A 56,032-nucleotide genomic window follows, 5' to 3' on the forward strand; every position below is an offset into this window, starting at 1 on the left:
AGGATCTGGTTGACTTCATGGTCTCGGGTCCTGTCATGATCCAGGCCCTGGAAGGCGAAAACGCCGTCCTGAAGCACCGCGACCTGATGGGCGCGACCGATCCGAAGAAAGCTGAAAAAGGCACGATCCGCGCCGATTTCGCCGATTCGATCGACGCTAACGCCGTCCACGGTTCGGACGCTGTCGAAGCTGCACAAGTTGAAATCGCTTACTTCTTCCCAGAAGTGAAGTAATAAGTACTCTGCAGTAAGAACCGCTCGCCCGATGCTTTGGGCCTGGCGAGCGGGGTTTGCATCACTTTCAAAGTAATACAGGACAACCATGACGACTCTCACCAACCTGCTGGACTTCGATCCCGCGCAACTCGTCGCTTACTGCGCCGACTTGGGTGAGAAGCCGTTCCGCGCAAAACAGCTGCAGCGCTGGATCCACCAGTTTGGCGCCAGCAATTTCGACGACATGACCGATCTGGCCAAGTCGCTGCGCGAAAAACTCAAGACCCGCGCCACCGTCATGGCGCCGGGCATCATCAGCGATAACACGTCCACCGACGGCACGCGCAAGTGGCTGATCGACGTGGGCAACGGCAATGCGGTCGAAACCGTGTTCATCCCGGAAGAAAACCGCGGCACGCTGTGCATTTCCACCCAGGCCGGCTGCGCCGTGAACTGCCGCTTCTGCTCGACCGGCAAGCAGGGCTTCAACCGCAACCTGACAGTGGCCGAAATCATCGGCCAGCTGTGGATGGCCGAGTTCGAGCTGCGCCGCACCAAGGGCATCGAGCCCGGCCCGAAGGGCGAACGCCAGATCACCAACGTCGTGATGATGGGCATGGGCGAGCCGCTGCTGAATTACGAGCCGACCGCCACCGCCCTGAAGCTCATGCTCGACGATAACGCCTACGGCCTGTCGCGCCGCCGCGTGACCCTGTCGACCTCGGGGGTAGTGCCGAACATCGACAAGCTGGCCCAGGACGTGCCGGTGGCGCTGGCCGTCTCGCTGCACGCCTCGAACGATGCGCTGCGCGACATCCTGGTGCCGCTGAACAAGAAGTACCCGCTGCGCGAGCTGATGGCCGCCTGCAAGCGCTATCTGGAATTTGCGCCGCGCGACTTCATCACCTTCGAATACTGCATGCTGGACGACTTCAACGACAGCGACGAGCATGCACGCGAGCTGATCAAGCTGGTCAACGACCCGGTCGTCGGCGTGAACTGCAAGTTCAACCTGATTCCGTTCAATCCCTTCCCGGAGTCGGGCCTGTTCCGTTCGAAAAATCCGCGCATCAAGGCCTTTGCCCAGGTGCTGATGGATGCCGGCATCGTCACCACCGTGCGCAAGACGCGCGGCGACGACATCGATGCCGCCTGCGGCCAGCTGGCCGGCGAAGTGCAGGACCGTACCAAGGTCGTCCAGCGCATGGAAAAGATGGCCGAGTACCAGAAGAAATTCGGCGCCGATTTCGGGCGCATCGTGGAGATCCCTTCTTGAATCAAGCCACGCCAGGCCGTGCCTTCATCAGCCGCGCCGCGGCAGCGTTCGCGCTGTGCCTGCTCGCGGCCTGCGGCACGCCTGGCAACGGCAACGCCGAGCTGAAAACCGCGTCCGACCAGACCGCGGCGGAAAAGCGCGCCATCATCCGCCTGCAGCTGGCGGTCGGCTACTACCAGCAGGGCAAGTACGACATCGCCCTCGACGAAATCAAGAAGGCGATCGCCGCCGACCCTAGCTATGCCGACGCCTACGGCATGCGCGCGCTGATCTATACGGCGATGGGGCAGGTGCCGCTGGCCGACGACAATTACCAGCAGGCGCTGCGCCTGGCGCCGGGCAATCCCGACCTGGCCAACAACTACGGCTCCTTCCTGTGCCAGACGGCGAACCGTCCGCGTGAGGCGATGCCCCAGTTCGAGACGGCGCTGAAGAACCCGTCCTACCAGACGCCGGTGAGCGCGCTCGTGAATGCCGGCACCTGCAGCCTGAAGACCAAGAATATCGATGCGGCCGAGCGTTACCTGCTTGACGCACTGCGTTATAACCCCGAGCTGCCGGCCGTATCGAGCGGGCTGGCGCGGGTTTACTTCGAGCGGCGCGACTATCAACGCGCCGGTTTTTTCATTAACCGCCTGACAGAAGTGTCGAAACTCGACAACCTGTCCGCCGATGCGTTGTGGCTCGCCTTGCGGGTGCAGCGTAAACTGGGCGAACGCTCGATGGAGGCCAGCCTGGTGGCGCAGTTGCGGCGGCGCTTCCCCGGGTCGCCCGAATACCTGGCGTACGAGCGCGGGGCTTTTGATGAGTGAGACGACAATGACTTCTGAGCGCACGGAACAAAGCGCCCCTTCGAACCAACACCACAGCCACCCGGGCGCGGCCCTGGCGGCACAGCGCGAAGCGATGGGCTGGACTGTCGAACAGGCGGCCGAGCAGCTCAAGCTGGCCGTGCGCCAGGTGGTGGCGATGGAAGCGGGCGACTATGCGGCCCTGCCGAGTCCGGCCGTGACGCGCGGCTTCGTGCGCGCTTACGCCAAGATCCTGCGGCTCGATCCGGCCCCGCTGGTGGCGATGGTCCCGGTGGACGATCCGGTGCCGGCCGAAGCCGGCGCCGCCGTGCGCGGCAACCGCCCGACTTCGTTTTCGCATTCGCGCTATCCGACCCATGGCAAGCGTTCCAGCCTGCCGCTGGCCTGGATCGCCGGCGTCGTGGTGGTGGCTGCCGCTGGCGCCGCGGCCTGGCATTTCGGCCTGGTCTCCATGCCCGGCAGCGTTGGTTCGACCAGCGGCCCCTCCGCCGGCGACGCGGTGCTGAGCGCACCGGTCGAGACCACCACGACCACATCCACGACGCCGGCCCTCGACACCGAGCATAATCCGGCCGTGCCGCTGATTTCGGTGCCGGTGCCGGCCAATGGCGCTGCTGCGCCGGCAACTGGTACGACGGGCACGCCGGCTGGCGTGACGCCGCCTGCGGCAAGCACGACGCCAGGCGCGGCGGCGGCCACCGTTCCGGCTGCGGGCGCGGCCGTCACGACGCCGCCTGCGGCCGTTCCCGCGGCGGCTGCACCTGCCGGGGCGAACACCCTGGTGCTGGAAGTGCGCGAAGATTCGTGGATCGAAGTCAAGCCGAAGGGCGGCCGCGCGCTGATCTCGCGCCTGGTACGCGCCGGCAGCACCGAAACCATCGAAGTGCCGGAGTCGGCGACCCTGGTGGTCGGCAACCCGGCCGGCGTCTCGGCCACGCTGCGCGGCGCCGCCGTCGCATTGCCGCCGGTGCCGGGCAAGACGATTTCGCGCGTGACGCTCAAGTAAGACGCCGACCGGCGTGACATGAATACAGCCCCGGCACTGGTCCGGGGCGCTGGGCGCTATGAAGGCGGCCGCAACAACGACGGACGAACAACGAATGACTTTTACGAACCTGCCAATTCCTTCGGGCCCGATGGCACGCCGCGCAAGCCGCCGCGTGCTGGTCCAGCACGGCGAGCGCAAGGTCTGGATCGGCGGCGATGCTCCAATCGTGGTGCAGTCGATGACCAACACCGACACCGCCGACGTGATCGGCACCGCCATCCAGATCAAGGAGCTGGCGCGTGCCGGTTCCGAGATGGTGCGCCTCACCGTCGACAAGCCGGAAGCCGCCGCCGCGGTGCCCGCGATCCGCGAACAGCTCGACCGCATGGAAGTGGACGTGCCGTTGGTGGGCGACTTCCACTACAACGGCCACATCCTGCTGCGCGATTTTCCGGAGTGCGCCAGGGCGCTGTCGAAATACCGCATCAATCCGGGCAATGTGGGGCAGGGCGCCAAGCGCGACACCCAGTTCGCCCAGATGATCGACGTGGCGATCCAGTACGACAAGCCGGTGCGCATCGGCGTCAACTGGGGCAGCCTCGACCAGAACCTGCTGGCGCGCATCATGGACGAGAACGCCGCACGCGCGAACCCGTTCAGCGCCCAGGCCGTGATGTACGAAGCATTGATTACGTCGGCGATTGAAAACGCCGTGCGCGCCGAAGAGCTGGGCCTGGCCAAGGACAAGATCATTTTGTCGTGCAAGGTCTCGGCGGTGCAGGACCTGATCGCGGTCTACCGCGAACTCGCGCGCCGCTGCGATTACCCGCTGCACCTGGGCCTGACCGAAGCGGGCATGGGCAGCAAGGGCATCGTCGCTTCGACCGCGGCCTTGTCCGTGCTGCTGCAGGAAGGCATTGGCGACACCATCCGCGTCTCGCTCACGCCCGAGCCGGGCGGCGACCGCACCAAGGAAGTGATTGTTTCGCAGGAAATCCTGCAGACCATGGGCCTGCGCAAGTTCACGCCGATGGTGATTGCCTGTCCGGGCTGCGGCCGCACGACCTCGACCGTGTTCCAGGAACTGGCCGACAACATCCAGACTTTCCTGCGCGATTCGATGCCGGAATGGAAGAAGTCCTATCCGGGCGTGGAAGGCATGAACGTGGCCGTGATGGGCTGCATCGTCAACGGGCCGGGCGAATCGAAGCACGCGAATATCGGCATCAGTTTGCCGGGTACGGGCGAATCGCCGGCCGCGCCGGTGTTCGTCGACGGCCAGAAGTTCGCGACCTTGCGCGGCGAGCGCATCGTGGATGAGTTCCAGACGATCGTGCTCGATTACGTGAAGAAAAATTATGGGCGAGCCGGGGTTTCGAGCGACATGTCGCTCGCCGGCGCAGCGACCCAGGCTTAAGCCTGGGGCTGAGGAAGAGCTCGCTCAGCCAGGAGCAGAGTAGAAATCGAATTTAACGTAGGGTGGGCGCACCGTGCCCACCGTGCGAACCGAAGAATATAAACATGTCCAAACCAGAAAAAATCGTCGCCGTCAAAGGCATGAACGACATCCTCCCGGCCGATGCGCCGCTGTGGGAGCTGTTCGAAAACACCGCCGAAACGATCCTGAAAAGCTACGGCTACCAGAAGATCGTGACCCCGATCCTCGAAGAGACGGGCCTGTTCAAGCGCGCCATCGGCGCCGTGACCGACATCGTCGAGAAGGAAATGTATTCCTTCACCGATTCGATGAACGGCGACGAGCTGACCCTGCGTCCGGAAGGCACGGCCGGCGTCGTGCGCGCCGTGCTCGAACATAACCTGGTCTACGAAGGCCCGAAGCGCCTCTGGTACAAGGGCCCGATGTTCCGCCACGAGCGTCCGCAGCGCGGCCGTTACCGCCAGTTCTTCCAGTTCGGCGCGGAAGCGGTCGGCTTTGCCGGTCCTGACATCGACGCCGAGCTGATCATGCTGTGCCGCCGCCTGTGGGACGACCTGGGCCTCTCGAACGTGCGCCTGGAACTCAATTCGATCGGCAACGCCGAAGAGCGCCTGCGCCACCGCGTCGACCTGATCGCGTATTTCGAATCGCACGCGGCGCTGCTCGACGCCGAAGCCCAGCGCCGCCTGCACACCAATCCGCTGCGCATCCTCGACACCAAGAATCCTGCCATGCAGGAAATGGTGAACGGCGCGCCGCAGCTGCTGAGCTACCTCGGCGAAGAGTCGCTGGCGCACTTCAACGGCGTCAAACGCCTGCTCGACCGTAACAACGTCCAGTACACGGTGAACCCGCGCCTGGTGCGCGGCCTCGACTATTACAACCGCACCGTGTTCGAATGGGTTACCACCGAACTCGGTTCGCAAGGCACGATCTGCGCCGGCGGACGCTACGATCCGCTGATCGAGCAGTTCGGCGGCAAGGCCACGCCCGCCGTCGGTTTCGCGATGGGCATCGAGCGCATCATCGAGCTGATGAAAGGCCTGGGCGAACCGGCCGAGCCGAGCCAGTGCGACGTCTACATGGTGCACCAGGGCGAAGAAGCGCAGGTGCAAGCCTTCATCCTGGCCGAGCGCCTGCGTGATGCCGGCCTCGATGTTGTGCTACATTGCGCAACGCTGGCCGGTGCCGGCAGTTTCAAGAGCCAGATGAAGAAGGCCGACGGCAGCGGCGCGGCCTTCGCCGTGATCATGGGCGAGGACGAAATCGCCAACAAGGTGGCGGCCGTGAAGTCGCTGCGCGGCGAGGCGGGCGAGCAGCAGCAGGCCAGCGTGGCATTTGACGCCGTGGTCGACCATATCGTCGACGCCATCGTGGGCGGGCATGACCACGACCACGAGCACGTGCACTACCACCCTTGATTCATGATCTGCGTAACTGAATTAACCCACATTCATAACTAGACCTACTAGACGAACGACATGGCATACGACCTCGAAGAACAAGAACAGATTGCGACTTTCAAGGCTTTCTGGGCGAAGTACGGCAACCTGATCACCTGGGTGCTGATTATCGCCCTCGGCTCCTTTGCCGCCTACAACTACTGGAACACGCATACGCGCAAGCAATCGGGCGAGGCCTCGGCCCTGTACGACGAGCTGACCGATGCCGTCACCGCCAAGGACAACGCCAAGTCGCAGCGCATCGCCAGCGACATCCAGTCGAAGTTCAAGCGCACCACCTACGCACAGATGAGCGCGCTGGCCGCCGCCAAGACCGCATTCGATGCGAACGACCTGAAAGCCGCGAAAGCCCAGCTGCAATGGGTGATCGACAATGGCAACGACGAATACCAGTCGGTGGCGCGCCTGCGCCTGGCCGGCGTGCTGCTCGACGAGAAGAACTTCGACGGCGCCATGAAGCTGCTGAACGAAAAAACGCTGCCGCAGTTCGGCGCCGAAGTGTCGGACCGCAAGGGCGACGTGCTCGTTGCCCAGAACAAGATTGTCGAAGCACGCGCCGCCTACCTGGCCGCGCTGGCCGCCATGGGTCCGAAGCATCCGGGCACTCAGCTGGTGCGCATCAAGCTGGAAGCCATCGGCGGTACCGCGCCTGCCGCGCCGAAAGCGGCGGCTTAAGCCGGTCATCGATTCGAGCCCGCGCGTGCCTTTCCGGCCCGCGCGGGCTTATGTGCTTTATTACGTGCTTTAGATAGTGTCGTCCTTTACAGACTCGGAACAAGGTAAAAGAAAAATGCGTATTACCCGTAAGCTGGTTGGTGTCGGTGTCCTGGCCCTGATGACGGGCTGCTCGACCTTGAGCTCGCTCAATCCGTTCGGATCGAAAGACAAAAGCAGCGAGCCGGCCAAGCTCGTCGAACTGAAAGGCACGATGGCCGTGCGCACCGCCTGGAAGCTCGACCTCGGCAAGGCGCGCGGCTACCAGTTCTCGCCTGCGATGGCCGGCAATACCGTCGTCGTCGCCGGCGCCGATGGCAGCATCGCGCGCGTCGAGGCCGCAAACGGCCGCCCGCTCTGGCGCATCAAGGCCCCGAGCGAGCTGACCGCGGGCGTCGGCACCGACGGCAACGTGATCGTCGTCGGCGCTGCCGATGGCGTCCTGATGGCCTTCGACATGGACGGCAAGGCGCTCTGGAAGACCCAGCTCTCCAGCGAAATCCTGTCCGCACCAGCGGTGGGGCAGGGCGTCGTCGTGGCACGTTCGATCGACAACCGCATCGTCGGCATCGACGCCGCCACCGGCCAGAAGAAATGGACCGTGCAGCGCACCGCCCCGGCCCTGACCCTGCGCACCGCGCCGGGCATGGCCGTCTACGACAAGGACGTGATCATCGCCCAGCCGGCCGGCAAGCTCGGCGCCTTCATCATGGCTACCGGCGCCCCGCGCTGGGAAGTCGAAGTGGGCACCGCACGCGGCGCCACCGAACTCGAGCGCGTGACCGACCTGGGCGGCGCGCCGACGATTTTCGAATCCGACGTCTGCGCCGTGGCCTACCAGGGCCGCGTCGCCTGCTATGACGTGGCCAGCGGCTCGCCGCGCTGGACGCGCGACCTGTCCTCGACCGTCGGCGTTGCCGTCGACCAGCGCTTCGTCTTTGCCGCCGACGACAAGGGCGCCCTGAGCGCCTTCAACCGCGACGGCGGCGCCAGCGCCTGGAAGAACGACAAGCTCGCCTTCCGCGGCCTGTCGACGCCAGTCTCGTATGGCCGCGCGGTCGCCGTCGGCGACTACGAGGGTTATATCCACTTCCTGTCGCGCGAGGACGGTACTTTCCTCGCGCGCGCCGCAACCGATGGCAGCGCCATCAGCGGCACGCCTCTGGTTGCCGGATCGAACCTGATTTTTCAAACACAAAATGGAACTGTGACCGCCATCGCGGTCGAATAGAATAACTACATGAAGCCGGTAATTGCACTCGTTGGTCGCCCGAACGTCGGGAAGTCGACCCTATTCAACCGCCTGACCCGTTCGCGCGACGCGTTGGTGGCCGACATGCCTGGCCTGACGCGCGACCGCCACTACGGCGAAGGGCGTATCGGCGAGCGGCCGTTCCTGGTGATCGACACGGGCGGTTTCGAACCGGTCGCCAAGGAAGGCATCATGCACGAGATGGCGCTGCAGACGAAACAGGCGGTGGCGGAAGCCGACGTCGTGATTTTCATCGTCGACGGCCGCCAGGGTCTCACGCCGCACGACAAGACCATCACCGACTTCCTGCGCAAGTCCGGCCGCCAGGTCATGCTGGTGGTGAACAAGTCGGAAGGCATGAAGTACACCTCCGTCACCGCCGAGTTCTATGAACTGGGCATGGGCGACCCTTACGTCATCTCGGCCGCCCACGGCGACGGCGTCACCGACCTCGTCGGCGAAGCGCTGGACCAGGCCTTCGCCACCCGTCCGGATGCCGAAGAAGAACTCGAGCAGCAGGACCGCGGCGTCAAGATCGCCATCGTCGGCCGTCCGAACGTCGGCAAGTCGACCCTGATCAACACCCTGGTCGGCGAGCAGCGCGTGATCGCCTTCGACATGCCGGGCACCACCCGCGACTCGATCGAAGTGCCGTTCGAGCGCGACGGCAAGCAGTACACGCTGATCGACACGGCCGGTATTCGTCGCCGCGGCAAGGTGTTCGAAGCGATCGAGAAATTCTCGGTCGTGAAAACCCTGCAGTCGGTGACCGAGGCCAACGTGGTCGTGCTGATGCTCGACGCGCAGGAGAACATCTCCGAGCAGGACGCGCACATCGCCGGCTTCATCCTGGAATCGGGGCGCGCCTTGGTTGTCGCTGTCAACAAGTGGGATGGCTTGACCTCCGACCAGCGCGACGAGATCAAGAACGACATGGACCGCAAGCTCGACTTCCTGGGCTTTGCCGAGACGCGTTTCATCTCGGCGCTGAAGGGCACCGGCATCAAGCAGCTGATGGCGTCGGTCGATACGGCCTACGCCGCGGCCACCGCCAACCTGTCGACGCCGCGCCTGACGCGCGCGCTGCAGGAAGCGGTCGAGAAGCAGGAACCGAAGCGCAAGGGCACCTCGCGTCCCAAGATGCGCTATGCCCACCAGGGTGGCCAGAATCCGCCGATCATCGTCATCCACGGCAACGCACTGGACGGCATTACCGAGCCGTACAAGCGCTACCTGGAAAAGCATTTCCGCGAGACCTTCAACCTGGTCGGCACGCCTTTGCGCATCGAACTGCGCAGCGGCAAAAATCCGTTCGCGCGCGACCAGAATTAAAAGGCCGGCATTCATGCAAACGGGGCCGGTTTAATTGTTTCTTAAGCGTAGCAGTACGACAAGGACGTCCAAAACAGGTTACAGTAGTTGCAGGCCATCGTTCGCAAAGCTGAATCTTGCCCCGTGCACTTGAAAAGGAGGCGTCTGCCTCCATTTTTTAAACTACAACAACATTACGGAGCTGTTATGAGCAACAAAGGGCAACTGTTACAAGACCCATTCCTCAATGCCTTGCGCAAAGAGCACGTCCCGGTATCGATCTACCTCGTCAACGGGATCAAGCTGCAAGGCCATATCGAGTCGTTCGACCAGTACGTCGTCCTGCTCCGCAACACCGTGACCCAGATGGTGTACAAGCATGCCATTTCGACTGTTGTTCCGGCCCGTGCCGTCAATCTCAACCTCGAACCCGAAGCTGAGTAAGGCCGATGGCTGACGCCCCCGGCACCAACATCACGCGCGCCGTCCTCGTCGGCGTCGATTTCGGCGCGGTCGACTTCACGGCCAGCCTCGAAGAGCTGGCCTTGCTGGCCAGCTCTGCCGGCGCAGAGCCGATCGATACGATCACCGCCAAACGCAATGCTCCCGATCCTGCCTACTTCGTCGGCAGCGGCAAGGCCGACGAAATCGGCGTCGCCGCCAAGGCCCTTGGCGCAGAACTCGTCATCTTCAACCATGCCTTGTCCCCGGCGCAGCAGCGTAACCTCGAGCGGCGCCTGGAACTGCGCATCATCGACCGCACCAGCCTGATCCTCGACATCTTCGCCCAGCGTGCCCAGAGCCACGAGGGCAAGCTGCAAGTCGAGCTGGCGCAGCTGCAGCACCTGGCCACGCGCCTGATCCGCGGCTGGACCCACCTCGAACGCCAGAAGGGCGGTATCGGCCTGCGCGGTCCGGGTGAAACCCAGCTCGAGACCGACCGCCGGTTAATCGGCGAGCGCGTCAAGGCCTTGCGCACGCGCCTGACCAAGCTGCGCAAGCAGCATGAAACCCAGCGCCGTGCACGCGGTCGCAACAACACCTTCTCGGTCTCGCTGGTCGGCTATACCAATGCCGGCAAGTCGACCCTGTTCAACACGCTCACCAAGGCGGGCGTCTACGTCGCCAACCAGCTGTTCGCAACGCTCGATACCACCAGCCGCCGCCTGTACCTGGGCGAGGGCACCGGCAGCGTCGTCATTTCCGACACCGTCGGTTTCGTGCGCGAGCTGCCGCACCAATTGGTGGCCGCTTTCCGCGCCACGCTGGAAGAAACCATCCACGCCGACGTGCTGCTGCACGTGGTCGACGGTTCTTCGCCTACGCGCATGGAACAGATCGAGCAAGTCAACGAAGTCTTGCGCGAAATCGGTGCGGACCACATTCCGCAGATCCTCGTGTGGAACAAGATTGATGCGGCCGACCTTCAGCCTGGGGTCGAACGTGATGAACATGATAAAATCAGCCGCGTTTTTATCAGCGCCAGGAGCGGCGCCGGTCTCGATCTCTTGCGCGAAGCAATTGTCGAGGCAGCCGCGTCGGGCGTCAGCCCGGCACCAGGCTCGAGCCCTAAAAACGAAGAGCAGGACGATGCAGCGCTGGAGTTGTCATTTGACGATGCCGGCGAAAGTAATCCAACCTCCACCCATGTCGGGCCACATTGAAGCCTATGCTTGTTTCCTTATTTAAACGTTTCGGCATCAAACTGTCGCTGAACGATCCACGCTGGGGCAAAAATCCCGAAGGCGGCCACAAAGCCCAGGAAGGCCGCCGCCCCGGCGAAGGCCCTCCTGATCTCGACCAGATGTGGCGCGACTTCAATGCGCGCCTGAACCGCCTGTTCGGCAGCCGCGGCAATAACGGCGGCGACGCCGGCGGCCCTTACCGCGGCGAAGGCCGCGGCGCCGGCATCACGGCTTCCGTGATCGGCTTCATCGTCCTCCTGATCTGGCTCGCCAGCGGCGCCTTCATCGTGCAGGAAGGGCAGGTCGGCGTGGTCACCACGTTCGGACGCCTGTCCCACACCACCGGCGCCGGTTTCAACTGGCGCTGGCCAGCCCCGATCCAGGCCCACGAGACGGTCAATGTTTCGCAAGTGCGCACGGCCGAAGTGGGCTACCGCGACAACGTGCGCAACAAGCAGCAGGCCGAAGCGCTGATGCTGACCGACGACGAAAACATCATCGACATCCAGTTCGCGGTGCAGTACACGCTGAAGGATCCGGTCGCCTGGGTCTTCAACAACCGCGACCAGGACACCACCGTGCGCCAGGTCGCCGAGACCGCCATCCGCGAAGTCGTCGGCCGCAACAAGATGGACTTCGTCCTGTACGAAGGCCGCGAAAAGGTGGCCCTCGACGTGCAGAACATGATCCAGCAGATCGTCGACCGCTACAAGCTTGGCGCGCTCGTCACCAACGTCACGATGCAGAACGTCCAGCCGCCGGAGCAGGTGCAAAGCGCTTTTGACGATGCGGTGAAAGCCGGCCAGGACCGCGCCCGTGCCCGCAACGAAGGCGAAGCCTATGCCAACGACGTGATCCCGCGTGCCCGTGGCGCCGCCTTCCGCCTGCTGCAGGACGCCGAAGCCTACCGCTCGATGGTGGTCGAAAACGCGACCGGTAACGCCTCGCGCTTCAACCAGGTCGTCGCCGAATATGCGAAAGCGCCAAGCGTGACCCGTGACCGCATGTACATCGACACCATGCAGCAGATCTTCAGCACCACCAGCAAGGTGATGGTCGACGCCAAGTCGGGCTCGAACCTGCTGTACCTGCCGCTCGACAAGCTGATCGCGCAGGTTGCCGCGAACGACGCCGCCACCGGCAGCGCGCGTTCCGGCCCGGTGCAGGTGCCGCAGGAGCAGGCTGCAACGCCTTCGCAGGAAGTGACGCAGACATTAGAACAGGTGCGCCAGCGCGATAGCCGCGCGCGCGATTCCTCACGTGACAGGGAGAGCCGTTAATGAGCCGCCTCGTAACCATTTTCGTGGCGGGCTTCATCGCCCTGATGCTGCTCTCGTCGACCGTCTTTGTCGTCGACCAGCGCCGCTTCGCCATCGTCTTCGCCCTGGGCGAAGTGCGTGAAGTCATCGCCGAACCCGGCCTGCACTTCAAGCTGCCGCCGCCGTTCCAGAACGTGATCTATCTCGACAAGCGCATCCTGACCCTGGATACGCCCGACGCCGACCGCTTCATCACGGCCGAGAAGAAGAACATCCTGGTCGACGCCTTCGTGAAATGGCGCATCGTCGAGCCGCGCCTGTACTACGTCAGCTTCAGTGGCGACGAGCGCGCCGCGACGAACCGCATGTCGCAGATCATCAAGGCGGCCCTGAACGACGAGATCACCAAGCGCACCGTGCGCGAAGTGATTTCGGGCGAGCGTGGCGCCGTGATGAAGGCGGTGCAGAACAAGGTCGTCGCCGAAGCCAAACAGATCGGCATCGGCATCGTCGACGTGCGCCTGAAGCGCGTCGACTACATCGAGCAGATCAACGCCTCGGTCTACGACCGCATGCGTGCCGAGCGCGTGCGGGTGGCGAACGAGCTGCGTTCGACCGGTTCCGCCGAAAGCGAAAAGATCCGCGCCGACGCCGACCGCCAGCGCACCGTGATCCTGGCCGAAGCCTTCCGCGAAGCCGAGAAGACGAAGGGCGAGGGCGATGCCAAGGCTTCCGCGATCTACGCTGAAGCTTTCGGCAAGAACCCCGAGTTCTACAAGTTCTACCGCTCGTTGGAAGCCTACCGCGCCAGCTTCAAGGCACATGGCGACGTGATGGTGATCGATTCGAATTCCGAGTTCTTCAAGTATTTCAAGGGGCCGGGGAGCAAGTGACCCGGCGCTAGCCGGGGCACGGTAGGGTGGGCACTCCGTGCCCACGCGGATGCATGCACGGTGTTGCCGTCCGCGGTGATGCCGCGTCTGCTCCTCCTTCCGCGTGGGCACGGGGTGCCCACCCTAATGTGATGGACTCCACCCTCCTGCTAACGGCATCATTGTGCCAAGCGTGCCAGATTGGGCTGGCAAGCAAAGACAAGAGGGGGAGTCACTGTGAATGCTAACGCAAAAGTAGCTGGCTTGGATATCGCCAAGGACGTATTTGTCGCGGTGGCGCAGGACCGTAACGGCAAACGGATCTGGCAGCGCAAGTGGAAACGCAGCGAGGTGCTGCGGGCGTTCAGGGAGTTGCCGCCGATGGCAGTCGGTATCGAAGCATGCGCAGGTTCCCACTATTGGGCCCGGGAACTGATCGCGCTGGGACACGACGTCAAGCTGATCGCTGCCCAGCACACCCGGGCCTTCGTGACTGGCAACAAGAATGACACCAACGACGCTGCTGCAATTGCTGAAGCCCGATCGCGTAGCTCGACCAAGTACGTCCCGATCAATACCCCGGCCCAGCAGGATTTGCAGATGCTGCACCGTGCGCGCAGTGCGCTGATGACGGAGCGTGTCGCGTTGATCAACCGCCTTCGCGCCTTCGCCGGCGAGTACGGCCAGGTATTTGCAAAGGGTGTTGCCAGGTTCCGCGATGGGCTCATGGCTTGGCTGGCCGATCCCGAGAACGGCCTGTCCGGCTCGGCGCTGACGACGTTTCGGGAACTGAAGGAACAACTCGACGACAAGGAGCAACGGATCCTGGCGTACGAACGCAGGTTGAACCAGGCAGCCAAAGCGGAGACGGCTCAAAAACTGATGGAGATACCGGGCGTCGGTCCGATTATCGCGACGGCAGTGATTGCCAGCGTGGCTGACCCGCACCACTTCCGTAGCGGCCGCGATTTTGCAGCGAACCTGGGGTTGGTGCCACGCGAGCACAGCAGCGGAGGAAAGCAGCGCCTGTATGGCATCACGTGCAAGGGCGACAGTCACCTACGAACGTTCTTAATCCATGGCGCGCGTAGTGCGCTGCGCAGCGCGGCTAACAAGCCTGATCGCCAACTTTGCTGGGCCAGGAAAGTCGCCGAGCGTCGAAGTTTCAATGTGGCCGCAGTTGCATTGGCCAACAAAATGGCCAGGGTGATCTGGGCACTGTTGGCACATGGTCGAAGCTATGTTCCGGTCTGGTCGAACATCACGACCAGACCGGTCTGAAATACCGAACGAATAGAAGGAGCAATACCGCCAAGTTTGCGATGATGAAGAACGAATGATGCCAACAGGTCGGACCGGCGTCGGGCGAATCCGAGAACCGTAACGGCCCTCAAGGCCGGCACCCTATATGGATCCCGACGCGCGTATCACATCAGGGCCAGAGCACGAAGAGCGCTCACCGAACAGGCCGAATAGATACACGCAACTCTTCCTAACGGCAGAAATTCAATCTTCTTCTTGCAAAACGGGTGGAGTCCATAGATACGTACTTCCGCTCCAATCCCCAATCCGTCCCCATTTTCGGGTAAAATTGCCGATTCGGCGCTGACTTCGTGCTGCACGAGCGCGCCATGTTGCATCATTCCTAACAATCCCACAGCTGTTGCCCATGCCGAACTGGCTTTTGCCTGAGAATATCGCCGACGTATTACCGTCGGAAGCGCGCAAGATCGAAGATCTGCGGCGCCAGATGCTCGACACCTTCCGCCTGTACGGCTACGAGATGGTCATGCCGCCGCTGCTCGAGTACGTCGAGTCGCTGCTGGCCGGCGCCGGCCAGGATACCGACCTGCGCACCTTCAAGCTGGTCGACCAGCTCTCGGGCCGCCTGCTCGGCCTGCGCGCCGACATGACCACGCAAGTGGCGCGCATCGACGCCCACCTGCTCAATCGCGAGTCGATCACGCGCCTGTGCTATTGCGGCAGCGTCCTGCATACCCGTCCATCGGGCCTGCACGCCACGCGCGAGCCGATCCAGATTGGCGCCGAGATCTACGGCCACGCCGGCCTGGAGGCCGATGCCGAGATCCAGGAGCTCGCCCTGGCGTCGGTCGCGCTGGCAGGCTTCCTTGACGTGCGCCTCGACATGGCCCACGTCGGCGTCCTGCGCGCGCTTCTTGACGAAGACGCGGCCGCCAAAAAAGACGAAGCCCAGATCACCGCCTACCTGCGCGCGAAAGACACGCCGGGTCTGGACGAGATCACCCGCAACTACGACCCCGTCACGCGCGCCGCACTGCTTGCGCTGCCGAACCTGTACGGCGACGTCGACGTGCTGGGACGCGCGAAAGAGGTGTTGCCGGCGCTGCCGGGCATCACGCGCGCGCTGGCCGAACTTGCCGCGCTGGCCGCATGCGCCATCGGGCGCGCGGAAGTGGCGATCGACCTGGCCGACCTGCGCGGCTACCAATACGAAAGCGGCGCCATGTTCGCGCTGTATGTTCCGGGCCTGCCGAATGCGGTAGCGCGGGGCGGCCGCTACGACCACGTGGGCGAAGCTTTCGGGCGCGCGCGTCCGGCTACCGGCTTCTCGCTCGACTTGCGCGAACTGGCCCGGCTGCTGCCGACGGCCGAGCGCAAGCATTCGATCCGCGCCCCCTGGGGCAACGCGCCCGAGCTGCGCGAAGAAATCGCTGACCTGCGCAAGGCAGGCGAAGTCGTGATCCAGTCCATGCCGGGTCACGAAAACGTTCAGGACGAGTTCGAGTGCGATCGCGTACTCGTGCTCGAAGATGGAAATTGGATTCTCAAAAACTTAGGTTAAGTGATGTCAAATACTAACGTGGCAAAGAACGTCGTTGTCATCGGCACCCAGTGGGGCGATGAGGGCAAGGGTAAGATCGTCGACTGGTTGACCGATCACGCAGCGGGCGTCGTCCGTTTCCAGGGCGGCCATAACGCCGGCCATACGCTGGTCATCAAGGGCCAGAAAACGGCTCTGCAGCTGATCCCGTCGGGCATCATGCGCGAAGGCGTGGCCTGCTACATCGGCAACGGCGTCGTCGTCTCGGTACCGGACGTGATGCGCGAAATCGACAAGCTGGCAGCCGCCGGCGTCGAAGTCGTCTCGCGCCTGAAAATCTCGGAAGCCTGCCCGGTCATCCTGCCTTACCACGTCGCCATCGACCAGGCCCGTGAAGCCAAGCGCGGCGTCAACAAGATCGGCACCACCGGCAAGGGCATCGGCCCGGCCTACGAAGACAAGGTCGCGCGCCGTGCCATCCGCATCGCCGACATGCTCAACGAAGAGCGCTTCGCCGAAAAACTCAAGGAAAACCTCGAGTACCACAACTTCGTGCTGGTGAACTACCTGGGCGGCGAAGCGATCGACTTCCAGAAGACCTTCGACGACGCGATGGCCCTGGTGCCGCGCCTTCGTCCGATGGTCGGCGACGTGTCGTCGGCGCTGTACGCAGCCCACAAGGCCGGCGGCAGCCTGCTGTTCGAAGGCGCGCAAGGTTCCCTGTTAGATGTCGACCACGGCACCTATCCGTTCGTCACCTCGTCGAACTGCGTGGCGGGCAATGCCGCAGCCGGCGCCGGCGTCGGTCCTGGCATGCTGCACTACATCATGGGCATCACCAAGGCCTACACCACGCGCGTCGGTTCGGGCCCGTTCCCGGCCGAACTGCCGACCGACGCAGGCGTCGGCGAGCACCTCTCGCGCGTCGGCCATGAATTCGGCACCGTGACGGGCCGCGCCCGCCGCTGCGGCTGGTTCGACGCCGCACTGCTGCGCCGCTCGGTCCAGATCAACGGCGTGTCGGGCATGTGCCTGACCAAGCTCGACGTGCTGGACGGCATCGAGACCCTGAAACTGTGCACCGGCTACAAGATCGACGGCCGCGATGTCGACATCTTCCCGGTCGGCGCCGAAGAAGCGGCTCTCTGCGAGCCGGTCTACGAAGAGATGCCTGGCTGGACCGAAACGACGGTCGGCGCCAAGTCGATGGAAGAGCTGCCGGCCAACGCCCGCGCCTACATCAAGCGCATCGAAGAGCTGGTCGGCATCCCGATCGACATGGTCTCGACCGGTCCCGACCGCGAAGAAACCATCGTCCTGCGCCACCCGTTTGCTGCCTGATCCATTATAAAATAGGAATAGCCTGAAATGAACACCCCTGTATCGACCGAGAAGGACCTTTGGGTTTCGTGGGATGAGTACAACCGCCTGGTCGAGCGTCTCGCCCTGCAAGTGTACGAATCGAACTGGAAGTTCGACATGGTGCTGTGCCTGGCGCGCGGCGGCGTGCGTCCGGGCGACGTGATCTCGCGCATCTTCGACGTGCCGCTGGCGATCCTGTCGACCAGCTCCTACCGTGAAGAAGCCGGCACCAAGCAGGGTAACCTCGACATCGCCAAGTACATGACGATGACCAAGGGCCCGCTGGCCGGCCGCATTTTGCTGGTCGACGATCTGGCCGATTCGGGCGTGACGCTGCAGCGCGTGCGCGAGCACCTGACCGAGAACTACGCCGACGTCACCGAAGTCAAGTCGGCCGTCATCTGGGTCAAGGGTACCTCGGCCTTTAAGCCGGACTACCACCTCGAAGACCTGCCGCACAATCCGTGGATCCACCAGCCGTTCGAGGATTACGACGGCCTGCGTCCGCATCAGTTGTCGGCGTGGATGAAGAAGTTCGAGAAGTAATCGCTTCGGCCATCTGCGCCGAATTGCGAAAAGGCCAGGGCGTCCCGACGCTCTGGCCTTTTTTCTTGCCTCCAGCCATTGTGCAACCGCCACCGTGCGAATCGGTTAAGATTGTTCCGCCCGCCGTACGCCGGGGAAAACCAACAACAAAAACCATGACCCAAAGCTTTTTCCAGACCTTCATCCTGCTCATCCTCGTCACTGACCCCTTCGGCAACGTTCCCCTGTTTGCCGCCGCCCTGAAGGACACGCCGGTCCAGCGCCGTCCCCGCATCGTCGTGCGCGAATGCGCGATCGCCTTCTTGCTGCTGCTGGTCTTCATGTTCTTCGGCCAGCACTTCCTGGCCGCCTTGCACCTGAGCCCGGTCGCGCTGCGCATCGGCGGCGCCGTGATCCTGTTGATCATCGCGATCCGCATGATCTTCCCGCATCCCGATGGCGTGCTGGGCCGCAGCGAGCATGGCGGCGAACCCTTCATCGTGCCGCTCGCCATTCCGGCGCTGGCCGGCCCCTCGGCGCTGGCCACCGTGCTGCTGTTCAGCTCGGGTTCTTTGTCCGAAACCATGGTCCATGTGGCCGCGCTGGCGGCTGTCGCCATCGTCTGGCTGATGGTCTTCCTCTCCGCCGAGCGCCTGCAGCAAAAGCTCGGACCCCAAGTAATGACGGCCTTCGAGCGCCTGATGGGCCTGATCCTGACGGCGATGTCGGTCGAAATGCTGCTGGGCGGCATCCGTGAATTCGTGAAGACCCTCTGATATGAGCGATTTGCCCGCATCATCGAACGACACCCACGCAGCCTCGCCGATGTTCCTGAGCGGCGGCGGCGAGGTCGGGGCGCTGATGCGGTCGCACGACTGGTCGCGTTCGCCCTTGGGCGACCCGGCAGGCTGGTCGCAGGCGCTGCGCACGGTCGTCTCGCTCATGCTGGGATCGAAGTTTCCGATGTTCTGCGCCTGGGGCAAGGACCTGGCGTTCCTGTATAACGAACCCTATATTCCGATTCTCGGCGACAAGCATCCGGCAGCGCTGGGGACGCCGTTCCAAGCGGTGTGGTCCGAAATTTGGCAGGACATCTATCCGTTGATCAAGCGCGCGCTGGATGGCGAGGCGACGTATATGGAAAAACTGCCGCTCGTGATGCACCGCCATGGTTACGACGAACAGACCTTCTTCACGTTCTCGTACTCGCCAGTGCGCGACGATACCGGTGAAGTGGCAGGCATGTACTGCGCCTGCGTCGAGGTGACCGAGCAGGTTCAGGCCGAGCGCTACCGCGACGAGGAAAACAAGCGCCTGGTGACCCTGTTCGAGCAGGCGCCGGGGATTATCGCCGTGCTGCGCGGTCCCGAACATGTGTTTGAAATTACGAACAAAAGTTATGTCGAGTTGATTGGTCGCAGCGACCTGATCGGCAAGACCGCGCGCGAGGCCTTGCCGGAGGTCGAAGGGCAGGGCTTCTTCGAGCTGCTCGACCAGGTCTACACCAGCGGCGCACCTTTCGTGGGTCATGCGGTGCCGCTGGATGTGGCCCGGGAGGCGGGGGCGCCGCTCGAACGGCGCTATCTCGACTTTATCTACCAGCCGATCCGCGACGCGGCCGGCGAGGTCGTGGGTATCTTCGTCGAGGGCAGCGACGTCACCGTGCGCAAGCAGGTCGAGGACGAACTGCGCGCCGCGAACCGCCAGAAAGACCAGTTCCTGGCGATGCTGGCGCACGAACTGCGCAACCCGCTGGCGCCGATCACGACCGCGGCCCAGCTCCTGAAACTCGGCACCCTGGACGCCAAGGGCGTGCGCAACGCCAGCGAGATCATTGCGCGCCAGGCCGAGCACATGACCGACCTGGTCAACGATCTGCTCGACGTCTCGCGCGTCACGCGCGGCCTGGTCACGCTGGAGAAGGAAGAGATCGACGTCAACACCGTGGTGGCAGGCGCGCTGGAACAGGTGCGCCCGCTGATCGAGTCGAAGCGCCATTCGCTCACCATGCAACTGTCGGGCGAGCCGGTGCACGTGCTGGGCGACCGCACGCGCCTGGTGCAGGTGCTGTCGAATATCCTGAACAACGCCGCCAAGTACACCCCGGCCGGCGGCCAGATCGTGCTGCGCGTCACCGCCTCCGGCGGCAAGGTGGTGGTGACCGTCAGCGACAACGGCATCGGCATCGAGCCCGACGTGCTGCCGTATATCTTCGAACTGTTCACCCAGGCCGAACGCACGCCGGACCGCTCGCAAGGGGGACTGGGCATTGGTCTGGCCCTGGTAAAAAGCCTGGTCGCGCTGCACGGCGGCACGGTCGACGCCCGCAGCGAGGCGCCGGGACGCGGCAGCGAATTCGACATCTGCCTGCCGCGCCTGGATTCGGCAACACCCCTGCCGGAAGGCGACGAAGGCAGAGTGGCGGCTGTGCATGCCGAGCCGCTGCGGGTGATGGTGGTCGACGACAACCAGGACGCGGCCCAGATGCTGGCCACGCTGCTGGAAGTGCAGGGCCATGCCGTCTCGGTCGAGTACGACGGGCGCGGCGCCCTGCAACGCGCCCGTTTGGAACGGCCGCAGGTCATGCTGCTCGACATCGGCCTGCCCGATACCGACGGCTACGCGCTGGCACGCCAGCTGCGCGCCCTCCCGGAACTGCAGGGCGCGACCCTGGTGGCGCTCACCGGTTACGGCCAGGATGAAGACCGCCGCCGGGCCGAGGAGGCCGGGTTCGACCATCACCTGGTCAAGCCGGCCGACCTGGGGCGGGTAGGCGAAATCCTGGCGCAGGTGCGGCCGCCGATCGGCTGAACCGCTGCGTCTTGTGCGAACGGCGCGATTCGGCAATACTGCCGCACGGCCAGTGCGCCGGCACCATACTCTATAAAGGTAAAACGATGAAACACGTATTCTCGGCCCTTGGTTTGGCCCTGTCCCTGGCCGCAGGCCTTGCCGTCGCCGCCGCGCCTGCCACCAAGGCTGCGCCCGCAGCGAGCGTCCAACAGCTGAAAATCATCGACACCGTCGTTGGCAAGGGCAAGCAGGCAGTTGCCGGCAACACCGTCAAGGTCCACTACACCGGCTGGCTGTACGCGCCGAAAGCGGCCAAGCAGCGCGGCCAGCAATTCGACAGCTCGGTCGGCGGCGAACCGTTCACCTTCCCACTGGGCATGGGCGGCGTCATCAAGGGCTGGGACCAGGGCGTGGCCGGCATGAAGGTCGGCGGCAAGCGCACCCTGATCATTCCGTCGGAACTCGGCTATGGCGCACGCGGCGCCGGCCCGATCCCGCCGGGCGCGACGCTGATGTTCGATGTCGAGCTGCTCGATGTGAAGTAAGACGCCTGCTCTGCGGCGTGATGAAAAAACGGCGCCGTCGGCGCCGTTCGTCTTACTTGCCCAACATCGACACCACGTTGTCCGCCCCCGGCGCCCCAAACGCCTGCTGCTTGAGCACGTGAAGTTGGTCGCGTACCTGGGCCGCTTTTTCGAACTCGAGGTTCTTGGCGTGGTCGACCATGAGCTTCTCGAGTCGCTTGATTTCCTTCGAAATCTGCTTCTCGCTCATTGACTCGACCTTGGCCACCGCTGCCGCTTCTTCCAGGTTTTGCGCGCCTTCGAGCATCGCCTTCTGCGCCGCATTGCTGTAGACGCCGTCGATCATTTCCTTAATCTTCTTCTGCACGCCTACCGGGGTGATGCCGTTCGCTTCGTTGTGAGCGATCTGCTTGGCGCGGCGGCGTTCGGTCTCGTCGATGGCGCGGCGCATCGAATCGGTCACGTGGTCGGCGTACAGGATCGCCACGCCGTTCAGGTTACGCGCCGCGCGGCCGATGGTCTGGATCAGCGAGCGTTCGGAACGCAGGAAACCTTCCTTGTCGGCGTCGAGCACGGCCACCAGCGACACTTCAGGCAAGTCGAGGCCCTCGCGCAGCAGGTTAATGCCGATCAGGACGTCGAAGGTGCCTAGGCGCAGGTCGCGCAGGATTTCGACGCGCTCGACGGTCTCGATATCGCTGTGCAGGTAGCGCACCTTGATGCCGTGGTCGGACAAATATTCCGTCAGCTGTTCCGCCATGCGCTTGGTCAGCGTGGTGATCAGGACGCGCTCGTTCTTTTTGACGCGGTCGTTAATCTCGCTCATCACGTCGTCGACCTGCGACAGGGCAGGCTTCACGATGATGATCGGATCGACCAGGCCGGTCGGGCGCACCACCTGCTCGACGACGTTATCCGCATGCGCCTTCTCGTATTCGGCCGGCGTGGCCGAGACGAAAATCGTCTGGCGCATCTTGCCTTCGAATTCTTCGAATTTCAAAGGCCGGTTATCCAGCGCCGACGGCAGGCGGAAGCCGTAATCGACCAGGTTGGTCTTGCGCGAACGGTCGCCGTTGTACATGGCCGAGAGCTGGCCGACCAGCACGTGCGACTCGTCCATGAACATCAGCGCGTCTTTCGGCAGATAATCGACCAGGGTCGGCGGCGGCTCGCCCGGCATCGCGCCGGACAGGTGGCGCGAATAGTTCTCGATGCCCTTGGTGAAGCCGATCTCGGCCATCATCTCGAGGTCGAAACGGGTACGCTGCTCGAGGCGCTGCTCTTCGATCAGTTTGTTTTGCTGGCGGAATTCCTCGAGGCGGTCCTTCAGCTCGGCCTTGATCGATTCGACTGCGCGCAGCACGGTAGAGCGTGCCGTCACGTAGTGCGAGCCTGGATACACCGTGAAACGCGGGATCTTCTGGCGCACGCGACCGGTCAGCGGGTCGAACAGCTGGAGCGACTCGATTTCGTCGTCGAACATCTCGACGCGGATCGCCAGCTCGGCGTGCTCGGCCGGGAAGATGTCGATCGTGTCGCCGCGCACGCGGAAGGTGCCGCGGCCGAAGTCCATCTCGTTGCGCGTGTACTGCATCTGGATCAGGCGCGCGATGATGTCGCGCTGGGCCACCTTGTCCTTGTGGCGCAGCGTCAGGATCATCTTGTGGTATTCGTTCGGATTACCGATACCGTAAATGGCCGAGACGGTGGCGACAATCACCACGTCGCGCCGTTCCATCAGCGACTTGGTGCACGACAGGCGCATCTGCTCGATGTGCTCGTTGATCGACGAGTCCTTTTCGATGAACAGGTCGCGCTGCGGCACATAGGCTTCCGGCTGGTAGTAATCGTAGTACGACACGAAATACTCGACCGCGTTTTGCGGGAAGAATTCGCGGAACTCCGAATACAGCTGGGCGGCCAGGGTTTTGTTCGGCGCGAACACGATCGCCGGACGGCCGGCCTGGGCGATCACGTTCGCCATCGTGTAGGTTTTACCGGAGCCGGTCACGCCGAGCAGGGTCTGGTACATCAGGCCGTCATTGATGCCTTCAAGCAGGCCGGCGATTGCGGTCGGCTGATCGCCGGCGGGTGCGAAGGGCTGGTGCAGTTTGAATGGCGACCCCGGGTAAGTAATAACCGTAGGTTCAGGGGTATTTGCGATGGATAAATCAGCCATACTTTCAGACCTTTGCTAGAATGGGGATCCGTTTGCGGCACTGCAGCAGAGCTATCGCTGCGGCGTCGCTGTCTATACAACTGCTGCGATCCACCGACAAAATCAGTTTATCACGATGACTTCCACAGCCTCCGCCAGCCTCTTCGGCGCCATCGACATGGCCCCGCGCGACCCTATCCTGGGCATTACCGAAGCATTCAACGCCGATACGAACCCGGCCAAGATCAACCTGGGGGTCGGCGTTTACTACGACGATAATGGCAAGGTGCCTCTGCTGCAGTGCGTGCAGAAGGCGGAAGCGAAGCTGATCGAACAGCTCGCGCCGCGTACCTACCTCCCGATCGAAGGCCTGGCAGCGTACGACAAGGCTGTGCAAGAGCTGGTATTTGGGGCCGGCAGCGCGGTAATTCAAGAGAAACGTGCAGTCACCGTGCAGGCCATCGGCGGCACCGGCGCCCTCAAGATTGGTGCCGATTTCCTCAAACGCTTTTCTCCTGACTCGCAGGTCTTCATCAGCGACCCGAGCTGGGAAAACCACCGCGCGCTGTTCGAAAGCGCCGGTTTCACGGTCAAGAATTACGCCTACTACGACGAAGCCACCCACGGCGTGAACTTCGACGGCATGCTGGCTTCGCTGCGCGCGATGGCGCCCGGTTCGATCGTCGTGCTGCATGCTTGCTGCCACAACCCGACCGGCGCGGATCTGACCCAGGAACAATGGGGCCAGGTGATCGAGGCGGTGCAGGCCGGCGGCCTGATTCCTTTCCTCGACATGGCTTACCAGGGCTTCGGCGCCGGCATCACTGAAGACGGGGCTGTCGTTGCGCGCTTCGTCGAGGCCGGCGGCCCGCTGCTGGTATCGAATTCTTTCTCGAAATCGTTCTCGCTGTATGGCGAGCGCGTTGGCGCCTTGTCGGTTGTCGCATCGAGTGCCGAAGAAGCGGCGCGCCTGCTGTCGCAACTCAAACGCGTGGTGCGCACCAACTACTCGAGCCCGCCGACCCATAGCGGCAAGGTCGTCGCCATGGTCCTGTCGACGCCGGAACTGCGCCAGCTGTGGGAAGAAGAGCTGGCCGCCATGCGCGTGCGCATCAAGCAGATGCGCGAGTCGCTGGTGCAGAAACTTGCCGAGAAAGCAGCTGGGCGCGACTTCGCCTTCGTGCGCGAGCAGGTCGGCATGTTCTCGTATTCGGGCTTGAGCAAAGAGCAGGTCGGCAAGCTGCGCGAGGAATCGATCTATGCCGTCGACACGGGCCGCATCTGCGTTGCCGCCCTGAATTCGAAGAACATCGATCTCGTCGTTGACGCCATCGCCAAAGTCCTCTAAAATCTTGGCTCTTCGCTGCTGAACTTTGTTCTACGGCAAAGAGCAAGTCAATTCCCTGATAGCTCAGTTGGTAGAGCGACGGACTGTTAATCCGCAGGTCCCTGGTTCGAGTCCAGGTCGGGGAGCCAGAATACGAAAGAGAGCGTCGAGCAATCGGCGCTTTTTTTTTCGACTGTATTGTGGCGTTGGGCGTAGGGTGGGCACTCCGTGCCTACGCGGTATGTGTATATCCATTGTCTGCGGCCCTGAACCGTCGTTCGCAAATGTCTGCGCTATGCTTTTCGCTTGTCCATTGTGACCGTTATCGATCCTGCACACTTTTTCTCTGCGCTGTAATTACCACTACCACTGCTCATCGTTCCGCGTGGGCACAGAGTGCCCACCCTACGTTGGTAGAGCGACGGACTGTTAATCCGCAGGTCCCTGGTTCGAGTCCAGGTCGGGGAGCCAGAATACGACAGAGAGCGTCGAGCAATCGGCGCTTTTTTTCGTTTAAAAGACCCTTGCGCAATGCTGTTGAGCAGCTATAATGCCAACCTCAATTCCCTGATAGCTCAGTTGGTAGAGCGACGGACTGTTAATCCGCAGGTCCCTGGTTCGAGTCCAGGTCGGGGAGCCAGAACAGTGTAGTAAGCAAAAGGCCGCGTCGATGACGCGGCCTTTTTCGTATCAAGACATCAGCGCCCGGGTACCGGCTTAACCTTCGAGGCTGCGAGCAAAGCCCGTTCGCGCGCCGTTTCGACATCGCCCGCCGTCGCCAGCGCGACCCCCATGCGCCGGCGCGCAAACGATTCCGGCTTGCCGAACAGGCGGATGTCGGTGTCGGGCACCTGCAAGGCTTCGGCCACGCCCTCGAAGGCAATTCCTTTCGCATCGAGCTGGCCGTAGATCACCGCCGACGCACCCGGCGCGCGCAGCGCCGTGTTGACCGGCAGGCCGAGCACGGCTTTGGCGTGCAGCTCGAATTCGCTCTGCACCTGCGTCGCCATCGTCACCATGCCGGTGTCGTGCGGGCGCGGGCTCACTTCCGAGAACCAGACCATGTCGCCCTTGACGAACAGTTCGACGCCGAACACGCCGTAGCCGCCCAGGTTCCCCGTCACCTTTTCCGCGATCTCGCGCGAACGTTCCAGGGCGAGCGGCGCCATCGGGTGCGGCTGCCAGGATTCGACGTAATCGCCCTGCACCTGCTTGTGGCCGATCGGTTCGCAAAAACTCGTCTGCGTCGCGCCATCGGCGCCGCGCGAGCGTACCGTCAGCAGCGTGATCTCGTAGTCGAAATCGATGAAGCCTTCGGCAATCACGCGTCCGGCATCAACCCGTCCGCCGGCGGCCGCGTAGTCCCAGGCGGCTTGCACGTCGGCCGCGCTGTCGAGTTTCGACTGGCCCTTGCCCGAGGACGACATGACTGGCTTGACCACGCACGGGAAGCCGACGAAGGCACAGGCTTCCTGCAATTCTTCCAGGCTGCTGGCGAAGCGGTAGGGCGAGGTGGCCAGCTGCAGCTCTTCGGCGGCGAGGCGGCGGATGCCTTCGCGGTTCATCGTCAGCTGCGTGGCGCGCGCGGTCGGGATGCAGGTAATGGTGCCGGCCGCTTCGAGTGCGGCCAGGGTGTCGGTGGCGATCGCCTCGATTTCGGGGATCACGAGGTCCGGCTTTTCGCGCTCGATCAGGGCAGCGAGGGCCGCGCCGTCGGTCATGTCGATCACGTGCGCGCGGTGTGCCACCTGGTGGCCCGGCGCGTTCGGGTAGCGGTCGACGGCGATGACTTCGACGCCGAGGCGCTGCAGGGAGATGATGACTTCCTTGCCGAGTTCGCCGGAGCCGAGCAGCATGACGCGCGTGGCCGAGGGGGAGAGGGGAGTGCCGAGGATGCGGGAGACTGTCATGAGGATATCGATGCCGATGAAAGTTAAAAGGGGCGTGCAGCAAGGTGCTGCGACTATAGCAAAGGCGCGCGAAGCCGGTGCGGCGGGGGCGAAAAGCGGGGAGCCGGAAATACCGAAGCAATCGTGAAAAGGCCGCGTTCGTCGCGCGGCCTTTTCGTTATCTGGCTTTGCCGGGATCGACCGGCGTCCAGCCCGGCCCGGGATCGTATTCCTGCATCTTCAGCGCCCTGGTCTGGGTAGTGGGTCCGAGATCGCGTTGATGGATCTTGCCGTCCTGGTTGACGATGAAGCTCATGATGCCGGAGTTGCCATACCTTGCCGGATAGGCGAGGACCGCGAACCCGCCGATGGCCCTGCCGCCGACCACGTAGTCCTGCGCGCCGGACGCTGCATGCTTGCCCTGGCGCGGGAGGAGGCGGTAGTAATAGCCGTGGTACGGCGTCGGCTTCGCGCCGCCGGCCTGGAAGCCTTCGCTGGACGCCTTGGCCAGCAGTTCGCCGGCGGGGCTCGGCGGCTGCCCCGGCTCGACCGGCCAATACAGGCCGTCCTTCTGGCCTGGGCTGCTGACGAATTTCTGCGCATAGGAGACGACCCCGTCGCCATTGCGGTCCGCGGAGGCGTAGTCCAGTTGCGCGTCGACGATGGCTTGCAGCACCTTGATCGCGTTGAGCTCATTTTCGCCGATGCGGCGCGCCAGCATCTCCACTTTGCCGGTCGCCGTGTCGAAGCGCCAGCGCTTGCCGTCGCGGACAATCGGAAAGGCGAAGGGAAAATCGTCGGCGCCCAGCGTCAGCGTGGCCTTGCCGTCTTTCGTGACCAATTCGTGCTTGGCATCGTAGGCGCTGATGAAGCGGTCGACGGCGGCGCGGTCGGCATTGGGGTCGCCCGACGAGATCCAGGACGAGGCATCCTTGCCCAGTACCGCGAGCGTCGCCTCGCGATCGTTCGCCTTGAGCGCCTGCACCAGGGCCGTCGCCGCCTCCTCGGGCGAGGCGAAGTTGCGCTGTGCGCCTGCGGCGACGGCGCCTGCGGCAATCATAAGGCTTGCGCACAGTACCAGCAGGGCGCCCCGCAGCGCGCCGATTGCCGTGTCAAGCCAGCGGCCATCGCTCATAGTCAGCCTCCGTTGTGCCCACATCGACCGGATGATCTTCAACGCCCGCCGCGCCCGCCGCGGCCGCCACGCATCCCGCCACCGCCACGCATGCCGCCACCGAAGTTGCCCGACGAGCGCGCCGCGCTCATGCTCGACCCGCCCCGGCTGCTGAAATCGCGCGCCTGCCCGCCGCGCCCGGTATCGAAGGCGGAGGAATTGCGCATGCCCGTATCGCGCAGGCCGGTGTTGCGGTCGCCGAAGCCGCTGCTGCCAAGGCTGTCGCTGCCGCCGGCGCTGCGGTCGCCCACACCGGCGCCGCGGTTGCCGATGCCATCGTTGCGGCCTCCGACGCCGTCGCGCCCTCCGACGCCGTCACGTCCTCCAAGGCCGTCGCGTCCTCCAGCGCCGTCACGCCCGCCGACGCCATCGCGCCTGCCCAAGTCGGCCTGGGATACCTCGCCACGCTGGATTGCGCTGCGGCCGGCGTCAGCCCGGCCGCGGAATTGTTCCCGGGCCGCGGCGTCGGCTGTCGAGCGCCCACGCCCGTATTGCTGGGCTACACCGCGGTCACGGTAGGGGACCGCGCCGCGATGCGCGGCATTGTGCGACCAGTTGCGGTTCGAGACATTGGTGCGATTGAACGAGTTGTAGCGGTTGGTATTGATATTCACGTCGCCGTGGCCCCAGTCGCAGTCGCCCCACAGGGCCGCCCCGACGGCCGCGCCGGCGGCGAAAGTAAACAGCGCGGCGCCCGCGGTATAGCCGGGCGGATAGTAGTAATAAGGGGGATAGGCGGCATACGGCCAGGCGCCGTAGACGACCGTCGGATTGTAGGTCGGGACGTAAACGACTTCCGGATTGGTCGGCACGATCTGGATGACGGTTTTCGATTCCACCTGTTCGGTGATCACCCTTTGCTGCTCGGTGTCCTTGAGCGTGCCCGCCGCCGCCGCCCGGTTGCGCAGGGTCTGGGCCGCGGCCAGCACGTCCTTTTGCTGCGCAAGAAACGCGTCGCCAAGCTTCTGGGTCCAGTCAATCTTCTCGCTCATCATCGTCAGCACTTGCGGAAAGACGGCGAGCGACTTGACGCTCGGATCCCAGGGCTGCCCCTGCAGCGCATCCTCGAGCGCCTTGCCCTTCAGGCTGGCATTCGCCTTGACCCAGCGGTCTGCCGCAACGACTTCCAGCGGATAGGTCGAGGCCATGAGGATCTGCGTGAACAAGGCGTCGGGATGCAGCGCGATCGGGGCGACCAGCTGCTCGAGCTCCTGCTGGGAAAATGTCTGGCCACCGGCTGGATTGGGCGCGGGTGCGGCGGACGCTTGCGCCGCCGGCGGCGGCGATGCTGCCTGCCCCTGTTGCGGCGACGCCGGAGACGATGAGCACGCCGTCAACACAAGGCTGAGTCCCGTTGTGGACAGGAAAATTCCGGTCTTCATCGCGTCCTCGCCTTGTGGAGAAGTCAATCTTTACTCATTCTAGGAAGGTAAAGTGCGCATGGTTTGATCTCTCTCAAATCGTCACCCGTCAGTTCGATCCGGTGGGCGCGGTGAAATTTGCGTACAGGACTCGCCAAACAGGGAACGGCCCGCTATAATGTTGCCTCAATTCCCTGATAGCTCAGTTGGTAGAGCGACGGACTGTTAATCCGCAGGTCCCTGGTTCGAGTCCAGGTCGGGGAGCCAGAATAGAGAAAAAGGCCGCGTCGATGACGCGGCTTTTTTCGTTCCGGGTGCAGCACCGTGGTCATTGAAAGACTGCTACGATCGGTTTTTCTGTCCACAGGTGCCCCCATGACCCGACCCTTCAAGATCGCCGCCATTGCCGGCGATGGCATCGGCAAGGAAGTCCTGCCCGAAGGCCTGAAAGTCCTCGCCGCCGCCGCGAAGCGCTTCAACATCGACCTCGAGGTCACCCACTTCGAGTGGGCCAGCTGCGACTACTACCTGAAAACCGGCGACATGATGCCGCCCGACTGGAAAGCCCAGCTCTCCGGCATGGACGCGATTTATTTTGGCGCGGTCGGCTGGCCTGCCACGGTGCCGGACCACATTTCGCTGTGGGGCTCGCTGCTGAAGTTCCGGCGCGAGTTCGACCAGTACATCAACCTGCGCCCGGTGCGCCTGTTCGAAGGCGTGCCGTGCCCGCTGGCCAACCGCAAGCCGGGCGACATCGATTTTTATGTGGTGCGCGAAAACACCGAGGGCGAATACACGAACCTGGGCGGCATCATGTTCGCCGGGACCGAGCGCGAAATCGTGATCCAGGAATCGGTGTTCAGCCGCCACGGGACCGACCGCGTGCTGAAATACGCCTTCGAGCTGGCGCAGTCGCGCCAGCGCAAGCACCTGACGGTGGCGACCAAGTCGAACGGCATCGCGATCAGCATGCCGTGGTGGGACGGGCGGGCCGATGCCATGGCCGAGGGCTATCCCGGCATCACGGTCGACAAGCAGCACATCGACATCCTCACCGCGCGCTTCGTGCTGCAGCCGCAGCGCTTCGACGTGGTGGTGGCCTCGAACCTGTTCGGCGACATTCTCTCGGACCTGGGGCCGGCCTGCACCGGCACGATTGGCCTGGCGCCGTCCGGCAACCTCAATCCGGAGCGCAAGTTTCCCTCGCTGTTCGAGCCGGTGCATGGGTCGGCGCCGGATATCGCGGGCAAGGGGATTGCCAATCCCATCGCGATGATCTGGTCGGGGGCGATGATGCTGGGCTTCCTTGCCGATGCACCGGATGCGCCGGCGGGGTGCCGGGCGGCGCATGATGCGATTCTGGGGGCGATCGAGCAGGTGCTGCGCGATGGGCCGCGGACGGGGGATTTGGGTGGTGCGGCAACGACCGTCGAGATTGGTGATGCGATTGCGGGCCTGATCGGGTAGGGTGCGGTATAACGCATCCCAATCGAGATGCGTTTCGACCCGCACATGCCGCACCGCGTGGGCACAAGTGCCCACCCTACATTATGCGGGCACCGTTTCTCGTTTGATGGCCAGGTCCACGCCTTCCCGCGCCAGCGGTGACAACTTGTCAAACCACGGCGCAACCTGTTCCAGCTGGTGTGCCAGCTGCAGCAGCAGGTCCTCGCTCCCGAAGCGCCCGACGAATTGCACGCCGAGCGGCAAGCCCTCCGCCGTCCAATGCAGCGGCACCGACATCGCCGGCACCCCGGTGAGGTTGGCGAGCTGGGTGAACGGTACATAGCGCAGGTTGTCGCGCGCGATCTTGTTGACGGTGCTGTCGAGCAAACCGGCGCGTGCCAGCAGGCCGAGCAGGCCGCTGCGCTGCAGCAGGTCGAGCACGAACTGTTCGCCGCGCGGCGGGTCGCCCTGGCCGTGGCGGATCGGCGGATGGGCCAGGGTCGGTGTCAGCAGCAGGTCGTAGCGCGCATGAAAGCGCGCCAGGGCGCGCGCAAAATCGTTCCACTTTGCCAGCTGGGTCGTGAGGCGCCCGGCCGATACGCTGCCGCCGAGCGTGACCAGCAAGCGGCTCATCAATTCGACGTCGCCGGCACGCGCACCGAGTGCGCGGCCGCGTTCCACCAGCGCCGGCACCTGGCCGAAATATATGTGCAGGAAACTTTCGGCCAGCGCCGCGCCGTCGATGTCGGGCGCGGCTTCCTCGACCTCGTGGCCGAGCCCGCGCAGCAGTTCCACGGTCTTGTGGACGGCCGCTACCGCTTCCGGATGGACCTCGGTGCCGATTGGCGACACGGCGGAAAACCCGATGCGCAGCTTGCCCGGATCGCGCCGCATCAGTGCGCGGTAGGTGTCGGCAGGCGGGGCGACGTCGAAGGGATCGCCCGGTTCGCGTCCGGCCAGGATATCGAGCGCGAGGGCCGAATCGCGCACGCTGCGCGAGAGCACGCCCTCGCTCGAGGCGCCGAACCAGACTTCGCCGATGGCCGGCCCCGAGGACACCCGGCCGCGCGAGGCGCGCAGGCCGAACAGGCCGCAGCAGGCGGCCGGGATGCGCAGCGAGCCGCCGCCGTCGTTGCCCGCTGCCATGGGCACGATGCCGGCCGCGACCGCCGCCGCCGCACCGCCACTCGAGCCGCCCGGCGTGTGGTCCAGATGCCAAGGATTGCTGGCGCGCCCATACAGCGCCGAGTCGGAGACGGCTTTCAGGGCGAACTCGGGGAGGTTGGTCTTGCCGAAGATGACGAGCCCGGCTTCCAGGTAACGCCGTACCACCGCAGCGTGCTCGGTCGGCACGTAATTGCGCATCGAGCGGCTGCCGAAGCTGGTCGGCACGCCTGCGTAATCCTGCACGCAATCCTTGATCAGGAAGGGTACGCCCGTGAGTGGGCCAGGGACCGGACGCGCCAGTTGCTGGCGCGCCTGGGGCTCGAGCAGCCGGCACACGGCATTGATGCGGCCGTGCACCTGGGCGTTGCGGGCCAGCGCCAGGTCGAGCAGCTCGGCGCTGGTGGTGTCGCCACTGGCCACAAGGGCGGCGAGGGCGGTGGCGTCGCGTTGTACGTAGTCGGAAAAATCCATGGGCATCCCTCAAAGGGTATAGCCCTACATGAAATAGTTTTAAATCAACATTGTCAAGTTAAAATCAAATCCGTCATTTCCGCCGCTTCTTGTCGTTCGAGGTATAGGTGCGCGTATAGAAGTCCGGCGGCTTCTTCGCGACCCAGTCGATGAAGGCGCGGATCTCGGCGTGGCCGCGCAGGGCCTCCCAGGTATGGTAGCTGCGCAGCAGCTCGCGCTCGGTGAAGGCCGAGTGGATTTTACGGTGGCAGATCTTGTGGATAGCGAACTGTTCCTTGCCTTTGAAGGTTTTCGGCACCAGGTGGTGGCGGTCGATGTTGACGGTTCCCAGTTCGCGGCCGCAGAGCGGGCAAGAGTGGTCTGGCACGTGGTCCTCGCATGGCGAAAAAAGCCTGTCGGTTGCAGATGGAGGCGAAATCCCGCGGGGCAAGCACGATAGTGAAATTGATGATCTTGCGGTTCACATTGGTGTAGAATTATTACTTCACAATACGTATTCAGGCCCCTGCGCAATTGGCAAACCGGGTCTCCAGCGATGATCGATGACGAAACCAGTACCTGTTCGATCCTTCTGATCGACGACGAACCCTTTGCCCAGCAGATCATCGAGCATGGCCTGAAAACCTGTGTCAAGCATGTGCTGCGCTACGAGTCCAGTCCCGCCCGCGCGGTCGACCTGGTGCGCGAACTGGACATCACCGTGGTGCTGGTCGATTTGCGCATGCCCGACCTCGACGGCTTCGAATTCACGCGCCGCCTGCGGGCCGACCCCGCCACCGAACACGTCCCCGTCATCATGCTCTCCTCGGAAGACGATCCCGAGGTCAAGGCGCAGGCCTTCGCCGCGGGCGTGAACGACTACATGGTGAAATGGCCCGATCCGCGCGAGCTGGTGGCGCGGGTGCAGTACCACAATGCCGCCTGTATCGCCCGCCGCGAGCGCGACGCCGCGTTTGCGTCGCTGCGCGTCTCCCAGCAGCAGCTGGCCGCGAGCGAGTCGGCCCTGCACCAGGCGCAGAAGATGGAAGCCATCGGCCAGCTGACCGGCGGCGTGGCCCACGATTTCAACAACGTGCTGCAGATCATCGGCGGCAACCTGCAGCTGCTGAAGCTCGTCGGCGGCCTGAACGAAGCGGCGCGCACCCGCGTCGAAATGGCGCTGGCCGGCGTCGAGCGCGGCGCCAAGCTGTCCTCGCACCTGCTCGCTTTTGCGCGCCGCCAGCCGCTGCAGGCGGTCGTGCTCAATCCCGGCCACCTGCTGCGCCAGATGGACGACATGATGCGCCGCGTGCTCGGGCCGAATGCGCGCATCGTCACCGATATCGACCCCTCGCTGTGGAGCACGGTCGCCGATCCGGACCAGCTTAACAACGTGCTGCTGAACCTGGCCATCAATGCGCGCGACGCCATGGCCGGCAGCGGGACGCTCCTGATCCGCGCCAGCAATGCCGGCGGCGTGCCGCCCGCACCGGGCGGGGTGCTGCCGCCGGGGATGGCCGCGGGCGAGTATGTCGTCATCGAAGTGGCCGACACCGGCAAGGGCATGCCGCCGGAAGTGCTGCAGCGCGCTTTTGAACCCTTCTTCACGACCAAGCCGGTCGGGCAGGGCACGGGCCTGGGCCTGTCGATGGCCTACGGCTTCGTCAAGCAGTCGGGTGGTGAGCTCGTGCTCAGCAGTGAAGTGGGGCGCGGCACCAGCGTGCGCATCTTCCTGCCGCGCAGCGAGACCGAGGCCGTGCAGCCGGAACCCCAGGCCGAGGTTCCGCTATGTGGCGGGCTGGAAACGATCCTGGTGGTGGAAGACGAGGAAGACGTGCGCAGTTCGACCTGCGCGATCCTGTCCGCGCTCGGCTACCAGGTGCTCGAAGCGAGCGACGCTGCCGGCGCGATTGCCCTCATCGAGAGCGGCCGCCACGTCGACCTGGTGTTTACCGACGTGATCATGCCGGGACCGGTGAGCAGCCTGCAATTGGGCGAAGCGGTGCGCGCACGGCTGCCGCATGCGCAGATTTTATATACCTCGGGTTATGCCGAAGGCGTTTTGGCACACGAAGGCAAGGTCAGCGCGTCGGTGCACCTGCTGCAGAAACCCTATCATCCGGACGCGCTCAGTGCGCGCATCCGTCACTTGCTGCGGCGCGGGCGCCAGCCCGGCGCGCAGGGCAGGGCTGGCGCGTCGAACGACGCAGCGACGTCCGCTCAGTTCGGCGGGATGTAGCGGAACGAACCCGGTGGCGGTTCGTTCAGCACCGCCCAGAAAATCCCCAGGTCCGCGATCGCGCGCACGAATTCCTTGAAGTCGACCGGCTTGACGACATACGCGTTCACACCCAGCTCGTAGCTGCGCACCAGGTCCTGTTCTTCCTTTGATGAGGTCAGCATCACGACCGGCATGCTTTTCAGGCTCGCCGTGCCGCGGATCGTGGCCAGCACTTCCAGCCCGTCCACCTTCGGCAGTTTCAGGTCGAGCAGGGTGACGGCAGGATTGCCTTCCGGGCGTTCGGCAAATTCGCCGCGGCGCAGCAGGTAGTCGAGGGCTTCGGCGCCGTCGCGCACGACCACGACTTCGTTGGCGAGCTGGCTGCGCGCCAGGGCGACCAGGGTCAGTTCGAGGTCGTGCGGATTGTCTTCGACCAGCAGGATGGGTTTTAACATGATGAGCTTCGCTGTTGCGATGAAGGTGCGAGCGTGCGGGGAATGCTGAACGAGAACGTGGCGCCCTGGCCTTGTACCGAGTTGGCCCAGACGCGCCCGCCATGGCGCTCGACGATGCGGCGCACGTTGGCCAGGCCAATGCCCGTGCCCTGGAAGTCTTCCATCCGGTGCAGGCGCTGGAAGACGCCGAACAGCTTGTGCACGTAATCCATGTTGAAGCCGGCGCCGTTGTCGGCGATGTGGAACACGGTGTCCTTGTCGACCTGTTCGGACCAGATGCGGATCTGCGCCGGATCGCGCTGGGCGGTGAACTTGACCGCGTTCGAGAGCAGGTTCTGCACCGCCAGGTGCAGGAAGGTCGGGTCGGCCGTCACGCGCGGCAGCGGGGCCAGGTCCCATTCGATGTTGCGGCCGGCCGTATCGGGGGCCATCTTGTCGATGCAGGATGCGACCAGCCGCGCCATGTCGACGTCGACCGGGCGCAGGGCGGCGCGGCCCATCTGCGAGAAGCTCAGCAGGTCGTCGACGAGTTTGCCGGCCAGGCGCGCGGACTCCTTGATGTTGGTGAGGAAGCGCTGGCGCATGGTCGTGTCTTCGCTGCCGGCCGACTCGAGCAGCAGGTCGGAAAAGCCGACGATGTGGCGCAGCGGCGCGCGCAGGTCGTGCGAGACCGAATACGAGAAGGCTTCGAGTTCCTTGTTGGCGCGGCCGAGTTCTTCGGCCAGTTCCGCCATCTGCTCGGCGCGCTCGAGGGCGATGCCGAGCAGGGCGCTGCGGAACTCGCCAGCCAGTTCGATCTCGGCGATGTGCCAGGGCAGGCTGACGCCGTGGATCACCTCGCGCCAGGCGGCAAAGCTGGTGCGCGGGGTCAGCTGCGCCATGGAGCCCTGCGCTACTTCCTTTTCGTGCGGATTGCCGGCCCATTCGATGGTGTGCACCACTTCGGGACGGAACCACAGCAGGTAGTGCTTGTGCACGCGCGAGATCGGCATCGCCAGCAGGCCGCTGGCATTGCGCGTGAGCGCCGCCCCTGGCGGGTAGGCCAGCGCCAGTTCGTCGGTGTGGAAGATCTCGCTGCCGTGGCCCTGCAGTTCGAGCCAGGCCACCAGGTCTTCGATGGCGGAAACGTCGGGGGTATCCCCATAGGTCAGGACGCGTTCGCCGGCCACGATGGCGACTCCGCCCGCGCGCGCGAAGCGCAGCAGCTCGGGGAAGGCACCGGCCATGTTCTCGATGACGTCGGCGCCCTTGGTGAGGTTGCCCAGCATTGCGACCATCATGCGCCGCACTTCGAGGCGGAACTGCAGTTCGGTTGCGTCCTCGCGCGATTCGATGCACAGCGCCAGCACCTGGCCGAGCTGCTCGCAGGCAGTGCGCTTCTCGAAAGGCAGCGGGCAGGGGGTTTCGTTATGGCAGGAGATCAGGCCCCAGAGTTTGCCCTTGACCATCAGCGAGACCGACATCGAGGCCAGCGTGCCCATGTTGCGCATGTATTGCAAATGCACCGGCGAGACGCTGCGCAGGGCGGCAAACGACAGGTCGTTGCGCGCCTTCGTGACCGGATTGTCGGCCGGGACCAGCGGGACCGGGGTGTAGTTCGCGTCCTGGATCAAACGGATACGCGAGAGCGCATACAGCTCGCGCGCCTGGGCCGGGATGTCGGTGGCCGGGAAGCGCTGCCCCATATACGAGTGGTAGTCGTCTTCTTTCGACTCGGCCAGCACGTGGCCATGGCCGTCGCGGTCGAACTGATAGACCATCACGCGGCCGTAACCGGTGACCATGCGTACCTGGTGCGCCGCCAGTTCGGCCAGCGACTCGACGGACCGGCTCTCGTTCACCTTCAGCATGAAGTCGCCGAGCAGCGGGTAGAGCTGGCGGAAATCGAGCGCCTCGGCACGGTCGGCGGCCTCGAACTCGAGCACGACGACGCCGTCCCAGGCATGGCCGAGCACGTCGAAGTGCTGCTCGCCGCCGATGGCCAGCGTGCACAGGTAGAGTGGCCGGTTGCCCAGCTTGTCGCCTGCCAGCTCGGGCGCCAGCTGCTCTGCCGCGGCGCTGCCGATCACCTCGGCCAGCGGCAGGCCGCAGGCAGATTGCGCCTCGACGCCGATCCAGCGCGCCAGGTTGGCGCTGGCCTGGAATACCTCGCCCGCTTTCGAGACGGTCAACAGGAAGCCGTGCGGCTGGATGCTGCCGGGGGTGCGGATCGGTTCCCGGTCACAGCCGGACAGGTCGAGCGGTGCGGTGGGGGTTGGAGTCATGAGGCGCGGACGTGGGTACGGCAGGGTTACAAAAGCGTTATTCTAGCGTGAAAGGCAAGGGCGGATGCGTCACTTTTTGCCCCGTCCCGCCAGCCTTGCCAGGTGGAGACGAACGGCAAGCTTTTTGAGCCGATCGGCGCTTGACCGTTCGGCAAGAGCATGGATCTGCTGGCAAGCTTCGCGTGGCAGGGAGCGGCCGTTTCGGTTTATGATGGGACGTTAACCGCTACCCTAACCGATCGAGTCCATGAACAATCGCGTCGCCCCCAAGAAGCTGACCGACGAACAGCGCTTCCAGTACCTGATCTCCGGAATCAGCGATTACGCGATCTACATGCTCGACCCCGACGGCCACGTCAGCAGCTGGAACGCCGGCGCTCAGCGCTTCAAGGGCTACCTGGCGCCGGAGATCCTGGGCGAGCATTTCTCGCGCTTCTATACGCCCGAGGACCGCGCCTCCAGCCTGCCGCAGCGGGCGCTGGCCACCGCCCTGGTCGAGGGCAAGTACGAAGCCGAAGGCTGGCGCATGCGCCAGGACGGCACGCGCTTCTGGGCCAGCGTCGTGATCGACCCGATCTACGACGAACAGGGCACGCTGCTGGGCTACGCCAAGATCACGCGCGACATCACCGACAAGCGCCAGGCCGAGCAGGCGCTGCGCGCCAGCGAGGAACGCTTCCGCCTGCTGGTGCAGGGCGTGACCGACTATGCCATCTACATGCTCTCGCCGGAGGGCACGGTCAGCAACTGGAACGTCGGCGCCGAGCGCATCAAGGGCTACCAGGCCGACGAGATCGTGGGCCAGCATTTTTCGCGTTTTTACACCGAGGAAGACCTGGCCGACGGCAGGCCGCAACGGGCGCTCGACACCGCCGCTCGCGACGGCCGCTACGAGGCCGAAGGCTGGCGCCTGCGCCGCGATGGTACCCGCTTCTGGGCCCACGTCGTGATCGACGCCATCCGCGACGACATGGGCGAACTGATCGGCTTTGCCAAGATCACGCGCGACCTGACCGAGAAAAAGAAGGCCGACGCCGCCCTGGCCGAGGCGAATGCGGCGCTGTTCCAGGCGCAGAAGATGGAATCGATCGGCCAGCTCACCGGCGGCATCGCGCACGACTTCAACAACCTGCTGTCGGTGCTGGCCAGCGGCCTCGAAGTGCTGGCCCTGGGACGCGGCGGCAACGCCGACAGCAAGACCTACGAGAGCATGCGCCGTGCGGTCGACCGCGGCGCCACGCTGACCCAGCAACTGCTGGCCTTCGCGCGCCAGCAGCCGCTGCAGCCTGAAACGCAGAACGTGAACCGCCTCATTTCCGGTTTCGAATCGGTGCTGCGGCGCGCCGTGAATGCCGCCATCGATTTCCAGGTGCGGCTCGACCCGCAGGTGCGCAGCACCGTCATCGACAGCGCCCGTTTCGAGTCGGCGATTTTGAACCTGGTCGTCAACGCGCGCGACGCCATGCCTGAGGGCGGCCACCTGCAAATCGAGACGGCCAACATCGAACTGGCCAATCGCGAAGTGCGTGGCCTCGCGCCTGGCCCCTATGTGCGGGTGACGGTCACCGACACCGGCACCGGCATGTCGCCCGAGACGGTGACGCGCGCGTTCGAACCCTTCTACACGACCAAGAAGGTGGGCAAGGGGACGGGCCTGGGGCTGTCGCAGGTCTACGGCTTCATCAAGCAGTCCGGCGGCGAAGTCGTGATCGGCTCTTCGCCCGGCGAGGGCACGGCAATCTCCATCTTCCTGCCGTCAGCGCCCGGCCAGGATGGCGAGGCGGCGCCCAAGAACAGCGCCGAGCTGGTCCTGATCGTCGAGGACGAACCCGACCTGATGGACGTGGCCGCGGCGCTCTACATCAGCATGGGCTATGACGTTGTGAACGCGTCGAGCGGCAACGAGGCGCTGCAGCTGCTGGCCAGCCGCCCGGTCGACATCCTGTTCACCGACATCATCATGCCGGACGGGATGAACGGCCTGGCGCTGGCGAACCATACGCGTGCGCATTACCCGCATGTGAAGATCATCCTGGCCTCGGGCTATCCGCTGCCGGCGCTCACGCTGGCCGACGCCAACCTGGACGATTTCGCCCTCGTCGGCAAGCCCTACCGCCTGGCCGACCTGGCGCGCGCCTTGCGCACCGCGGTGTAAGGCGGCCGGCCATGGCCCTGCATATCGCCACGCCGCTGCTGGCCTCAACCGCTTTCCCGGGCGCGCGTGTCTGGCTGAAGATGGAAGCGCTGCAGCCGAGCGGCTCGTTCAAGCTGCGCGGCATCGGCCACGCCTGCGCAACCCATGCGGCACGTGGCGCCCGGCGCATCGTCGCTTCGTCCGGCGGCAATGCGGGACTGGCGGCGGCCAATGCCGGACGCCGGCTCGGCTTGCCGGTGCTGGTCGTGGTGCCGGAAACGACGAGCGAACGCGCGCGTTCGCTGCTGGCGCGCGAAGGCGCCGATGTGCTCGTGCACGGCCTGTCCTTCCAGGAAGCGAACGCCCACGCACAGTTGCTGCTCGGCGCGCACGACGCTTTTATTCACCCCTTCGACGATCCGCTGCTGTGGGAGGGACACGCCGGCATGATCGACGAGGTCGCGCAGGAGGGCGTGCGGCCGGACGCGGTGGTGCTGGCCGTCGGCGGCGGCGGGCTGCTCAGCGGCGTGGTGGCGGGCTTGCGCAGGCAGGGCTGGAACGATCTGCCCGTGTTCGCGGTCGAGACGGTGGGCGCGGATTCGTATGCGCAGTCGCTGGCGGCGGGGGAGCGGGTTGAACTGCCAGCGATCTCCAGCATTGCCACCTCGCTGGGGGCGCGCAAGGTGTCGCAGCATGCGTTCGAATTGGCGCGGACGCATCCGGTCAGGCCGGTCGTGGTGACGGACCGCGAGGCCGTCGCCGCTTGTTTGCGTTTCATGGATGATCATCGGGTGGTGGTGGAGCCGGCTTGTGGGGCGGCGTTGGCGCTGGCTTACCAGGCCGATGGGCCGCTCGCCGGGTTCGAGAATGTGCTCGTGATTGTTTGCGGGGGCGCTACGGCGACCGTGGCGCAGTTGCAGGCGTGGGATCTTCAGCTTCGTTAAGCGAAGGCGCCAATGCGGGAGGAGTGGCGCTGTTGCGTGTGCCGTGCGTGGTTCGTTTCGTCCGCGTGGGCACGGGGTGCCCACCCTACGGTCAACGTTAACTGCGAGATCATACGAGACCCGATACGTAGCGTGTCCCGTAGGGTGGGCACCCGTGCCCACGCGGATTCAAACGAGCGATAGCAGAACAGGCGACAGCCCCACATCCCGTCGCTCACAGCCCAAACAAAATATCGCTGACCCGCTCATAAATCACGTCCGCCGACGGCCCCTTGTTCGGCCAGTTCAACACGTCGAAGTGGTCATACCCCCGGTAAGTCCCCAAATAATTCCAGCTCCCCTTGACCGGCACGCCATCGAAATCGCGCACCGGATGTCCCGCCGGCGCGCGCATGCTGGCCGTGTTGACGACGCCGTCGTTGGCAAACCAGTTGCGGTCGATGCGCACCCGTCCCGGCGTGTCCTGGGTATAGCCGCCCATCCCGTGCTGCAGCATCGACGGCACGATCCATTCGCCGGCATAGCTTTTGTAATAGCTGAACATGTCCTCGCGCGGGTACTGGTAGTAGCGGTTCTGCAGCGGCGCGATCATCCGGTCGGTGCCGTTGCAGCACAGGGCGCCCGCTTCGGTGGCCTGGGTGCCGATCGAAAAATAATAGACGGCGGGCGAGGTGCGCGCCCAGGCGTTGAAATTGCGCGCGCCGTCAGGGGCGAGCTCCCAGTTGGCGAGGTCGGCCAGGAACCAGTCGCGCAGCGGCGAGCGCAGCTCGGGCAGGATGTCGAGGACGGCGTCGCGCAGGGTGGTGCCGTTGTGCGGCGTCGAGATCGTGGTGACGCTGCGGATCCAGCCGGTCTTGCCGCCGCGGTAGAGCTCGCCATTGCCGGCGTTGACGTCGCCGTGCTCGAGCAATTCGACCAGCGCCCGGATCGTGGTGCCGCCCTGGCTGTGGCCGATCATGTGCAGCGGATGCTCCGCGTCCCAACCGGGGTGCAGCGCGAGCGGGTAGCCTTGCGGATTGTTGGCCGGGTCGGCTGCCCAGCATTTGATGGTCTTCGCCGTGCCGTCTGTCTCGATGCGCCCGGCCCCGTAATCGACGCAGCCGCCCTTGAGCTGGGCGTACAGCTCGGCGGCGCGCTCGCGGTTGCTGGAGATGGCGCCGACGACGGCGGTGTAGACCATGTGCGGGCCCTTGTAGGTGCGCAGGTGGGCGGCGACGTCGCCCTTGCCGCCCCAGTACAGGAAACCACTGCGCGGGAATTGCTCGGGACCGAAACCGAGGAAGCCGTGCACCAGCACGACCGGATCGTTGTTCGCAGCGCGGGCGGGGCTGGCCAGCGCCAGTAGCAGGCTGCACGCAGTGAAGACGGTCCGGAAAAAGCGCGGCATGGAAACACTCCGAGAGGTCGAGTGTTCGATTGTCGGAGCTGAGCAGGAGGACGAGTTTGCGCCAGGTCGAGCCTGGGCGGGGAAAGCAAGCGCGGCGCACCAATATGGTGCGCCTTCGGCTTGACGAAACGAATTATTTTGCCGTCGGGACCGTGTTGGCTGCGGGCACAGTACTACCGACCGCGCCCGGCGCACTCGCATCTGCCGGCGCTGCAATCGCTGCCGTCATGCTGGCCTTGTCGGCGGCATCGATACGATTGCCGTTCCAGACGATGTAATCGTCGATCGAATACAGCTTGCACGGCTGGCTGCTTTTCGCGGAACAGGTAGCCAATGCGCGCGCATCCGGCGCTTCGCCTTCCTCGGCCCAGGTCCAGGCGCCGCTCGGCGAGACGGCAAAGGCGCGCGGGGTCAGCTTGGTGAGATAGTCGGCGTAGGCGCGGCGGCCGTTTTCCGACAGGAAGGGCACGGCGTCGACGTCCTCCAGTTTGGCGAACTCGGTGCGCGGCGGGGTCGGTGGCGGCGGCACGCTGTGGACGACCTCGGTCGGCATGCCGACGCTTTTCAGGAAGCGCACGGTGTCGTCCAGCCAGATTTTTTCGCCGTCGCGGCTGGCCAGCATGCCGTGGGCGTCGCGCTTGAACGAGGGGAACTCGACCAGGCGCGCCTTGCCGCCGGCCTGGATGAAGGCTTCGTGCAGGCGGTTCGCCAGGTCCGGGCCGAACAGCGAATCGTTCTCGCCATACATCCACAGGCTCGGCACGCGGCTGTTGGCGCCGTACTCGGCAAAGGCCGAGACCAGCGCCGAGCGCCAGGCGCAGCGGTCGCTGTCGTCGCGCAGGCCGCCCGCGAAATTGATCAAACCGCGCACGCCGGGCAAGTCCTGGGTGCCGAGCGCCATCGTCGCCAGGCCGCCGTAGGACTGGCCTGCCACGACGATGTGCCTGGCATCGATCCAGGTCTGGCTGCGCGCATACTCGATCGTCGAACGGATGTCGTCCGCCTGCAGGTAGCCATTGGCGGTCATGTCGCAGCCGCGGTCGCGGTAGCGCCCGGTCGAGTTGGCGAAGCCCTGGCGCATCGGCACCATCACCGCATAGCCGCGTTTCACGAAGGCGGTGGCCATGTGATAGAAGCGGTCGCGCGGCTGGGAACTCGGGCGTCCCGGGTCCTTGCCATGGTTGATCACGAGCAGCGGGAAGGGGCCGGGACCGTTCGGACGGAACACGGTCGTCTCCAGCATGGCGCGGTGTTCCAGCCCGCCCGGCACCTGCACGATCTGTTCGTTCATGCGGTAGTCGAGCTCGAGTTCCTGCTGGATAGCGATGCCCGGCAGCATGACCAAACTGGCGAGCAGTGCGGTGGTAATCTTGCGAACAGAGGGACGAACTCTAATCATGGGAAACTCTGGAATGCCTGCCGGTGCGACAGAATTGCTGGAAGGAATGAATTGATTCTAGGCACCTCGCAAGGCCAGAGCAATATCCGTTTAGGCAATTCCAGAGCTAAATTTTTGTGTGTGGCAAAGATGCTCATCTACATCAATAATGAACACGGGCGAGCGCATGCCGCAGCGATAAATAAGCGTGGGCAAGCGGGCAAGATTGCCGTTTTTTCAGCGCTCGCCGCGGCGCCGGCGGGCGTCCGGCAGGCTAGTTGCGGGGAGGCCCCGCCACCATAGGGACAAGGCCTGCGATTTCGGAACCGGCTCCTGATCCTGGTTGTCGCCATCCTCGTGCCGGCCTTCATCGGCGCGGCGCTGGCGGTGGCCTATGTCTACGTCGAACAACAAAAGGACCAGGAGCGCGGTGTCGCGGAAACCGGTCACGCGTTTGCGTTGCTTATAGACAAAGAGATGCGGCATCAGGAAGGCATCCTGCGCACGCTGGCGGTCTCGCCGGCGCTGCAGGAAGGCGACATGGACGAGTTTTATGCGCACGCGCGGCGCGCGGCCGAGGGCGTGGGCGCGGTGGCGATTCTTTACGACATGGTGGGCAAGACGGTCCTGAATACGCGGCGTCCGTTGGGCAGCATCGTGCCGGGGCGCGACCGTCCAACCTGCCGGCGCTGAGCGCGCGCTTCGGCGCGGACAATACGCTGGTCTCCGACATCTTTTATGCGCCGCCGGTGCGCCGTTACGATTTCATGATGCAGGTGCCGGTGCGCGTCGAGGGCCAGGTGCGCTACCACCTGCTGCTGGGCCTGCACGTCGGCATCGTCCAGCAACTGCTGGCGCGCCAGCAGTTTCCATCGACCTGGATCGCTACCTTCGCCGACCGCAATGGCCGGATCGTCGCCCGCTCGCGCGATGCCGCGCAATATGTCGGCAAGCTGCTGCGTGAGGAAACCCGGCAGCGCATCGGCGCAGCCCAGGGCGCTGTCGCTTTCGACGGTCACACCCTCGACGGCGTCCCCGTGCGCGCCCTGGCCAGCATGGTGCCGAACATCGGCTGGAAGGTCCTGATCAGCATCCCGACGGCCGAGCTGCGCCGCGTGCCGATCGAAGCGGCGGCGCTGCTGGCCGGGATCATGGCCGTGCTGCTGGTGGCGGCCGTGGCGGCCGGGCGCTGGTTCGCGCAGCGGGCCACGGCGCCGATCGAATACCTGGGGCGCTGCGCAGACCGCCTCGGCAATGGCGAAGAGGTTGCCTACCATCCCCACGGGCTGGAAGAAATCGACAACGTCGCGCGGCGCATGACCGAAGCCAGTAAGCAGATCCGCCGTTCGCAGCGCGAGCTCGAGCAGCGCGTGAACGAGGCGATCCGCGCCACCGAGCAGGCCCAGGGCGCCTTGCTCAAGAGCCAGCGCCTGGAGTCGCTCGGGCGCCTGACGGCCGGCATCGCCCACGAATTCAACAACCTGCTGCAAACGCTCACCACCGCGCTGCAACTGGGCGCGATGCTGGCCAAGGACCCCAAGCTGCAAGGCCTGATCGACACCTGCAAGCGCACCGTCGGGCGCGCCACCAAACTCACCGGCCAGCTCGGCTCCTTCGGCCGGGTGCAGGAAGGGCGCCTGCTGACGATCGACCCGCTGCTGCAGCTGGAAAGCGCGCTGCAGCTCATTCGCGGCGGCGTCGGCGAGACCGTTGCCATCGACACCGACTTCGCGCCCGACCTGTGGCCCGTGACGGTCGAGCCGCTCCAGTTCGACCTGGCCTTGCTGAACCTGGCGATCAATGCCCGCGACGCGATGGAGGGCGGCGGCATCCTGCGCATCTGCGTGCGCAACGCCACCCTGAACGCGCCGCCCCAGGGCCTGGCGCCGGGCGACTACCTGCATTTGACTGTCATCGACACCGGCATCGGCATGTCGCCCGAGGTGCTGGCGCACGCGCTCGACCCCTTCTACACGACCAAGGCGCCGGGCGAGGGCACGGGCCTGGGCCTGCCGCAGGCCTATGCCTTCGCCACCCAGGCGCACGGATTATTGACGATCGACAGCGCGCCGGGACGCGGCACGCGCGTGCACATCTACCTTCCGCGCGCCGACGCCACGCCGGCGCCGGCCGTGCACGAGGCGCCGGCGGTGCTCGGCCAGGCCAGCGGCAGCGTGCTGTTCGTGGAAGACGACCCCCTGGTGCGCGAAGCGGTGGCCGGCGGCCTGCGCCAGGCCGGCTTCTCGGTGCGGGTGGCCGAGAATGGCGACGCGGCGCTGGCGCTGCTTGACGGCGGACTTGAGGTCGACGTCGTGTTCTCCGACGTCGTCATGCCGGGCGGGATCAGCGGGATCGACCTGGCGCGCGCCGTGCGCCGCCGCTGGCCGCAGCTGCCGGTGGTGCTGGCCACGGGTTATACCGAGCGCCGCGTGGCCCTGCCGAACGTGCCGATCCTGGCCAAGCCCTATGACATCGCCCAGGCGGTCGGGCTGCTCGGCGGCCTGGTCCCGCAGGAGTAACCCGGCGGCAAGGCGGCGCGGCGGGCGGCGCGACTTCACTAGAATCGGCAGCGGGGCTATTCCCGGATTTGTCGCGAGGAGATTGGCATGGTCAAGGTAGCGGTAATTGTCGGCAGTACCCGTCCCGGGCGCAAGGCGCTCGATGTGGCGCGCTGGGTGATGGAAACGGCAGTCAAGCGCAGCGATGCGACCTTCGAACTGGTCGACCTGCAGGATTTCAGTTTGCCGCTGCTGGACGAGCCGGTGCCGCCCGCGATGGACCAGTATTCGAAGCCGCACACCATCGCCTGGGCCGAAAAAATCGCGCAATTCGACGGCTTCGTGTTCGTCACGCCGGAATACAACCACGGCATCCCGGGCGCGCTGAAGAACGCCATCGATTTTCTCTATAAAGAATGGAACAACAAGGCGGCCGGTTTTGTCAGCTACGGAAGCGCGGGCGGCACGCGCGCGGTCGAAAGCCTGCGCCTGGTGATGGGCGAACTGATGGTGGCCGACGTGCGCGCCCAGGTGATGCTGTCGCTGTTCACCGACTTCGAAAAGATGTCGGTCTTCAAGCCGGCCGCGCACCACGCCAAATCGGTCGATGCGATGCTCGAGCAGGTGGTGGCCTGGAGCCGGGCGCTGGCGCCGCTGCGGCAAAGTCCTGGCTGATACAATCGGCGCCTTTTGCGCGCCCTTTCGATGACCGTGTCTTCTCCCCGCCGTAGTACATGCGCGGCTTGCCTGCGCGCGCAATCGGCCTGCATCTGCGCCTGGGTGCGGCCGCTCGCGCTGCCGGCCGGGCTCCTGATCCTGCAGCATCCGCTGGAAGTGGCGAACGCCAAGAACAGCGCGCGCCTGCTGCACCTGTGCGTCAGTGGCAGCCGGCTGGCCGTAGGCGAAGCGTTCGAGGCAGCTACGCTGGACGCCTTGCTTCACGCCGACGGCCGCACCCCGGTGCTGCTGTATCCGGAAACGCCAGGGGCGAATGCCGCGGCCGCAGACAGTTTGCCCCCGCCGGAGCAGCTCTTGATCGTCGTGCTCGACGCCACCTGGCGTAAAAGCCGCAAGATGCTGCACCTGAATCCCGCCTTGCAGCGCCTGCCGCGCCTGGCGCTGGTTGACATGCCGGCCTCCGGCTACCGCATCCGCAAGGCCCACGCCGCGGACCAGCTGTCGAGCCTGGAAGCCGCCGCCCACGCCCTCGGCCAGGTCAGCGGCGACATGGCGGCCGTCACGCCGCTCTTCGATGCGTTTGACGGATTCGTGCAACAACAGGCCGCTTTTGTGCCTGCGCACGCCCCGCGCACGCGGGAGGCTTGAGTTCAAACCCGGGGCGGCGTACCATACTGTATAAACATACAGTATAAGGTGTCTTTATGGAACTCCGCGAGCGAACGATCGACCGGGAATACAGTGCCGAGCAGGCCATGCTGCCGCCGCGTCCACTCGCGGCGCGCAAGGGACGCGGCGCCGTATCGAACATGCAGGGCCGCTATGAAGTCAACGGACGCGAAGCCTTCGAAGACGGCTGGGAGCCCGGCATCGAGCTCGGCGACGCCGCCCCCTTCAAAACCCAGGTGACGGACGAGCTCGCGAAGAGCATCCTCTCGCGCAATGCCTCGCCCGACATCCCTTTTAATGTGTCGCTCAACCCCTACCGCGGCTGCGAGCATGGCTGCATCTATTGCTTCGCGCGGCCCACGCACAGCTACCTCGGCCTGTCTCCGGGGCTCGACTTCGAAAGCCGGCTCTTCGCCAAGGTGAACGCCGCCGAGCTGCTGCGCCGCGAGCTGGCTCATCCTGGGTACAAACCCGAGCACATCGCCATCGGCGTGAATACCGACGCTTATCAACCCTGCGAGCGCGAGTACCGCCTGACGCGCCAGGTGCTGGAAGTGCTGAGCGAATGCCAGCACCCGGTCGGCATGATCACCAAGTCCTCCCTGATCGAGCGCGACATCGACCTGCTCGCGCCCATGGCGGCCAAGGGCCAGGCCTGCGCGGCGATCACGCTCACCACGCTCGACTCTGAAATCTCGCGCACGCTGGAGCCGCGCGCCGCCGCTCCGGCGCGGCGCCTGCGCACCATCCGTACCCTGACCGAAGCCGGCATTCCGGTGAGCGTGAGCGTGGCGCCGATCATTCCCTTCGTTACCGAGCCGGAGATCGAACGCATCCTCGAAGCGGCGCGCGACGCCGGCGCCGTCAGCGCCCATTACACCGTCCTGCGCCTGCCTTTCGAGGTCAATCCACTGTTCCAGCAATGGCTGGAAACGCATTTCCCGGAACGGGCCCAGCGCGTGATGAACCGCGTGCGCGAAATGCGCGGCGGGAAGGATTACGACAGCGATTTCGGCAAGCGAATGGTGGGAGAGGGCGTATGGGCCGATTTGATCCGCCAGCGCTTCACCAAGACCGTCGAGCGGCTGGGATTGGGCAAGCTGGGCAGCCGCTTCGAACGGCTGGATAACTCGCAGTTCCGGCGGCCGCTGGTGGTGCCGGCGGCGGTTGGCAAGGCGGGCAGCAAGAAGGCGGGGCAGCTGGATTTGTTCTGAAGGCAGGCGCTGCCCGGGCGTGAGCGCCGGCCAGCGTTTAACAGGGGTTACTGTCCCAGGCAGATCACCTTGGTCGCGTATTCCTTCGCATTGCTCTTCTTGCTGGCGGCCCAGTCCATGACTTCCTGGGCTTCGTCCACCGTCATGATGGTGGCCTTTTCCTTGTTCTTGATGAAGGAAACGCCTTCGAACTTGCCTTCCTTGCTGCGCATGACCTTGGCAAACACGGGCGGCTTCTTGTCGCCGTCGGCAATCTTGTTTTGTTGAACGAGGTAACGCTGATCTTTGGTGTCCATATGAGCATTGTATAAATGAGAGTCCAGGCCGCATTGTAAGGCCTGCCGCATCCGGCGCGATGGCGCGGCTCGCTGCGCAATGCGGCGGACGCAGGCTCAGCTCTTGCTGAGCTCCTCAAGATGCCGCTCGATCTCATACACATGCGCATCGTCCTTGCCGAGCGCACGCAAGGCCCTGGCCAGTTCCAGCAGGTATTCGCTATTCGGCCCGCTCGGGCCGCGCGCGCCGGCAATTTGCTGCGCGATCTCGCGCTCGGTCGCCGGTCCCAGGAAGGCGGCGTTCTCGTGTGTCGCGATATAGACCAGTCCCTCCACGCTGCCGCCATCATCGAAATGAATGTCGATCGCCAGGCGCAGGTAGCCATTCTTTTCGCGGTGGTCGAGGTGGGCGAACTCTTCGGGCGTGACCAGGTAGGCCATGCCGTGGCAGACGGCGCCGGGTTCGGGCACCAGCGTCACGACGCGTCCCGGCGCGGTCTCGGTGCCGCGATGGTCGTGCGAGCCTTGCCAGAAGCGGCGTGTCCAGCCCGCGATGCTGGCCGGGCGCCGTTCGAGGAAAGGGAAGTCAGCCTTGAAGATCAGCGAGCCGTAGCCGAACAGCCAGACTTCATGGTGGCCGTCGAATTTGTCCATGCGCTGGTTGATGGCGATGGTGTTGTGGGACATCCGTGCTGCTCCTGCAAATGCAATGCGCCGATTCTATCCCGTCACGCCGCCGGCTGGCCTCTAGCCTGGCCGCGCATGGCGTCCACATACGGAAACAGGAAATCGATGAAGCTTTCGGCCGCCGGGGAGAGCGAGCGGCTGCTGCGCGTGTAGACGAAAAAGCGGCGCGTCAGGCGCGGTTCCTCGAGCGGGCGCATATGCAGCTTGTGCAGGCGCACCAGCGGCTCGGCATACGGCAGGCAGACCGTGATGCCGAGCCCGGCGCTGACCATGGCCAGCGCGGTCGTCATGAAGGTCACTTCGTTGGCGGGTTTCAGGGGCACTTCGCGCAGCAAGGCCTGCATGTCGGTCAGCAGGCGGTGGGTGAATTGTCCCTGCAGGGCGATGAAGGGGTAGCGCGCCACGTCCTGCCAGGTGACGCGCTCGTTCGCCTCCAGGGGGTGGCCCTGCGGGAAGACGAGCGAGAAGGGCATCTCGAACAGTTCGCGCGCTTCCAGCTGGGGGAGGGCTTCGCGTTCCGGGCCGATGCCGAAATCCGATTCGCCCGAGAGCACGCGCGCGATCACGTTGTCGACGGCGCAGTCGGCCACCCGGACATCGATGTCCGGAAAATCGGCACGGTAGGCGGCCACGGCTTCGGGCACCAGGGTGCAGCACATCAATTGCGGCGCGGCGATGCGCACCACGCCTTTTCGCAGCTGCGTATGGTCCGCCACGTTCGCCAGCGCACCGTCGAGGTCATCGATCATCTGGCTAAATAGCGGATACAGCTCGCGGCCGATGTCCGTCAATACGATGCGCCGCGTGGAGCGGTCCACCACGCGCGCACCGAGCGTCTGTTCGAGCTCCTTGATCAAACCCGACAAGGCCGATTGTGTGACGTGCATGTACTGGGCGGCCGACGTAAAGTGTCCGGTCTTGGCGAGCGCCACGAACGCACGCATCTGGCGCAGGGTTGGATTCATAAGATAGTCCGATAAATCGGGCGAAAAATATTGTTTGTATGATAGTCCGAATTCATTTTTAATGGCGGCAACAACGCATCGATGCAACCATCAGACGAAGGAAACGCCATGAAACTCGCCACACTCAAGATTGGCGGCCGCGACGGTACGCTGGTCGTCGTCAGCCGTGACCTCGTCACCTGCCAGGCCGTCCCGAAAATCGCGCGCACCCTGCAAGCTGCGCTCGACGACTGGGATGCCGTCAAGCCCCAGCTCGAGGCCGTCTACAGCCGCCTGAATGCCGGCACCGCCGACAAGGCCGAATCCTTCATCGACATGGAGTGCCATTCGCCGCTGCCGCGCGCCTACCAGTGGGCCGACGGTTCGGCCTACATCAACCACGTCGAACTGGTGCGCAAGGCGAGGAATGCCGACGTGCCGGCCTCCTTCTATACCGATCCGCTGATGTACCAGGGCGGCGGCGATTCCTTCATCGGCCCCTGCGATGCGATTGCCGTCCTGAGCGAGGACTGGGGCGTCGACCTGGAAGCGGAAGTGGCGGTCGTCACCGGCGACGTGCCGATGGGCGCCAGCCTCGAGCAGGCCGCAAGCGCGATCCGCCTCGTCATGCTGGTCAACGACGTTTCGCTGCGCAACCTGATTCCGAACGAACTGGCCAAGGGCTTCGGCTTTTACCAGTCCAAGCCGGCCAGCGCGTTTTCGCCGGTCGCGGTCACGCCCGACGAGCTTGGCGCCGACTGGCGTGACAGCAAGCTGTGCCTGCCGCTGCTGGTCACGATCAACGACGAACCCTTCGGCAAGCCGAATGCGGGCGAAGACATGACCTTCAGCTTCGCGCAACTGATCGCGCATGCTTCCAAGACACGCGAACTGGGCGCCGGCAGCATCATCGGCTCGGGCACGGTGTCGAACAAGCAGGGCGGCCTGCACGGGTCCTCTATCGCCAACGGCGGCGTCGGCTATTGCTGCCTGGCCGAAGTGCGGATGTACGAAACCATTGAACATGGCGCGCCGAAAACGCCATTCCTGCGCTTCGGCGACAGCGTGCGCATCGAGATGCTGGACGCCGCCGGAGAGAGTATTTTTGGTGCCATCGACCACGAAGTGGCGCATTACCATGGCGCGCACCACCACGGGAGGAAAGAATGAAGCTCTATACCTATTTCCGCAGCTCCGCCGCCTACCGGGTGCGGATCGCCCTGAACCTGAAGGGCCTGGGCTACGAGGCCATCCCCGTCCACCTGCTGAAAGACGGCGGCCAGCAGCGCCAGGAAGAATACCGCCGCATCAATCCGAGCGGCCTGGTCCCGGCCTTCCAGGACGAGCGCATCACGCTGACGCAGTCGATGGCGATCATCGAATACCTGGAGGAACGCTTCCCGGCCGTGCCCCTGCTGCCGCAGGACGTCGCCGGCCGTGCCAGAGTCCGCGAGCTGGCGCAGATCATCGGCTGCGACATCCACCCGCTGAACAACCTGCGCGTGCTGCGCCACCTGGTGCACGAGTTCAAGGTTACCGAAGAGCAGAAGACCGCCTGGATCCGCCACTGGATCAGCGAGGGCCTGGCCGGCCTGGAAGCCCACCTGGCGCGCGACCCGGCCGCCGGCCCGTTCTGCCACGGCCAGTCGCCGACGATCGCCGACTGCTTCCTGGTGCCGCAAGTGTTCAATGCGCAGCGTTTCGACATCGATATCGCTGCCTACCCGAACATTGCACGCATTTATGCGCTGTGCGTGGACATGCCGGCCTTCGCCGGCGCGCATCCGTCGAAGCAGCCGGACGCGGAGTAAGCGGCGCAATGACAAACGGCGGACGCTTTCGAGCGTCCGCCGTTTTCTATTCAAGCGCCGGTGCGAACGCCTTAGGAACGGTCCGGTTCCGACGGCGACGAGATTTCGTCGAGCGCGAGGTCGACGTCGGCTGCATCGCTGGTGGCCACGTCGCCCAGCGAGACGATGCCGATCACCTTGCCGGATTCATCGACCACCGGCAGGCGGCGGATCTGCACGTCTCCCATCTGGCCCAGCACGTCGTCGATGCTCTGGCTGGCGGTGCAGGTGCGCACGTCGGTGCTCATCACGTCGGTGACTTTCGTCGAGCGCGGGTCCTGGCCGATGGCCACCGAGCGCACGGTGATGTCGCGGTCGGTGATCATGCCGACCAGCTTGCCGTTGTCGAGCACGGGAATGGCGCCGACGTTGAGTTCGTCCATCAGCTGGGCGGCGCGTTGCACGGTGTCTTGCGATGCGACGGTTTGCACGTCGCGGGTCATGATGTCCTGGATCGTTTGCATATGCGGTTTCCTTGGTCTGGTTATTTATGGAAGAGCTGTCAATATGCCTTGATTCCCGAAACTGCCCCGTTTGATTGACGCCCGGAATGTTAGCGGCGAGCCAGCCGCGGCCGCGCTACAATTTCGGCTCTTTTTCGCTACCTTCACCCATGACCACTTCCCCGATTCCCGAGGCGATTCTCCGGGCGCTCGACCTGGCCGACCCGTCCTGGCGCCCCCACTTGCTGCGGGGCCTGGACGCGGTGGCCGCCGCCAATCCCGGCTACCTGCCGGCCCTGGCCGCCGACGATTACCTGCCGACCCAGGGCCGCCTGTTCGCCGCCTTTGCCCAGCCCCTGGACAGGGTGCGCTATGTGCTGGTGGGGGAGGGGCCGTATCCGCGCGCCGACAGCGCGACCGGCGTCTGCTTCATGGATGGCGCCGTCGGCGAACTCTGGAGCGAGGCCGGGTTGTCAAAGCCCGTCAACCGGGCGACCTCGCTGCGCAACTTCATGAAGATGCTGCTGGTGGCGGACGGGCAATTGCAGCTTGAAGACACCGGCGGGGCGGCCATGGGGCCGGTGGCGCTTGCCGCGCGGGCGAACGGCTCGATCCAGACCCTGACGCAGCTGCAGGACAACCTGACGGCGCAGGGTTTTCTGCTGCTGAACGCGGCGCTGGTGTTTCGCAAGCACGTGGCGCCGGTGGTCGACGCGCGCGCCTGGCTGCCGTTCTTGCAAACGGTGCTGGCCGTGCTGGCCGAACGCTCTGAACCGCCGACGCTGGTGTTGTGGGGGAAGATTGCGGAGCAGCTGCGTAAGCTGCCGGAGACGGAAAAACTGCCGCAGGTGCTTGCGGAGCATCCGTATAACCTGAGTTTTATCGGGCACCAGGGGATGCAGCGGCTGTTTGGGCCGATGCAATTGCTGCGGTTGCGATAGAGAAGCGTCGCGTGGAGCGATGAAATGGGCTATTCGAGCCCTCGAAAACGCCCCGCCGGACACCTCCCGGTTTTGGACCCCTCCAAGACAAGCCCCACCGAATTTGCTATACTTGACTAAATCGTTCAACTAATCAGGTCCGCACTGCAACACGCGAAGACTTGCTGAAATGAACAAGGGCAATATTTTAACATTACCGGGGTTGTGATGCGTCTGACCACCAAAGGCCGTTTTGCTGTTACTGCGATGATCGATCTTGCCATGCGTCAAGGCAATGGTCCCGTCACGCTGTCGGGCATCAGCCAGCGCCAGGCCATTTCGCTGTCCTACCTGGAGCAGCTGTTCGGCAAGCTGCGCCGCCACGAGATCGTCGAATCGATCCGCGGCCCGGGCGGCGGCTACAGCCTGGCGCGTCCGGCGGACAAGGTGACGGTGGCCGACATCATCATCGCCGTCGACGAGCCGCTCGATGCGACCCAGTGCGGCGGCAAGGAAAACTGCCACGGCTCGGACGCCGCCAGCGGCACCCGCTGCATGACCCATGAGCTGTGGACCACGCTCAACGCCAAGATGGTCGACTATCTCGATTCGGTCTCGCTGCAGGACCTGGTCGACCAGCAGAAGCAAAAAGAACAGAACGTCGTCGTGGTGCACCGTACGCCCGTCGCCGCGAGTGTACAAAATTAAGCACAAAACCGAACCTGGAGTGAACAGATGAACGCGCCTTTGGACAAAAAAATCGAGCAGAGCTTCGTGACTGCGCCGCATTTCCCGATTTACATGGATTACTCGGCGACGACGCCGGTCGACCCACGCGTGGCCGACAAGATGATCCCTTTCCTGCGCGAGCAGTTCGGTAACCCGGCATCGCGCAGCCACATGTACGGCTGGTCGGCCGAGGCTGCCGTCGAAGAAGCGCGCGGCCACGTCGCCGCCCTGGTCGGCGCCGATCCGCGCGAAATCATCTGGACCTCGGGCGCGACCGAATCGAACAACCTCGCCATCAAGGGCGCGGCCCAGTTCTACAAGAGCAAGGGCAAGCACATCATCACGGTGAAGACCGAGCACAAGGCCGTGCTCGACACCGTGCGCGAGCTGGAGCGCGTCGGCTTCGAAGCCACCTATCTCGAGCCGCAGGACAATGGCCTGATCACGATCGAGCAGCTGGCAGCGGCCATCCGCCCGGACACGATCCTGGTCTCGGTCATGCTGGTGAATAACGAGATCGGCGTCATTCAACCGATCGACGAGATCGGCGAACTGTGCCGCTCGAAGGGCATCATCTTCCACTGCGACGCCGCGCAAGCGACCGGCAAGGTCGAGATCGACCTGGAAAAGACCAAGTGCGACCTGATGACCTTCACCGCGCACAAGACCTATGGTCCGAAGGGCATCGGCGCCCTGTACGTGCGCCGCAAGCCGCGCGTGCGCCTGGAAGCGCAGATGCACGGTGGCGGCCATGAGCGCGGCCTGCGTTCGGGCACGCTGCCGACCCACCAGATCGCCGGCATGGGCGAAGCCTTCCGCCTCGCGAAAATCGAGATGGACGACGAACTGGTGCGCGTCAAGGCGCTGCGCGACCGCCTGGCCAAGGGCCTGATGGAGATCGAAGAGGTCTACATCAACGGCGACATGGAACACCGCGTGCCGCACAACCTGAACGTCTCGTTCAACTATGTCGAAGGCGAGTCGCTGATCATGGCGATCAAGGACATCGCCGTGTCGTCCGGTTCGGCCTGCACCTCGGCCAGCCTGGAGCCATCCTACGTGCTGCGGGCTCTCGGCCGCAGCGACGAGCTGGCGCACAGCTCGATCCGCTTTACCATCGGCCGCTTCACGACCGAAGAAGACATCGACTTCACGATCGACCTGTTGAAATCGAAGGTCGGCAAACTGCGCGAACTGTCGCCCCTGTGGGACATGTTCAAAGAAGGGATCGACATCAGTTCGATCCAATGGGCAGCCCACTAATTTCAGAATTCTAGGAGCATCAAAATGGCATATTCGGACAAAGTACTCGACCACTACGAGAACCCACGCAACGTCGGCGCTTTCGACAAGGGTGACGAATCGATCGGCACCGGCATGGTCGGCGCGCCGGCCTGCGGCGACGTGATGAAGCTGCAGATCAAGGTCAACGACCAGGGCCTGATCGAAGACGCAAAGTTCAAGACCTATGGCTGCGGTTCGGCCATCGCATCGAGCTCGCTGGTGACCGAATGGGTCAAGGGCAAGACGCTGGACCAGGCACTGGCCATCAAGAACACGCAGATCGCCGAAGAACTGGCCCTGCCGCCGGTGAAGATCCACTGCTCGATCCTGGCGGAAGACGCGATCAAGGCAGCGGTCGCCGACTACAAGACCAAGCACGCAACCGTATAAATCGTTAGACCTGAGCAGGAGAGGAACGCATGGCAATTACACTGACCGAAAAAGCGGCGAGGCACATCACCCGCTACATCGAGCGCCGCGGCAAGGGCCTCGGGCTGCGTTTCGGCGTGCGCACCACCGGCTGCTCGGGTCTGGCCTACAAGCTGGAGTATGTCGACGAAGCGGCGCCCGAAGACAACGTCTTCGAGTCCTTCGGCGTGAAGGTCTTTGTCGACCCGAAAAGCCTGGCCTATATCGACGGCACGGAACTCGATTTCGCCCGCGAGGGTCTGAACGAAGGCTTCCGCTTCAACAACCCGAACGTCAAGGACAATTGCGGTTGCGGCGAGAGCTTCCGCATCTGATCTGATGCAGAATCACTTCGACCTGTTCCAGCTGCCGGCGCGCTTCGACGT

52 protein-coding genes and 3 tRNA genes (2 of these 55 only partly in view) are annotated in these 56,032 nt (G+C 64.5%); 41 read left to right on the forward strand and 14 right to left on the reverse strand.

What is annotated here, in order from left to right; translation table 11 throughout:
* The 20 genes from ndk to NMB41_RS08070 all read left to right on the forward strand — a co-directional run.
* A protein-coding gene (ndk, locus tag NMB41_RS07975; protein WP_494381934.1) for a nucleoside-diphosphate kinase crosses the window boundary here: on the forward strand, positions 1-233 show its 3' portion. 181 nt of this gene lie to the left of the window's left edge; 233 of the gene's 414 nt are visible here — the last part of the coding sequence; the start codon falls outside the window, past its left edge; it ends in the stop codon at positions 231-233.
* An 88-nt stretch (positions 234-321) separates the two neighbouring features.
* Positions 322-1,491, forward strand: coding sequence for a dual-specificity RNA methyltransferase RlmN (gene rlmN / locus NMB41_RS07980; protein WP_494381935.1), 1,170 nt, complete (start codon positions 322-324; stop codon positions 1,489-1,491).
* On the forward strand, positions 1,488-2,303 hold the full coding sequence (pilW, locus tag NMB41_RS07985) for a type IV pilus biogenesis/stability protein PilW (RefSeq protein WP_494381936.1): 816 nt from the start codon (positions 1,488-1,490) through the stop codon (positions 2,301-2,303). The genes rlmN and pilW overlap by 4 nt, the downstream gene beginning before the upstream one ends.
* A 7-nt stretch (positions 2,304-2,310) precedes the next feature.
* The gene (locus NMB41_RS07990; RefSeq protein ID WP_494381937.1) at positions 2,311-3,309 is read left to right on the forward strand and encodes a RodZ domain-containing protein; all 999 of its coding nucleotides are present in this window, start codon (positions 2,311-2,313) and stop codon (positions 3,307-3,309) included.
* 94 nt (positions 3,310-3,403) lie between these two features.
* Positions 3,404-4,708 (forward strand): flavodoxin-dependent (E)-4-hydroxy-3-methylbut-2-enyl-diphosphate synthase, encoded by a 1,305-nt coding sequence (gene ispG / locus NMB41_RS07995; protein WP_494381938.1) that lies wholly within the window; start codon positions 3,404-3,406, stop codon positions 4,706-4,708.
* A gap of 104 nt (positions 4,709-4,812) precedes the next feature.
* Positions 4,813-6,150 (forward strand): histidine--tRNA ligase, encoded by a 1,338-nt coding sequence (hisS, locus tag NMB41_RS08000; protein ID WP_494381939.1) that lies wholly within the window; start codon positions 4,813-4,815, stop codon positions 6,148-6,150.
* Positions 6,151-6,210: 60 nt separating this feature from the next.
* Complete coding sequence (locus NMB41_RS08005; protein WP_494381940.1) at positions 6,211-6,867, forward strand: YfgM family protein; 657 nt, start codon at positions 6,211-6,213, stop codon at positions 6,865-6,867.
* Positions 6,868-6,982: 115 nt separating this feature from the next.
* Complete coding sequence (gene bamB, locus NMB41_RS08010; RefSeq protein ID WP_494381941.1) at positions 6,983-8,137, forward strand: outer membrane protein assembly factor BamB; 1,155 nt, start codon at positions 6,983-6,985, stop codon at positions 8,135-8,137.
* 9 nt (positions 8,138-8,146) lie between these two features.
* Complete coding sequence (gene der / locus NMB41_RS08015) at positions 8,147-9,490, forward strand: ribosome biogenesis GTPase Der (RefSeq protein WP_494381942.1); 1,344 nt, start codon at positions 8,147-8,149, stop codon at positions 9,488-9,490.
* 186 nt (positions 9,491-9,676) lie between these two features.
* Complete coding sequence (hfq, locus tag NMB41_RS08020) at positions 9,677-9,913, forward strand: RNA chaperone Hfq (RefSeq protein WP_099915134.1); 237 nt, start codon at positions 9,677-9,679, stop codon at positions 9,911-9,913.
* Positions 9,914-9,918: 5 nt separating this feature from the next.
* Positions 9,919-11,133 carry a GTPase HflX gene (gene hflX, locus NMB41_RS08025; protein WP_494381943.1) on the forward strand — a complete coding sequence of 405 codons (1,215 nt, stop codon included), beginning with the start codon at positions 9,919-9,921 and terminating at the stop codon, positions 11,131-11,133.
* Positions 11,134-11,138: 5 nt separating this feature from the next.
* Positions 11,139-12,434: an FtsH protease activity modulator HflK gene (hflK, locus tag NMB41_RS08030; protein WP_494381944.1), complete on the forward strand. Its 1,296-nt coding sequence runs from the start codon at positions 11,139-11,141 to the stop codon at positions 12,432-12,434.
* A complete protein-coding gene (hflC, locus tag NMB41_RS08035) occupies positions 12,434-13,306 on the forward strand; it encodes a protease modulator HflC (RefSeq protein WP_494381945.1) in 873 nt (290 codons plus the stop codon). The genes hflK and hflC overlap by 1 nt, the downstream gene beginning before the upstream one ends.
* 243 nt (positions 13,307-13,549) lie before the next feature.
* Positions 13,550-14,566 (forward strand): IS110 family RNA-guided transposase, encoded by a 1,017-nt coding sequence (locus NMB41_RS08040; RefSeq protein WP_494379946.1) that lies wholly within the window; start codon positions 13,550-13,552, stop codon positions 14,564-14,566.
* Positions 14,567-14,954: 388 nt separating this feature from the next.
* Positions 14,955-16,109, forward strand: a complete 1,155-nt coding sequence (locus tag NMB41_RS08045; protein WP_494381946.1) for an ATP phosphoribosyltransferase regulatory subunit — start codon at positions 14,955-14,957, stop codon at positions 16,107-16,109.
* 3 nt (positions 16,110-16,112) lie between these two features.
* On the forward strand, positions 16,113-17,429 hold the full coding sequence (locus NMB41_RS08050; protein WP_494381947.1) for an adenylosuccinate synthase: 1,317 nt from the start codon (positions 16,113-16,115) through the stop codon (positions 17,427-17,429).
* 27 nt (positions 17,430-17,456) lie between these two features.
* Positions 17,457-17,996: a phosphoribosyltransferase gene (locus NMB41_RS08055; protein WP_494381948.1), complete on the forward strand. Its 540-nt coding sequence runs from the start codon at positions 17,457-17,459 to the stop codon at positions 17,994-17,996.
* 155 nt (positions 17,997-18,151) lie between these two features.
* Positions 18,152-18,751, forward strand: coding sequence for a MarC family protein (locus tag NMB41_RS08060; RefSeq protein ID WP_494381949.1), 600 nt, complete (start codon positions 18,152-18,154; stop codon positions 18,749-18,751).
* A gap of 1 nt (position 18,752) precedes the next feature.
* Positions 18,753-20,786: a hybrid sensor histidine kinase/response regulator gene (locus NMB41_RS08065; protein WP_494381950.1), complete on the forward strand. Its 2,034-nt coding sequence runs from the start codon at positions 18,753-18,755 to the stop codon at positions 20,784-20,786.
* A gap of 86 nt (positions 20,787-20,872) precedes the next feature.
* On the forward strand, positions 20,873-21,313 hold the full coding sequence (locus NMB41_RS08070; RefSeq protein ID WP_494381951.1) for an FKBP-type peptidyl-prolyl cis-trans isomerase: 441 nt from the start codon (positions 20,873-20,875) through the stop codon (positions 21,311-21,313).
* Positions 21,314-21,365: 52 nt separating this feature from the next.
* On the opposite strand, the gene uvrB is transcribed toward NMB41_RS08070, so the two are convergent.
* Positions 21,366-23,471 (reverse strand): excinuclease ABC subunit UvrB, encoded by a 2,106-nt coding sequence (gene uvrB, locus NMB41_RS08075; protein WP_494381952.1) that lies wholly within the window; start codon positions 23,469-23,471, stop codon positions 21,366-21,368.
* Positions 23,472-23,586: 115 nt separating this feature from the next.
* On the opposite strand from uvrB, the gene NMB41_RS08080 reads away from it, so the two are divergent.
* From NMB41_RS08080 to NMB41_RS08090, 3 genes are all read left to right on the forward strand, one after another.
* A complete protein-coding gene (locus NMB41_RS08080; protein ID WP_494381953.1) occupies positions 23,587-24,798 on the forward strand; it encodes an amino acid aminotransferase in 1,212 nt (403 codons plus the stop codon).
* 52 nt (positions 24,799-24,850) lie between these two features.
* Positions 24,851-24,926 (forward strand) — tRNA-Asn (locus NMB41_RS08085).
* A gap of 415 nt (positions 24,927-25,341) precedes the next feature.
* A tRNA-Asn gene (locus NMB41_RS08090) sits at positions 25,342-25,417 on the forward strand.
* Positions 25,418-25,475: 58 nt separating this feature from the next.
* Here the strand turns inward: NMB41_RS08090 and purT are convergent.
* From purT to NMB41_RS08105, 3 genes are all read right to left on the reverse strand, one after another.
* Positions 25,476-26,687, reverse strand: coding sequence for a formate-dependent phosphoribosylglycinamide formyltransferase (purT, locus tag NMB41_RS08095; RefSeq protein WP_494381954.1), 1,212 nt, complete (start codon positions 26,685-26,687; stop codon positions 25,476-25,478).
* A gap of 157 nt (positions 26,688-26,844) precedes the next feature.
* Positions 26,845-27,726, reverse strand: coding sequence for a DUF2950 domain-containing protein (locus NMB41_RS08100; RefSeq protein WP_494381955.1), 882 nt, complete (start codon positions 27,724-27,726; stop codon positions 26,845-26,847).
* A gap of 113 nt (positions 27,727-27,839) precedes the next feature.
* Complete coding sequence (locus NMB41_RS08105) at positions 27,840-29,249, reverse strand: DUF3300 domain-containing protein (protein WP_494381956.1); 1,410 nt, start codon at positions 29,247-29,249, stop codon at positions 27,840-27,842.
* A 143-nt stretch (positions 29,250-29,392) separates the two neighbouring features.
* Here NMB41_RS08105 and NMB41_RS08110 point away from each other — a divergent pair.
* Positions 29,393-29,468 (forward strand) — tRNA-Asn (locus tag NMB41_RS08110).
* A 108-nt stretch (positions 29,469-29,576) separates the two neighbouring features.
* Complete coding sequence (locus NMB41_RS08115; RefSeq protein ID WP_494381957.1) at positions 29,577-30,668, forward strand: tartrate dehydrogenase; 1,092 nt, start codon at positions 29,577-29,579, stop codon at positions 30,666-30,668.
* An 81-nt stretch (positions 30,669-30,749) separates the two neighbouring features.
* On the opposite strand, the gene NMB41_RS08120 is transcribed toward NMB41_RS08115, so the two are convergent.
* Both NMB41_RS08120 and NMB41_RS08125 read right to left on the reverse strand, forming a co-directional pair.
* Positions 30,750-32,285 carry an amidase gene (locus NMB41_RS08120; RefSeq protein ID WP_494381958.1) on the reverse strand — a complete coding sequence of 512 codons (1,536 nt, stop codon included), beginning with the start codon at positions 32,283-32,285 and terminating at the stop codon, positions 30,750-30,752.
* Positions 32,286-32,358: 73 nt separating this feature from the next.
* Complete coding sequence (locus NMB41_RS08125) at positions 32,359-32,652, reverse strand: hypothetical protein (RefSeq protein WP_494381959.1); 294 nt, start codon at positions 32,650-32,652, stop codon at positions 32,359-32,361.
* Between the two features lie 168 nt (positions 32,653-32,820).
* Here NMB41_RS08125 and NMB41_RS08130 point away from each other — a divergent pair, with 168 nt between their 5' ends.
* Positions 32,821-34,503, forward strand: coding sequence for a response regulator (locus NMB41_RS08130; protein WP_494381960.1), 1,683 nt, complete (start codon positions 32,821-32,823; stop codon positions 34,501-34,503).
* Here NMB41_RS08130 and NMB41_RS08135 read toward each other — a convergent pair.
* Entirely contained in the window at positions 34,485-34,940 is a 456-nt protein-coding gene (locus tag NMB41_RS08135) for a response regulator (RefSeq protein WP_494381961.1), read from the reverse strand. The two genes, NMB41_RS08130 and NMB41_RS08135, sit on opposite strands and share 19 nt — an antisense overlap.
* The gene (locus NMB41_RS08140) at positions 34,934-37,204 is read right to left on the reverse strand and encodes an ATP-binding protein (protein WP_494381962.1); all 2,271 of its coding nucleotides are present in this window, start codon (positions 37,202-37,204) and stop codon (positions 34,934-34,936) included. Before NMB41_RS08140 ends, NMB41_RS08135 begins: the two co-directional genes overlap by 7 nt.
* 247 nt (positions 37,205-37,451) lie before the next feature.
* On the opposite strand from NMB41_RS08140, the gene NMB41_RS08145 reads away from it, so the two are divergent.
* Positions 37,452-39,359: a hybrid sensor histidine kinase/response regulator gene (locus NMB41_RS08145; protein WP_494381963.1), complete on the forward strand. Its 1,908-nt coding sequence runs from the start codon at positions 37,452-37,454 to the stop codon at positions 39,357-39,359.
* An 11-nt stretch (positions 39,360-39,370) separates the two neighbouring features.
* Positions 39,371-40,282, forward strand: coding sequence for a pyridoxal-phosphate dependent enzyme (locus NMB41_RS08150; RefSeq protein WP_494381964.1), 912 nt, complete (start codon positions 39,371-39,373; stop codon positions 40,280-40,282).
* 214 nt (positions 40,283-40,496) lie between these two features.
* Here the strand turns inward: NMB41_RS08150 and NMB41_RS08155 are convergent, their stop codons facing one another.
* Positions 40,497-41,669 (reverse strand): esterase/lipase family protein, encoded by a 1,173-nt coding sequence (locus NMB41_RS08155; RefSeq protein ID WP_494381965.1) that lies wholly within the window; start codon positions 41,667-41,669, stop codon positions 40,497-40,499.
* Positions 41,670-41,802: 133 nt separating this feature from the next.
* Positions 41,803-43,068, reverse strand: a complete 1,266-nt coding sequence (locus tag NMB41_RS08160) for a dienelactone hydrolase family protein (protein WP_494381966.1) — start codon at positions 43,066-43,068, stop codon at positions 41,803-41,805.
* A 336-nt stretch (positions 43,069-43,404) separates the two neighbouring features.
* Between NMB41_RS08160 and NMB41_RS08165 the strand changes: the two genes are divergently transcribed.
* The 5 genes from NMB41_RS08165 to NMB41_RS08185 all read left to right on the forward strand — a co-directional run bounded on the left by NMB41_RS08165 (position 43,405) and on the right by NMB41_RS08185 (position 48,106).
* Positions 43,405-43,740, forward strand: coding sequence for a hypothetical protein (locus tag NMB41_RS08165; RefSeq protein ID WP_494381967.1), 336 nt, complete (start codon positions 43,405-43,407; stop codon positions 43,738-43,740).
* 56 nt (positions 43,741-43,796) lie between these two features.
* On the forward strand, positions 43,797-45,566 hold the full coding sequence (locus NMB41_RS08170; protein WP_494381968.1) for a hybrid sensor histidine kinase/response regulator: 1,770 nt from the start codon (positions 43,797-43,799) through the stop codon (positions 45,564-45,566).
* A gap of 87 nt (positions 45,567-45,653) precedes the next feature.
* Positions 45,654-46,220: an NADPH-dependent FMN reductase gene (locus tag NMB41_RS08175; RefSeq protein WP_494381969.1), complete on the forward strand. Its 567-nt coding sequence runs from the start codon at positions 45,654-45,656 to the stop codon at positions 46,218-46,220.
* Positions 46,221-46,250: 30 nt separating this feature from the next.
* Positions 46,251-46,871: a tRNA-uridine aminocarboxypropyltransferase gene (locus tag NMB41_RS08180; RefSeq protein ID WP_494381970.1), complete on the forward strand. Its 621-nt coding sequence runs from the start codon at positions 46,251-46,253 to the stop codon at positions 46,869-46,871.
* Positions 46,872-46,978: 107 nt separating this feature from the next.
* On the forward strand, positions 46,979-48,106 hold the full coding sequence (locus NMB41_RS08185; RefSeq protein ID WP_494382811.1) for a PA0069 family radical SAM protein: 1,128 nt from the start codon (positions 46,979-46,981) through the stop codon (positions 48,104-48,106).
* A 47-nt stretch (positions 48,107-48,153) separates the two neighbouring features.
* Here NMB41_RS08185 and NMB41_RS08190 read toward each other — a convergent pair whose 3' ends face one another.
* The 3 genes from NMB41_RS08190 to NMB41_RS08200 all read right to left on the reverse strand — a co-directional run bounded on the left by NMB41_RS08190 (position 48,154) and on the right by NMB41_RS08200 (position 50,033).
* Entirely contained in the window at positions 48,154-48,402 is a 249-nt protein-coding gene (locus NMB41_RS08190; RefSeq protein ID WP_494381971.1) for a hypothetical protein, read from the reverse strand.
* Between the two features lie 96 nt (positions 48,403-48,498).
* The gene (locus NMB41_RS08195) at positions 48,499-49,068 is read right to left on the reverse strand and encodes a gamma-glutamylcyclotransferase (RefSeq protein ID WP_494381972.1); all 570 of its coding nucleotides are present in this window, start codon (positions 49,066-49,068) and stop codon (positions 48,499-48,501) included.
* 41 nt (positions 49,069-49,109) lie between these two features.
* Positions 49,110-50,033 (reverse strand): LysR family transcriptional regulator, encoded by a 924-nt coding sequence (locus NMB41_RS08200; RefSeq protein WP_494381973.1) that lies wholly within the window; start codon positions 50,031-50,033, stop codon positions 49,110-49,112.
* Positions 50,034-50,141: 108 nt separating this feature from the next.
* Between NMB41_RS08200 and NMB41_RS08205 the strand changes: the two genes are divergently transcribed.
* Together NMB41_RS08205 and maiA are read left to right on the forward strand one after the other, a co-directional pair.
* Positions 50,142-51,182: a fumarylacetoacetate hydrolase family protein gene (locus NMB41_RS08205; RefSeq protein WP_494381974.1), complete on the forward strand. Its 1,041-nt coding sequence runs from the start codon at positions 50,142-50,144 to the stop codon at positions 51,180-51,182.
* Complete coding sequence (gene maiA, locus NMB41_RS08210; protein ID WP_494381975.1) at positions 51,179-51,823, forward strand: maleylacetoacetate isomerase; 645 nt, start codon at positions 51,179-51,181, stop codon at positions 51,821-51,823. Before NMB41_RS08205 ends, maiA begins: the two co-directional genes overlap by 4 nt.
* Before the next feature lie 71 nt (positions 51,824-51,894).
* Here maiA and NMB41_RS08215 read toward each other — a convergent pair whose 3' ends face one another.
* Positions 51,895-52,326 (reverse strand): CBS domain-containing protein, encoded by a 432-nt coding sequence (locus NMB41_RS08215; protein ID WP_494381976.1) that lies wholly within the window; start codon positions 52,324-52,326, stop codon positions 51,895-51,897.
* 149 nt (positions 52,327-52,475) lie between these two features.
* Between NMB41_RS08215 and NMB41_RS08220 the strand changes: the two genes are divergently transcribed.
* From NMB41_RS08220 to hscB, 6 genes are all read left to right on the forward strand, one after another.
* Positions 52,476-53,246 carry a uracil-DNA glycosylase family protein gene (locus tag NMB41_RS08220; RefSeq protein WP_494381977.1) on the forward strand — a complete coding sequence of 257 codons (771 nt, stop codon included), beginning with the start codon at positions 52,476-52,478 and terminating at the stop codon, positions 53,244-53,246.
* A 207-nt stretch (positions 53,247-53,453) separates the two neighbouring features.
* Positions 53,454-53,933 (forward strand): Fe-S cluster assembly transcriptional regulator IscR, encoded by a 480-nt coding sequence (iscR, locus tag NMB41_RS08225; RefSeq protein WP_494381978.1) that lies wholly within the window; start codon positions 53,454-53,456, stop codon positions 53,931-53,933.
* 27 nt (positions 53,934-53,960) lie between these two features.
* Positions 53,961-55,217, forward strand: coding sequence for an IscS subfamily cysteine desulfurase (locus NMB41_RS08230; protein ID WP_494381979.1), 1,257 nt, complete (start codon positions 53,961-53,963; stop codon positions 55,215-55,217).
* Between the two features lie 24 nt (positions 55,218-55,241).
* Positions 55,242-55,628, forward strand: coding sequence for a Fe-S cluster assembly scaffold IscU (iscU, locus tag NMB41_RS08235; RefSeq protein ID WP_494381980.1), 387 nt, complete (start codon positions 55,242-55,244; stop codon positions 55,626-55,628).
* A 29-nt stretch (positions 55,629-55,657) separates the two neighbouring features.
* Positions 55,658-55,981, forward strand: coding sequence for an iron-sulfur cluster assembly protein IscA (gene iscA, locus NMB41_RS08240; protein ID WP_494381981.1), 324 nt, complete (start codon positions 55,658-55,660; stop codon positions 55,979-55,981).
* Between the two features lie 4 nt (positions 55,982-55,985).
* On the forward strand, positions 55,986-56,032 hold the 5' end (the start) of the coding sequence (gene hscB, locus NMB41_RS08245; RefSeq protein ID WP_494381982.1) for a Fe-S protein assembly co-chaperone HscB. 469 nt of this gene lie beyond the right edge of the window; only the first 47 of its 516 coding nucleotides appear in the window; it begins with the start codon at positions 55,986-55,988; its stop codon lies off the right edge, out of view.

The organism is Massilia sp. FBCC-B171, from assembly GCF_059134155.1.

What these genes read in the sequence shown, in the direction of transcription:
- rlmN (WP_494381935.1), top strand. Translation starts at nt 322, where the DNA reads ATGACGACTCTCACCAACCTGCTGGACTTCGATCCCGCGCAACTCGTC.
- NMB41_RS07990 (WP_494381937.1), top strand. Translation starts at nt 2,311, where the DNA reads ATGACTTCTGAGCGCACGGAACAAAGCGCCCCTTCGAACCAACACCAC.
- ispG (WP_494381938.1), top strand. Translation starts at nt 3,404, where the DNA reads ATGACTTTTACGAACCTGCCAATTCCTTCGGGCCCGATGGCACGCCGC.
- hisS (WP_494381939.1), top strand. Translation starts at nt 4,813, where the DNA reads ATGTCCAAACCAGAAAAAATCGTCGCCGTCAAAGGCATGAACGACATC.
- NMB41_RS08005 (WP_494381940.1), top strand. Translation starts at nt 6,211, where the DNA reads ATGGCATACGACCTCGAAGAACAAGAACAGATTGCGACTTTCAAGGCT.
- bamB (WP_494381941.1), top strand. Translation starts at nt 6,983, where the DNA reads ATGCGTATTACCCGTAAGCTGGTTGGTGTCGGTGTCCTGGCCCTGATG.
- der (WP_494381942.1), top strand. Translation starts at nt 8,147, where the DNA reads ATGAAGCCGGTAATTGCACTCGTTGGTCGCCCGAACGTCGGGAAGTCG.
- hfq (WP_099915134.1), top strand. Translation starts at nt 9,677, where the DNA reads ATGAGCAACAAAGGGCAACTGTTACAAGACCCATTCCTCAATGCCTTG.
- hflX (WP_494381943.1), top strand. Translation starts at nt 9,919, where the DNA reads ATGGCTGACGCCCCCGGCACCAACATCACGCGCGCCGTCCTCGTCGGC.
- hflK (WP_494381944.1), top strand. Translation starts at nt 11,139, where the DNA reads ATGCTTGTTTCCTTATTTAAACGTTTCGGCATCAAACTGTCGCTGAAC.
- hflC (WP_494381945.1), top strand. Translation starts at nt 12,434, where the DNA reads ATGAGCCGCCTCGTAACCATTTTCGTGGCGGGCTTCATCGCCCTGATG.
- NMB41_RS08045 (WP_494381946.1), top strand. Translation starts at nt 14,955, where the DNA reads ATGCCGAACTGGCTTTTGCCTGAGAATATCGCCGACGTATTACCGTCG.
- NMB41_RS08050 (WP_494381947.1), top strand. Translation starts at nt 16,113, where the DNA reads ATGTCAAATACTAACGTGGCAAAGAACGTCGTTGTCATCGGCACCCAG.
- NMB41_RS08055 (WP_494381948.1), top strand. Translation starts at nt 17,457, where the DNA reads ATGAACACCCCTGTATCGACCGAGAAGGACCTTTGGGTTTCGTGGGAT.
- NMB41_RS08060 (WP_494381949.1), top strand. Translation starts at nt 18,152, where the DNA reads ATGACCCAAAGCTTTTTCCAGACCTTCATCCTGCTCATCCTCGTCACT.
- NMB41_RS08065 (WP_494381950.1), top strand. Translation starts at nt 18,753, where the DNA reads ATGAGCGATTTGCCCGCATCATCGAACGACACCCACGCAGCCTCGCCG.
- NMB41_RS08070 (WP_494381951.1), top strand. Translation starts at nt 20,873, where the DNA reads ATGAAACACGTATTCTCGGCCCTTGGTTTGGCCCTGTCCCTGGCCGCA.
- uvrB (WP_494381952.1), bottom strand. Translation starts at nt 23,471, where the DNA reads ATGGCTGATTTATCCATCGCAAATACCCCTGAACCTACGGTTATTACT.
- NMB41_RS08080 (WP_494381953.1), top strand. Translation starts at nt 23,587, where the DNA reads ATGACTTCCACAGCCTCCGCCAGCCTCTTCGGCGCCATCGACATGGCC.
- purT (WP_494381954.1), bottom strand. Translation starts at nt 26,687, where the DNA reads ATGACAGTCTCCCGCATCCTCGGCACTCCCCTCTCCCCCTCGGCCACG.
- NMB41_RS08100 (WP_494381955.1), bottom strand. Translation starts at nt 27,726, where the DNA reads ATGATTGCCGCAGGCGCCGTCGCCGCAGGCGCACAGCGCAACTTCGCC.
- NMB41_RS08115 (WP_494381957.1), top strand. Translation starts at nt 29,577, where the DNA reads ATGACCCGACCCTTCAAGATCGCCGCCATTGCCGGCGATGGCATCGGC.
- NMB41_RS08120 (WP_494381958.1), bottom strand. Translation starts at nt 32,285, where the DNA reads ATGGATTTTTCCGACTACGTACAACGCGACGCCACCGCCCTCGCCGCC.
- NMB41_RS08130 (WP_494381960.1), top strand. Translation starts at nt 32,821, where the DNA reads ATGATCGATGACGAAACCAGTACCTGTTCGATCCTTCTGATCGACGAC.
- NMB41_RS08135 (WP_494381961.1), bottom strand. Translation starts at nt 34,940, where the DNA reads ATGTTAAAACCCATCCTGCTGGTCGAAGACAATCCGCACGACCTCGAA.
- NMB41_RS08140 (WP_494381962.1), bottom strand. Translation starts at nt 37,204, where the DNA reads ATGACTCCAACCCCCACCGCACCGCTCGACCTGTCCGGCTGTGACCGG.
- NMB41_RS08145 (WP_494381963.1), top strand. Translation starts at nt 37,452, where the DNA reads ATGAACAATCGCGTCGCCCCCAAGAAGCTGACCGACGAACAGCGCTTC.
- NMB41_RS08150 (WP_494381964.1), top strand. Translation starts at nt 39,371, where the DNA reads ATGGCCCTGCATATCGCCACGCCGCTGCTGGCCTCAACCGCTTTCCCG.
- NMB41_RS08155 (WP_494381965.1), bottom strand. Translation starts at nt 41,669, where the DNA reads ATGCCGCGCTTTTTCCGGACCGTCTTCACTGCGTGCAGCCTGCTACTG.
- NMB41_RS08160 (WP_494381966.1), bottom strand. Translation starts at nt 43,068, where the DNA reads ATGATTAGAGTTCGTCCCTCTGTTCGCAAGATTACCACCGCACTGCTC.
- NMB41_RS08175 (WP_494381969.1), top strand. Translation starts at nt 45,654, where the DNA reads ATGGTCAAGGTAGCGGTAATTGTCGGCAGTACCCGTCCCGGGCGCAAG.
- NMB41_RS08180 (WP_494381970.1), top strand. Translation starts at nt 46,251, where the DNA reads ATGACCGTGTCTTCTCCCCGCCGTAGTACATGCGCGGCTTGCCTGCGC.
- NMB41_RS08185 (WP_494382811.1), top strand. Translation starts at nt 46,979, where the DNA reads ATGCTGCCGCCGCGTCCACTCGCGGCGCGCAAGGGACGCGGCGCCGTA.
- NMB41_RS08190 (WP_494381971.1), bottom strand. Translation starts at nt 48,402, where the DNA reads ATGGACACCAAAGATCAGCGTTACCTCGTTCAACAAAACAAGATTGCC.
- NMB41_RS08195 (WP_494381972.1), bottom strand. Translation starts at nt 49,068, where the DNA reads ATGTCCCACAACACCATCGCCATCAACCAGCGCATGGACAAATTCGAC.
- NMB41_RS08200 (WP_494381973.1), bottom strand. Translation starts at nt 50,033, where the DNA reads ATGAATCCAACCCTGCGCCAGATGCGTGCGTTCGTGGCGCTCGCCAAG.
- NMB41_RS08205 (WP_494381974.1), top strand. Translation starts at nt 50,142, where the DNA reads ATGAAACTCGCCACACTCAAGATTGGCGGCCGCGACGGTACGCTGGTC.
- maiA (WP_494381975.1), top strand. Translation starts at nt 51,179, where the DNA reads ATGAAGCTCTATACCTATTTCCGCAGCTCCGCCGCCTACCGGGTGCGG.
- NMB41_RS08215 (WP_494381976.1), bottom strand. Translation starts at nt 52,326, where the DNA reads ATGCAAACGATCCAGGACATCATGACCCGCGACGTGCAAACCGTCGCA.
- NMB41_RS08220 (WP_494381977.1), top strand. Translation starts at nt 52,476, where the DNA reads ATGACCACTTCCCCGATTCCCGAGGCGATTCTCCGGGCGCTCGACCTG.
- iscR (WP_494381978.1), top strand. Translation starts at nt 53,454, where the DNA reads ATGCGTCTGACCACCAAAGGCCGTTTTGCTGTTACTGCGATGATCGAT.
- NMB41_RS08230 (WP_494381979.1), top strand. Translation starts at nt 53,961, where the DNA reads ATGAACGCGCCTTTGGACAAAAAAATCGAGCAGAGCTTCGTGACTGCG.
- iscU (WP_494381980.1), top strand. Translation starts at nt 55,242, where the DNA reads ATGGCATATTCGGACAAAGTACTCGACCACTACGAGAACCCACGCAAC.
- iscA (WP_494381981.1), top strand. Translation starts at nt 55,658, where the DNA reads ATGGCAATTACACTGACCGAAAAAGCGGCGAGGCACATCACCCGCTAC.